Source organism: Amylibacter sp. IMCC11727 (assembly GCF_029854195.1).
GTDB lineage: Bacteria > Pseudomonadota > Alphaproteobacteria > Rhodobacterales > Rhodobacteraceae > Amylibacter.
Genome location: NZ_CP122960.1, coordinates 1601390 through 1658821 on the forward strand (window position 1 = coordinate 1601390; position 57432 = coordinate 1658821).

Sequence of the window (57432 nt, forward strand, 5' to 3'; positions counted from 1 at the left end):
AGCGTTATGGCGAGTTGTTCAGGTGTCGCATCCTTCGCTTCAACAATGGCGTCAAGTCCACCATCGGCATCCGTTACCAACCGTCCGTAACGTCCAGGTTCAGCCGCTTCAAACCCTAGAACAACCACGCTTGATCCGTTTGATCGCGCGTCCAACATGCGGCGCAACGTGTCTTCTTGGATGAACGGCGTGTCTCCATACAGAACCACCACATCCCCATCAAAATCCGTCAGGGCATCGGCAGCTTGTTGCACTGCATGGGCTGTACCCAACTGCTCGCTTTGTGTCACGATCACCGCGTCAGGATCATAGGCTTGCGCCGCAGCGCCAACCGCTTCGCCGCCGTGACCTGTGACCACGACAATGCGTTCAGCCTCGATGGATTGGGCCGACTGCATCGCATGCACCAACAAAGGCGCATGAGCCACGTGATGCAGCACTTTGGGAAGATTAGATTTCATACGGCTGCCTTGACCGGCTGCCAAAATTACCACTGCGACAGGCATTTTGTCCCCTGCGTTATTCTATTTTGGCTCTGATAGCCTGAAAAACACATTACAGAAAGCCCCGCGACCTCAAGAAGTCTTTCATTGCGTTACAGCCTGTGGCAACAGGTTCAAAAAGGGGCAGTATATGAAATCCGTAATTTTTGATCTCGACGGCACTTTGGCCGACACCAGCGCCGACCTTATCGCGGCGGCAAACGCATGTTTTGATGGGATGGGGCAGGGTAAGCCGCTTGACCCCGTGGCAGATGCGTTGACTGCGTTTCACGGTGGCCGCGCGATGCTGCGGTTGGGGTATGAACGGATCCGCACGGATTGGACCGAAGACATGGTGGATGCGCAATACCCTGTTTTGCTGGATTATTACGCGGATCATATCGCGGATCACACCACGCTTTATCCAGGTGTTGTCCCCGCGCTGAAAGAACTGCAGCGGCGTGGGTATCTTCTTGGGATTTGCACCAATAAACCCGAAGGTCTGGCTGAAACGCTCATGGCAGAACTTGGCATTCGCGATATGTTTGGGGCGCTTTTGGGGGCTGATACGTTGCCCGTGCGCAAGCCCAATCCCGAACATTTGTGGGAAACCATCCGCCGCGTTGGGGGCGATTTAAAACGCTCCGCCTTAATCGGGGACACGGACAATGATCGTTCAGCGGCAAGAAACGCAGGCGTTCCGAGCGTTCTTGTATCGTTTGGCCCATCGGGTGAGGCGATCAAGGCACTCAAACCCGAAGCCCTGCTCGATCACTACGATGACCTGCCTGATCTTATGGATCGTTTGATTTCCTGAAACAGCAGGTCCAGCTTTGCTGAAGGTCCTACGGCGGGCTTGAACAGACCGTTCGTTTCCGTCTTCTATCCCTCCAAACGAACTGAAAGATTGCGCCGTGACACAAAATTTCACTGGGAACTTCACTCAACAAGAACCCCTGCCAGAAGAGGCGATTGAAGCCGCCGTTGCGGTGATGCGCCACGGGCGTTTGCACCGCTACAATCTGTCTGATGGCGAAGCAGGAGAAACCGCGCTGTTGGAGCAGGAATTTGCTGCATACACTGGTGCGAAGTATTGTGTTGCTGTCGCTTCGGGCGGCTATGCGCTTGCTGCCGCTTTGCGGGCCGCAGGGGCCAAGGCAGGTGATACGGTTCTGACAAATGCCTTCACGCTGGCCCCCGTTCCGGGCGCAATCGCCAATGCGGGGTGTGAACCCGTGTTTGTTGAGGTGACGGACGCCTTGGTCATGGATTTGAAAGATTTGCAGGTCAAGATCACCAGCAGCGGTGCGAAATTCCTGATGCTTTCCCACATGCGCGGCCATTTGGTGGACATGGATGCGCTGATGCAAATCTGCAATGCAGCAGATGTTAAGGTGATCGAAGACTGCGCCCACACGATGGGGGCGTCTTGGGATGGCGTGCCAAGTGGTCGCCACGGTGTTGCGGGATGTTATTCGACGCAAACCTTTAAGCACCTCAACTCGGGTGAGGGTGGACTGCTCATCACGGATGATGCTGATTTGGCTGCCCGCGCGATTATGTTGTCTGGCTCATATATGCTGTTTGAACGCAACGGGGCAGGGCCAGAAAAAGAGGTGTTCGATCAAATCAAACTCGAAACCCCCAATTGTTCGGGCCGAATGGACAACCTGCGTGCTGCCATTTTGCGCCCTCAGCTGCGCAATTTAGATGCACAATGCCAAGCGTGGAACGACCGTTATAAACGGGTGGAGAACGGATTGCGCAATGCCACGGGCATTCAAGTGATCGAGCGACCCGAGAAAGAACAGTATGTGATGTCGTCTTTCCAATTTCTGTGCCCCGACTTGTCGAATGCGCAGATGATCGACGTGCAGAAACGTACAGCAAACCGTGGCGTGGAATTGAAATGGTTTGGTGCAGACAGCCCTGTTGGTTTCACCTCGCGCCATGACAGTTGGAAATACGTTGCGGCGCAAAACCTGCCTGAAACCGACCGTATTCTTGCGGGCCTATTTGATATGCGTTTGCCCCTGACCTTCACCCTTGAAGACTGCGATCTGCTGGCCACCATTATCCGCGAAGAAGTGGGCGCGGTGTATCAAACAGGCTGACGCTTTAGACTCGACATTGCGGATTCTCAGCGTATTATGTGAACAAGTGTTCAATTAATGCGCAAGGGAGCCCGCCATGTTCACCTCTTCCATGAATTTTGCCTGTGGCGAAGATATCGAAGCCTTGCGTGATATGGTCCATCGCTGGGCGCAGGATCGCGTTGCCCCGATGGCTGCTGAGATCGATTCTTCAAATGAATTCCCCATGGAATTGTGGAAAGAAATGGGCGAATTGGGCCTGCTGGGCGTTACGGTAGACGAAGAATTCGGCGGTGCGAATATGGGGTATTTGGCGCATACCATTGTCGTTGAGGAAATCGCCCGCGCCTCCGCCTCCGTTTCCCTGTCCTACGGGGCTCATTCCAACCTGTGCGTCAACCAAATCGCGTTGAACGGCAATAAAGAGCAGAAAGAGAAATACCTCCCGCGGCTAATCTCGGGCGATCATGTGGGTGCTTTGGCAATGTCCGAAGCAGGCGCTGGGTCGGATGTGGTGTCGATGAAGCTGAAAGCAGAAAAGAAAAACGGCTATTACACGCTCAACGGCACAAAATACTGGATCACCAACGGGCCAGATGCCGACACTCTGGTGGTCTATGCAAAAACGGACCCAGAGGCTGGCCCACGCGGCATGACCGCATTTCTAATCGAAAAAGAAATGACTGGCTTCACCACTTCCGCCCATTTCGACAAACTCGGCATGCGTGGGTCCAACACCGCCGAATTGGTATTTGATAATGTCGAAGTGCCCTTCGAAAACGTCCTTGGAGAAGAAGGCAAAGGCGTTAACGTCCTCATGTCGGGCCTCGATTACGAACGGGTCGTTCTGTCAGGCATCGGCGTTGGCATCATGCACTCCATCCTTGACCACATCATGCCCTATATGGTGGAGCGCAAACAATTCGGCCAAAGCGTTGGCAACTTCCAACTGATGCAGGGCAAAATCGCCGATATCTACACCAACATGAACTCTGCGCGCGCCTATGTTTACGCCGTGGCAAGCGCATGTGATCGGGGCGAAGTTACCCGCCAAGACGCCTCTGCTTGCGTGCTTTATTCATCCGAAAAGGCGATGGAAATGGCGGTTCAAGGCGTTCAGGCCATGGGCGGTGCCGGCTTCTTGAACGATAGCCCGTTGTCACGGATCATGCGCGATGCCAAACTGATGGAAATCGGGGCCGGCACATCGGAAATTCGTCGGATGCTGACAGGCCGCGAACTTATGAAATTACAGGGGGCATAATGCCTATTACACGCACTTTCATCGCTGCCAGCATTGCTGGTTGCACGGCCTTTGCCAGCGCCGCACAGGCCTCAGAAACTGAAACACGCCAGACCCAAACCGTGGCCTGCCTGTCCAAAATGGACAATGGCACCACATGGGAACAGTGCCGCACGATGATGTTCGAGCCCTGCGCGGAACTTGAACTCGGCAGCGCACCGCATTTGGCCTGTCTCAAATCTGAAAAAGCTGACTGGCGCGTGCATCTTGATGCCAACATCACCAAGTTAAACAGCAGCTTGTCCATGGACGGCGCGGCTCAGTTAACCGAGCTTCTGGTGTCTTGGAATGATTATTTGGGCAAGAAATGCAGCGCCGTTGCGGAATCGCGCAAAGGGGCTGGCCAAGAAGCGGCCTATGTGGGCTGCGAGATCAGTGAATACGCAGGGGTTGCTGCAGAGTTTGACACCTGCCTGTCAGGCAAATCCTTGCAACCCTATTGTAAATTTCAGCAATAAATCGGGGCCAGCGTGAAACTTAAATCCACGATCAACCCAGACAGCCCAGAAGCTCAAGAACGCCGATCCGCCCACGCAGCGGCCCTTGCGCCTGTGTCTAAGGCGGCCCGTTTGGCCGCAGAAGGGGGCGGCGAACGGTCCCGCGAACGGCACCTGTCGCGCGGGAAAATGTTGCCGCGCGAACGTGTGGCGAACCTGCTCGATGCGGGCTCTCCGTTTCTGGAAATCGGGGCGACGGCGGCGCATGGTTTATACGACGGCGCGGCCCCATGCGCAGGCGTCATTGCTGGCGTTGGCCGTGTGAACGGCCGCCAAGTCATGGTGGTCTGCAATGATGCCACAGTCAAAGGCGGCACCTATTATCCGCTGACCGTGAAAAAGCACCTTCGCGCGCAAGAGATTGCCGAGGAAAACCACCTGCCATGCGTCTATCTGGTAGATAGCGGCGGTGCGAACCTGCCCAATCAGGATGAGGTTTTCCCCGACCGCGATCACTTTGGTCGCATCTTCTTTAACCAAGCGAATATGAGCGCCAAGGGCATCCCCCAAATCGCTGTAGTGATGGGGTCGTGTACCGCAGGCGGCGCCTACGTGCCTGCCATGTCAGACGTTTCAATCATCGTTAAGGAACAAGGCACCATCTTCCTTGCTGGCCCACCTTTGGTAAAGGCCGCAACAGGCGAAGTGATCAGTGCCGAAGAACTCGGTGGTGGTGATGTGCATACACGCCTGTCAGGTGTGGCGGATTATCTGGCGGATGATGATGCCCACGCCTTGGAACTGGCCCGTACTGCGGTGGCAAACCTTGGGCCGCCAAACCCTGCCGCACTCGCGCTAAAAGACGCGGCTGAACCTGATTTACCTACCGAAGACATCCTTGCTGTTGTCCCTGCCGATCTGAAAACCCCCTATGACATTCGCGAAGTGATCGCCCGCATCGTGGATGGCTCTGAATTTGATGAATTCAAAGCCCGTTTTGGCACAACACTCATCTGCGGATTTGCCCATATCGAAGGCATGCCATGCGGCATCATCGCCAACAACGGCATCCTTTTTTCAGAAAGCGCCCAGAAGGGTGCGCATTTCGTCGAGCTGTGCTCGCAACGTAAAATACCCCTGATTTTTCTGCAGAATATTACGGGCTTTATGGTCGGCCAGAAGGCCGAAGCCGAAGGCATTGCCCGCCATGGTGCGAAACTCGTGACCGCTGTTGCCACAACAGCTGTTCCAAAAATCACAGTTGTGGTTGGGGGCTCTTTCGGGGCTGGCAACTACGGCATGGCAGGGCGGGCCTATTCCCCCCGTTTCATGTGGTCTTGGCCCAATTCGCGCATTTCTGTGATGGGCGGCGAACAGGCCGCGGGCGTGCTTGCGACCGTCACCCGCGACGGCAAAGAGCGGCGCGGAGAAACATGGTCCGCCGAAGAAGAAGCCGCCTTCAAACAGCCAACACTCGACATGTTCGAAGAACAAAGCCACCCGCTCTATGCCTCCGCCCGCCTCTGGGATGACGGCATCATAGACCCGCGCGACACTCGCGCTGTGCTGGCTCTATCGCTCCAAGCCTGTTTGGATAAACCCATTGAGGACACGCAGTTTGGCGTGTTTCGGATGTGATTGTGGCTGGTTTAGGATCGCGAATGAACTCTGCATGGTCTGGATGGACCTTGCCTAAGATGACCAAAGATGCTGAGATTGACATCTATTTGGTCCATGCCAGCGCCGATCCAGAAGACTATTTCTTCTTATTTGACTTCGAAAATTTCGTCGAAAAATCAAAGGGTGGAGCATTCGTTCGCCCAAAATTACGCGTGTATGCAGGGAGATCAGATTTTGGGCGCCTCGTTTTTGCCCGACAATTCCGTCAAGTCTTCGCAACAGAATTTGATTCCATGCGTAGTGCCTTAGCTAACAAAAACAAGAAACAAGGTTGGCTCAGTTGGAGTACGCCTTTCAATCTAGCCACAGATCTCATCAGCGGGTTTGTCGCGAACGTAGTTTTGGCTCTAGCGCTGTCCGTTGGGCGAAAACTACTCGGAGATTTTTCCTTGCCAAAAGTGTTCAAAGGCAAATCTGCTGAATCGAAGCTTCAAAACGAAATTGATGAAACCAAAGATCGCGTTGAAAAAGCACTGATGCACATTGACGTCGTTTTGCATCCTGAATTGCTGAAACACGCAGAGACCTATGGAAGAGTCCCCAGTTTAGAGGGGCTCGACCCAGACGCATGGCCGTTGCCCGCATACGTTAGAACGCATTTGACACAACCCGTAAGTAGCTCTTGGTGGTAGATCATGTTCCATAAAATCCTAATCGCCAATCGTGGGGAAATTGCCTGCCGTGTGATCGACACCTGCCGCCAGATGGGCGTGGCCACGGTGGCTGTGTATTCTGACGCAGATGCCAATGCGCGGCATGTGGCCATGGCGGATGAAGCCGTGCGGCTGGGTCCAGCACCCGTGGCCGAAAGCTACCTCAAGGGCGATGCGATTATTCAGGCGGCCCTAGATACAGGGGCGCAAGCGGTTCATCCGGGCTATGGCTTTCTGTCTGAAAATCCTGAGTTTGCCCAAGCCCTCGCCGATGCGGGTCTTGTTTTTATTGGCCCGAGCGCGGAAGCGATCCGTGCGATGGGTCTGAAAGATGCGGCTAAGGCGTTGATGGAACAAGCGGATGTACCGGTTGTCCCTGGCTACCACGGTGCGGATCAGGGTGATGCACTGTTGGCAGAGGAAGCTGCGAAAATTGGATACCCTGTGCTTATCAAAGCCGTGGCAGGGGGCGGGGGCAAAGGCATGCGTTTGGTCGAAAATGCCAAAGACTTTGCTCAAGAACTCGCCTCGGCCCGATCCGAGGCCGCCACGGCATTTGGCAATTCCGACGTGCTGGTTGAGAAGTTCATCACCAATCCACGCCACATCGAAATTCAGGTGTTTGGGGATACGCACGGCAATGCGGTGCATTTGTTTGAGCGCGATTGCTCCCTGCAACGCCGCCATCAAAAAGTGATCGAAGAAGCGCCCGCGCCCGATATGCCAGAAGAGGTTCGCGCGGCTATGGGCAAGGCGGCTGTTCGCGCGGCCAAGGCCATTGGATACGCGGGGGCTGGCACCATTGAATTTATTGTCGATGGATCTGGCCCGCTGCGCACGGATGGGTTTTGGTTTATGGAAATGAACACCCGTTTGCAGGTGGAACACCCTGTTACGGAAGCGATCACTGGCCAAGACCTTGTAGAATGGCAATTGCGTGTGGCCAATGGCGAGCCGCTGCCAAAAACACAAGATGCGCTGTCCATCAACGGCTGGGCGTTTGAAGCGCGGATTTATGCAGAAGATGCTGCCAAGGGATTTTTACCCTCCATCGGCACGCTCACCCATCTGACCTTCCCGTCATCCGCACGGGCGGACACGGGCGTGCGAACAGGGGATGCGATCACACCTCATTACGATCCTATGATTGCCAAACTGGTGGTTCATGGTCCCACGCGCGAGGTGGCGCTGGGCAAACTGACCACAACGTTGTCCCAGACCGAAGTGGCAGGTTGCACCACAAACATCGGCTTTTTGCGGGCTTTGTCCCAACACGAAGGGTTTGCCAAAGGTGAGGTGGACACTGGCTTGATCGCACGTGACCAAGACGCTCTGGTGGCCGAAATTCCGCCCACGGCTGAAGATTGGGCGCTGGCGGCTATTTTTATGGCGAGATTGGATAAACCTGCTCCGCATCAGGGGTTTTCCCTTTGGACCCCCCTGAAACGCAGCCTCCACATTCAGTGCAAAGACGAAACGCGTGTTGTCACAATAGAAGCCACTGGCACCGGCGGCTTTACGGTAACGGTGGATGACACGACGATTTCGGTTTTCAATGAGGCAACCGTTAAACTGAACGGCCGCAAACCTGCCTGTAATGCGGTGATGCACGGGGGCGGTGTAAGCCTGTTTGGTCCGCGCACCTTGCATTTTAATGCCGTTGATCTGTTGGATCGCGCCGCAAGCGAAGATGGCGGTGCAGGGGGCATTATTGCTCCAATGCCCGGCGCGATTAAAGAAGTAATGGTTGTCGAAGGGCAGGCTGTGGCGCAAGGGGACACATTGTTGATCCTCGAAGCGATGAAGATGGAACACCGCCTTACTGCGCCGTTTGATGGCACGGTTGTCGCACTGAACGCGGTGGCTGGTGGACAGGTGGCAGATGGGACAGTGCTGGCACAAATCGAAAGCGATGCAGAATGAACGCGCGCGCCGAAGTGTTTGAAGTCGGCCCAAGGGACGGGCTGCAAAACGAAAAGGCCATGATCCCAACGGATGCAAAAGTAGAGATGGTGAATCAGCTGTCCGCGTGTGGTTTTCGCCGAATCGAGGTGGCGAGCTTTGTTTCGCCCAAATGGGTGCCGCAAATGGCCGACAGTGCGGATGTTTTGGCGCAGATTGACCGCGTGACAGGCTGTTCCTACGCCGCTCTTACCCCAAACATGCGTGGTTTTGACGGTGCTGTCGCTGCCAAGGCCGATGAAATCGCAATTTTTGCTTCGGCGTCCGAAGGGTTTAGTCAAGCCAACATCAACTGCAGCATAGAAGAGAGCATTCAGCGGTTCGAAGATGTGATCGCCGCAGCGAAACAGGCTGATATTCCTGTGCGCGGCTATATTTCTTGTGTCACGGATTGCCCCTATGATGGACCAACAGCGCCTGCACGTGTGGCCGAAGTGGCGGCAAAGCTGAACGCGCTGGGCTGTTATGAAATCAGCCTTGGGGACACCATTGGGCAAGGGACACCAAAGACCATTTCGGCCATGCTAAATGCTGTTCTATCTGAGGTGCCCGTGCAAAAACTGGCTGGGCATTATCACGATACGGCAAACCTTGCCCTTGATAACATTCGCGCTTCTTTGGATCTTGGGGTGCGGGTGTTTGATGCTTCGGTTGGCGGCCTCGGGGGCTGCCCTTACGCGCCTGGCGCATCTGGCAATGTGGCAAGCGAAGCGGTGGTTGCGTTGCTGCACAATGCAGGGTTTGAAACGGGCGTGGATTTGGCCGCGCTTGAACAAGTCGCGACCTTTGCCAAAACATTACGGAGTTGACGATGTTTGACACAATTACCGTACAAACGGATGAACGCGGCGTGGCCCATCTAACTTTGGCACGGGCAGACAAACACAATGCCATGAATGCGCAAATGATTGGGGAATTGACCCGCGCGGCGAAGATGCTCGGCGAGGATGACGCTGTGCGGGTTGTCGTGCTTGACGCGCTGGGCAAAAGCTTTTGCGCAGGCGGCGATCTTGGCTGGATGAAAGACCAGATGGCTGCGAGCCCAACGGAACGGGCTGCAGGGGCGCGGGAATTGGCGACTATGCTTGGGGCGCTTAACACATTGCCAAAACCGCTGATCGGGCGCGTGCAAGGGCAGGCGTTTGGCGGCGGGATTGGGATGATGTCTGTCTGTGATATCGCGATTGGGGTGAAGGACCTGAAATTTGGCCTCACCGAAACACGTCTTGGCCTGATTCCAGCGACGATTTCCCCATATGTGATCAAACGCATGGGCGAGGCCAAGGCGCGCCGCGTGATGATGTCTGCTCGGATTTTTGACAGTGCAGAAGCAGTTGAATTGGGGCTATTGGCCCGCGCGGTGTCTGCCGATGAACTTGATGAAGCGATTGAGGCAGAGGTGAAGCCCTACCTCAATGTTGCCCCACGCGCAGTGGCGAAAACCAAACGGCTAATTCGCGGGCAGGGGGGGGACATCACGCAGGCCCAGATAGATGCCAGCATCGACGCTTTGGTTGAAGCATGGGAAGACACCGAGGCAAAGGACGGCATCAATGCCTTCTTCGCCAAAGAAAAACCGCCTTGGGTTGGGTGATCAGACCGCGTTAACCGGCGTTGCGCAGCTCGGTCAGATCCCGTTGCCAGCTCAGCGGGATTTCCCTATCAAACATGTCGCGTACAAAGGTGTAGTGGGGCTCCAACCGCGCCACTATATCCGCACGCAGCTTTGGTTGTAGCGGCATTTTGATCGACACATTCCGCTTTTTAGAAAACTCGCCCGCGTGTGGTGCGACACCCAAAAATGCACAAATCTTATCCACTGCTTCCTGCGTGAACAAATGTTCAAAAAACTCGAAATGCAGGTTTTCAGGTGCAAACACGGCCTGCAGGTTTTGAATTGTGTTTACGTAATCCAAACGATCCTGATACACTTGTTTATCAAAAGACGCGTCGATTTTCTGTTCCATCTCCTCCAGCGTTTCCGCCTCTTCGGAAAACCGAATTTGCGACCACAACCGATCCGCTGGGTTGCGCATTAGATAGATGATTTTCACTTCGGGATACTGGGATTTAATCAGCGCCAGTTCATCGCGTGATAATTTGCAATACGCTGGCGAAATTTCCCCAAATGCCGAGTGATCTTCGACCCGATCTTCGAAATAGGCTGTGTATTTTTCAATATCGCCCCGCATGGTCAGGCGGTCTTGCAATGCGGAAATCAGGTTGAATGTGGACAGACTGGTTGATCCATTTGCCCGCAATCGCGCAATGCGTTTTTCAAAGGCGGAATTGGGCCATTTTGCTTTTGATGTGCGGTTGCCCCAGAAATGCATTTCCTTCAGCGCCGACATATAAACATCGGGATGATCCGCCAAATAGCGCGAAAGCCATGTGGTGCCCGATTTTTGCGCCCCGACACCAAGGAACATGGTCTTGCCAGCTAAGGGAGAAGAAGGATCAATCAAGGCACTGTGCTTTGCTCATTTTCGTTGCGCCAAATTAGGCAACTGCGCCCGCTCAAACAAGCGCAATTGTGGATTTTGAAACCAAACACGCCGCCTTGGTACAATAGTTTGTGGTTCTAACGCGTTTTAGGGTCTTGGATTGGTTGACCTTCGCTAAGGGCAGGGATAGTTAAACACTGCCGAAAGCTTCAATTCCGCGAAGGAGTCGCCATTGGAAGACCTGCTCAGAGAATATCTGCCAATCTTGGTGTTTATTGGGATCGCAGTGGCCTTGGGCCTCGTGTTGATCCTTGCGGCGGTAATCGTCGCTGTACGCAACCCTGATGCGGAAAAAACATCTGCTTACGAATGTGGCTTTAACGCCTTTGACGATGCGCGGATGAAATTTGACGTGCGTTTCTACCTCGTCTCGATCCTATTTATCATTTTCGATTTGGAAGTGGCCTTCCTTTTCCCTTGGGCGGCATCGTTCAAGGACGTGGGCGTGCTTGGTTTTTGGTCGATGATGGTGTTCTTGGCCGTTCTCACAATCGGCTTTGCTTATGAGTGGAAAAAAGGAGCGTTGGAATGGGAGTAGTCACTTCACCCAACACCGCAGGTGCGGACCGCGAGGTTGCAACCCGCGCTCTGAATAATGAATTGCAGGACAAGGGCTTTTTGCTCACGTCCACAGAAGACATCATCAACTGGGCCCGTACGGGTTCGCTGCACTGGATGACATTCGGTCTTGCTTGTTGCGCCGTTGAAATGATGCACACGGCGATGCCGCGGTATGATATGGAACGGTTCGGGACAGCGCCACGTGCCTCCCCCCGGCAATCCGATCTGATGATTGTTGCGGGCACATTGACCAACAAAATGGCCCCCGCACTGCGCAAAGTGTATGACCAAATGCCAGAGCCGCGCTACGTGATCTCTATGGGGTCCTGTGCAAACGGTGGCGGCTACTACCACTACAGCTATTCCGTGGTGCGTGGCTGTGATCGCATCGTGCCCGTTGATATCTATGTGCCAGGTTGCCCACCATCCGCCGAGGCGCTGTTGTACGGTATCCTGCAACTGCAACGCAAAATTCGTCGTACTGGTACGATTGTCCGCTAAGACAAAAGGAAGACGCCCACATGTCAGAGGCTCTTACAGAACTGGGAACATCGCTGGCGGCCAACCGCTCTGATGCGGTGATTGCAACCGAAGTGAACCCGATGGGCGAACTGGTTGTGCAGGTGTCCCCATCTGCACTGCCTGATTTCGTTGAATACATCAAAACGGCCCGTGATGCGCGGTTTTCCAGCCTCGTGGATATCACGGCGGTGGATTACCCAAGCCGTGAAAAACGGTTCGAAGTGGTTTACCATTTCCTGTCCATGTACACGAACCAGCGTATTCGCATCAAAGCGTCCATCCACGAAGACGAAGTGATTCCATCCATCACGTCGATTCATCCTTCTGCCGATTGGTTTGAACGCGAAGTGTTTGATATGTACGGTATCATGTTCTCGGGCCACCCAGACCTACGCCGCATCTTGACGGACTATGGCTTCCGTGGATATCCGCTGCGCAAAGACTTCCCGACCACGGGCTACACTCAGTTGCGCTACGACGAAGTTGAAAAGCGCGTTGTGTACGAACCCGTGTCCTTGGTCCAAGAATACCGCCAGTTTGATTTCATGTCCCCATGGGAGGGCGCGGAATACATCCTGCCGGGTGATGAGAAAGAGGAGGCTGCGAAGTAGATGGCTGACGGAACTTTCAATGACGTCCAGACGGGCGAACAGCGTATTCGGAACTTTAACATCAACTTTGGTCCGCAGCACCCTGCAGCCCACGGTGTTTTGCGCCTTGTGCTCGAACTTGACGGTGAAATCGTAGAACGCTGCGACCCGCACATCGGTCTGTTGCACCGTGGCACAGAAAAGCTGATGGAAAGCCGCACCTATCTGCAAAACCTGCCGTACTTTGATCGGCTGGACTATGTGGCCCCCATGAACCAAGAACATGCTTGGTGTTTGGCCATCGAAAAGATGACAGGCACAGAAGTACCGCGCCGTGCGAGCCTGATCCGTGTGCTGTACTCTGAAATTGGCCGCATTCTGAACCACATCTTGAACGTGACCACGCAAGCAATGGACGTTGGCGCGTTGACGCCGCCGCTTTGGGGTTTTGAAGAGCGTGAAAAGCTGATGGTGTTTTACGAGCGTGCCTGTGGAGCGCGTCTGCACGCGGCCTATTTCCGCCCCGGTGGTGTTCATCAAGATTTGCCGCAAGACCTGATCGACGACATTGAACAGTGGGCGAAAGAATTCCCCGCTGTGATGGATGACATCGACGGTTTGCTGACAGAAAACCGCATCTTCAAGCAACGCAACGTAGATATCGCTGTTGTGTCAGAACAAGAAGCGCTCGATTGGGGTTTTTCTGGCGTGATGGTACGTGGCTCTGGCATGGCATGGGACCTGCGCCGTTCGCAGCCTTATGAATGCTATGACGAAATGGACTTCCAAATCCCTGTGGGCACCAACGGCGATTGCTATGATCGCTACCTGTGCCGCATGCAGGAAATGCGCGAAAGTCTGAAGATCATTCATCAGTGTATCGACAAGCTGAACACCGAAGGGCCGGGCGATGTGCTGGCACGGGGCAAAATCACGCCGCCTAAGCGCGGTGAGATGAAAACCTCGATGGAAGCCCTAATCCACCACTTCAAACTCTACACCGAAGGGTTCCACGTTCCCGAAGGCGAAGTTTACGCCTGTGTGGAAGCCCCCAAAGGCGAGTTTGGCGTCTATCTGGTGTCAGATGGATCGAACAAACCCTATAAATCAAAAATCCGCGCCCCGGGGTATTTGCACCTTGCCGCGATGGATCACGTGGCCAAAGGCCACCAACTGGCCGACGTGGCCGCGATTATCGGCACGATGGATGTCGTATTCGGAGAGATTGACCGCTAATGTTACGCCGCCTACATCACGAACAACCTGACAGCTTTGCTTTCACGCCCATGAACCAAAAATGGGCCGAAGGGCAGTTGACGAAATACCCAGAGGGGCGTCAGGCCTCTGCTGTGATCCCACTGCTGTGGCGCGCGCAGGAACAAGAGGGTTGGATTTCCAAACCCGCGCTTGAAACTGTGGCTGACATGCTTGGCATGGCGTATATCCGCGTGCTCGAGGTGGCGACTTTCTACTTTATGTTCCAACTGCAACCCGTTGGTTCTGTTGCGCATATTCAGGTTTGTGGCACAACGTCCTGTATGATCTGTGGTGCAGAAGACCTGATCGGTGTGTGCAAAGACAAGATCGCCAAAAACGCCCACGCCATCTCCGAAGATGGCAAGTTCAGCTGGGAAGAAGTGGAATGTCTGGGTGCCTGCGCCAACGCGCCGATGGTGCAGATCGGCAAAGACTTTTACGAAGATCTGACAGCCGAACGCTTTGCCGAAATCATTGATGAATTTGCCGCTGGCAAGGTTCCAACGCCTGGCCCGCAAAACGGCCGTTTCGCGGCTGAACCGCTTGGTGGTGTGACAACTCTGAAAGAATGGGAAGCTAACCGCAAAGAGTATAACGGGTCCGTGTCTCGTGCCGTTGATATCGGGGACACTGTGAAACGCATTCAAGGGGATGAAGTTCCAATCCTGACACCGTGGGTGACCTCGGGCAAGGCTGCAGCCAAGCCAAAGAAACCCGTTGCCAAGAAAGCGGCCAAAGCACCCGTCGGTGCCGCAGGTAAAAAGGCTTCCGTTGTGGCCGCTGAAAGCAAGGCCAAGCCAAAATCAACGAAAGCTGCTGCAAAGGCTCCTGCAAAAGCAAAGGTGTCCGCACAGGATACTGCCAAAGCTGTCGCTGAAAAGAAGCCACGCACAATGAAAGCCCCGCGCAAAGCAGGAGCCGATGACTTGAAACTGATTTCAGGTGTTGGGCCAAAGCTGGAAGGTGTGCTAAACGATCTGGGCTTTTATCATTTTGATCAAATCGCGAAATGGACCGCTGCCGAAGTGGCATGGGTTGATGAGCGGTTGAAATTCAAAGGGCGCATTGAGCGTGACAATTGGATGGATCAAGCATCGACGCTGGCCGCAGGGGGCGAAACAGCGTTTTCAAAGAAGGCGTCCAAGTAAAAGGGCGGCTCCAACAAGGGGACTAGAAAATGGCGAATGAACAAAACGAGGGATTTTTTTCCTGTAACAACGTGTGCTGGCTGATTGGGCTGGTTGTTGGTGTATTGATTGCATGGGGTTTGATTAGCGCAACAGGAATGGGGACGTTCTGGGCGATTGTTGTTGGCATCCTTGCAATGGTTGGCACCTATTGGTTGTTGTCTGGCCTGTTCTGTTCAGACGCTGAAGCAGGGGCATCTGCTTCGGACGCCGCATCCGGTTCTGGTTCATCCGCTGCATCCAGTGCCGCGACAACCACAACGGCATCCGCCGCGACTTCATCTGCAACAACAGCACCGTCTGGCACCGCTGACGCCGCCGCGGCAACACCTGCTGCCGCTCTAGCGAGCGCTGGCGCTGCCACAGCTGCAGCATCCGCACCCGTTGCAGCCGCGTCGACCCCAGTTGCAGACGCGAAACCTGCAGCGAAAAAGCCAGCGGCCAAGAAAGCACCGGCGAAAAAGACTGCGGCTAAATCCACATCCAGCGCGTCCACATCCGCAGAGGCAAAGCCAGCTGCCAAGAAAACCGCCGCCAAAAAGCCAGCGACGAAATCCGCGGCTGCGACGAAAGCCAAGTCTGCTACGGCCACGAAAGCAAAAGCCACGACTGGCGCCAAAGCAAAGGCCGCACCAGCCACCAAAGCAAAATCTGCGACGGCATCAAAGGCCAAGGCAACAGACGCCAAGGCACCAGCCGCAAAGAAAGCCGCTGCGCCAAAAGCTGCGAAAGCCTCAGCAACTCCAGCCGCCGCCGCAAAATTGCCATCGGGTATGGTTGCTGCAAAAGATGGCAAGCCAGCCCTGTATAAAAAGGCCCCGAAAAACGCTGACGATCTGAAAATGATCAAAGGTGTTGGGCCAGGTTTGGAAAAAACACTCAACGACTTGGGCATTTATACGTTTGCACAAGTGTCCGAGTGGAAAGCAAAAGACATTGCTTGGGTTGATGACAACCTGAAATTCAAGGGTCGCATCAAACGCGACGGTTGGGTCAAGCAGTGTAAAACACTCGCGAAAGGCGGAGCCACAGAGTTCTCTAAGCGGGTAAAAGGTGGCGACGTTTACTAAACGCGCCATATGAAAGGACAAGTGATTGGCCCCGAAACATCCTGATCCCGCCCCAGATCTTGCATCTCGGCAAATACGGATCGCATCCATCGTCATTATCGTGACTATGGTTGTTTGGATGGGGGCCAGTTTCATCGGTGGTCAGATCGGATTGCCAACGCGTTACGCGTTTTTGATTGATCTAGCCGCACTTGCCGCGTTCTTTTGGGCGTTGGTGAATTTGTATCAAGCATGGCGTAAGCGCCAGACAATGAAGGATTGAGCGATGCTCGCTGATCAGGACCGCATTTTTACAAACATCTACGGTATGCACGACCGCACGCTGAAAGGCGCGCAAAAGCGTGGCCATTGGGATGGCACGGCCAAGATCATTAAGAATGGTCGCGATTGGATCATCGACGAGATGAAAAAATCTGGCCTGCGCGGGCGTGGCGGGGCAGGGTTCCCGACAGGTTTGAAATGGTCCTTTATGCCAAAGGAATCTGACGGTCGCCCGTCCTATCTGGTTGTGAATGCGGATGAGTCCGAGCCGGGCACGTGCAAAGACCGCGAAATCATGCGCCATGATCCGCACACGCTGATCGAAGGCTGCTTGATCGCGTCTTTCGCCATGAACGCGAACGCGTGTTACATCTATATTCGCGGGGAGTTCATTCGCGAGCGTGAAGCCCTGCAAGCCGCCATTGACGAGGCTTACGACGCAGGCCTTTTGGGTAAGAATGCTGCAAAATCTGGTTGGGATTTCGATCTCTATCTGGCCCACGGTGCGGGTGCGTATATCTGTGGTGAGGAAACAGCTCTTCTTGAAAGTCTTGAAGGCAAAAAAGGCATGCCACGCATGAAGCCACCGTTCCCAGCGGGTGCGGGTCTGTATGGCTGCCCGACAACTGTGAATAACGTGGAATCCATTGCCGTTGTGCCAACAATTCTGCGCCGTGGCGCGGATTGGTTCACCAGCTTTGGTCGTCCGAACAATGCTGGCACGAAATTGTTCGCCTTTTCTGGCCATGTGAACCACCCCTGTGTGGTGGAAGACGCTATGTCCACTCCATTGCGTGAGTTGATTGATCGTCACTGCGGCGGTGTTCGCGGCGGTTGGGACAACCTGAAAGCGGTTATTCCGGGCGGAGCCTCTGTGCCGCTGCTGCCAAAAGACATGTGTGACGAAGCCATCATGGATTTCGACTGGCTGCGCGAACAACGCTCTGGTCTTGGCACAGCGGCCGTGATCGTGATGGATCAATCCACCGATGTGATCAAAGCGATCTGGCGTTTGTCTGCGTTTTACAAACATGAAAGCTGTGGTCAGTGTACGCCATGTCGCGAAGGCACGGGCTGGATGATGCGTGTGATGGATCGTTTGGTCAAAGGCGAGGCAGAAGTTGAAGAAATCGACATGCTGCTCGACGTGACCAAACAGGTTGAAGGCCACACCATTTGTGCGCTTGGCGATGCAGCCGCTTGGCCGATCCAAGGTTTGATCCGTCACTTCCGCGATGAGATCGAAGACCGCATCAAACACAAACGCACTGGCCGCGTCAGCGCGGTTGCGGCGGAATAATCCAATCCATGACACATGAATTTCAGCTTGCCGAGTTCAATTTCGGCACGCTGAAATACGATTGGGATGATCCGCGTGTGGCGGATTTTCAAAACAACCTTGATTTGGTAAATGGCTTAGCCGCCAAGTCCGATGGTTTTATCTGGCGTATGCTTGATGATGAAATGGAAGCAGCGCAAACCGATGTGCAGGGTGTTTTCGCTAATCCGCGCACCGCATCCACACTGTCGGTTTGGCGCGATGTCGAAAGCTTATCGGCATTTGTTTGGAAAACTATTCACAAACGGTTTTATGATCGCAAAGGCGAATGGTTCGATCCGCAAGGCAACGGAAATTTTGTTATGTGGTGGGTGCCCAAAGGCCATAGACCAAGCATTTCCGAAGCAATGGCACGATTCAAACATTTGGAAACACATGGCGATAGCGATCATGCCTTTGGTTGGGATTACGCCAGAAAAACCTGATATTTCAGGGCTGAAACACGTCGTGAGCCTGCGTGTTATTGCATAACATCGGGCAGGGTCCCATCTTCCAATCAACAACGACCCTAAGGTCAAACTGATACAGGAGATGATCATGCGCCTGCTTATGATCGCAACATTGAGCCTTACTCTTGCCACCGCTGCCATGGCAAAACCGCCGCTTCGTGACGTGCAACATATCAATGATGGGTTGCTTTATGTTGGGCTCGCCGATGAAATTCGCAAAAACTGTTCCAGCATTTCTGGGCGTATTTTTAAGGGCGTTGCCAGACTGCGAGCGATTCATAAATCGGCGGTAGAGATGGGATATACAAAGGCTGAGATTGAAACATTCGTGGACAGTCGTGCAGAAAAGAACCGCCTAAAGGCCCGTGGACGCGCTTATTTGAAGGCAAATGGCGCAAGTTTGTCTAAGCCTGCGACTATGTGTGCATTGGGTCGAAAAGAGATCGCCGCGAACAGCGCAATTGGTACTTTGCTTTACGAAAATTAACCAAGCAAAACACTCAGATAATGCCATTTCTGGTAGGAACTCTCTGATTCCAGGGGCCATACCCTTTGAATTGGAAATTAGTACACTTTTTGCCACCAAAAACGCGTTTCTTTGGTTGAGGCCAGCGCCATCCTACGGTAATTGACCGAGAGGTGGTTTTTGACCGCCAACCATCGAAGACAAGCCCAGAGCGACCTTCGCTCGACTTGGGAGGCGGCATGACCGATTTGCGCAAAATCATCATCGACGATACCGAAGTAGAAGTGGAAGGCGCGATGACGCTGATCCAAGCCTGCGAAGTTGCTGGCGTGGAAATCCCTCGTTTCTGTTATCACGAACGTCTGTCGATTGCGGGCAACTGCCGTATGTGTCTGGTCGAAGTTGTCGGCGGCCCGCCAAAGCCTGCCGCAAGCTGTGCGATGCAGGTGCGTGATTTGCGCCCTGGCCCAGAAGGACAACCACCAGTCGTTAAGACAAAGTCACCCATGGTGAAAAAGGCCCGTGAAGGGGTCATGGAATTTTTGCTGATCAACCATCCGCTCGACTGTCCAATCTGCGATCAGGGCGGTGAGTGCGATTTGCAGGATCAAGCGATGGCCTACGGCGTCGATTTCTCTAGGTTCCGCGAACCAAAGCGGGCGGTTGATGATCTCGACCTTGGTCCGCTGGTTGATACGCAAATGACGCGGTGCATTTCCTGCACGCGGTGTGTGCGGTTTACCTCCGAGGTGGCTGGTATCACGCAGATGGGCCAAACGGGCCGTGGTGAAGATGCGGAAATCACAACCTACCTCAGCCAAACGCTCGATTCCGAGTTGCAGGGCAATATCATTGATTTGTGCCCAGTGGGCGCGCTGACATCCAAGCCTTATGCGTTTACCGCGCGGCCTTGGGAGTTGAAGAAAACAGAAACCATTGACGTTATGGATGCGCTTGGGTCCAACATTCGTGTGGATACAAAAGGCCGCGAAGTGATGCGGATTATGCCGCGCAACCACGATGGCGTGAACGAAGAGTGGCTGTCAGATAAATCCCGTTTTGTTTGGGATGGTCTGCGCCGTCAGCGTTTGGACAAGCCTTACGTTCGAGTGAACGGAAAGTTGTCTCCTGCCACATGGGGCGAAGCCTTTGCGGCAATCAAAACAGCAGTTGAAGGCAAGCAAGTTGCAGGTCTGATCGGTGATCTGGTCAGCACTGAGGCTGTCTTCGCGTTGCAGAATTTGATCGGTTCCTTGGGTGGTCAAGTGGAATGCCGCGTAGATGGTGCGAAGTTGCCCGCGGGCAATCGGTCCGCCTATGTGGGCACAGCAACTATCGAAGACATCGACACCGCGGAAATGATCCAACTCATCGGCACCAATCCACGGGCCGAAGCACCTGTGTTGAACGCCCGTTTGCGCAAAGCTTGGATCAACGGTGCGGATATCGGCCTGGTGGGCGAAGCGGTCGATCTGACCTATGATTATGCGCATATGGGTGCGGACAAATCCGATCTGGATGCGCTGGTTGCCAAAGACTTTGGCGCGGTGAAAGAGAAAAACTCTGTCGTTATTGTTGGGCAGGGCGCGTTGCAAGGTGCGGATGGCGCTGCTGTTTTGGCTGCTGCGATGACACTGGCCGAAAAGACGAACAGCAAATTCATGGTTCTCCACACTGCGGCTGGTCGTGTTGGCGCGATGGATTTGGGCTGTGTGTCTGACGGGGATGCAGATACGCTCGTTACAGGGGCGGATGTTGTGTTCAACCTTGGCTCTGATGAAACGACCATCGCAGATGGCCCGTTTGTAATTTATCAGGGCAGCCACGGGGATCGCGGGGCGCACCGCGCGGATGTGATCCTGCCAGCGGCCGCCTATACCGAAGAATCGGGCATTTTTGTTAACACCGAAGGTCGCCCGCAAATGACGGCACGTGCTGGGTTTGCGCCTGGGGATGCGCGGGAAAACTGGGCTATTCTGCGGGCTTTGTCTGCGGAACTGGGCCAGACGCTGCCGTTTGACAGCCTGTCCGCGCTGCGTGCGGCAATGTTTGCGCAAGTGCCACATCTGGGCGCAATTGATCAGTTGCCAGAAAACGACTGGACGCCGATCAAAGGTAAAGCCTTGAAAAAAGGCGCTCTGACGAACGCAATTTCTGAACATTATCAAACGAACCCGATTGCCCGCGCCAGCCAAGTTATGGCCGAACTGGCAGCAAACGCAGCGAGCCGCAAAGCGGCGAAACTGGCAGCGGAGTAATTTGTGAAGATGGCAACCCTGATAACCACATGCGCGGCACTGGCTGCTTGCACACCGACCAAAGGGCCGGTTGTGGATCAGGGTGCGTTCATGCCTGAATACGGGACCATCACGACCAAATTGCTGGATGGGGATCTCGTCAGTTTCGATGTGGAAATGACGGGTGCTCGCAATGATGATGATGTTTTGGCATTCAACGATTGCGCTGCGGCGCAATATGCGTTGATCCGTGGTGCTGGGTTTGTGCGCCGCGTGCGCAACGACGTAACGCGCAAGCGTGATGTTTGGATGGGAACAGGAATTTATACGCTGTCAGAGGGTCATCCTGGCGGCGTTGTTTCAATTGACGCAGAAGTCACGGCAGCTGAATGCCGTGCCAACAATATTCCGACGGTTTAGAGGCGGCTCATGGACGGATTTTTTGCAACGAACCTTGGCACACTGGTGATTATCATCGCGCAGTGTTTGCTGGTTACCGCGTTTGTCATGGTCAGCTTGCTGTTCCTTGTGTACGGGGATCGTAAAATTTGGGGCGCAGTGCAAATGCGGCGCGGCCCGAACGTGGTTGGCCCATGGGGTCTGCTACAAACAGTGGCCGATGCGGCGAAATACATCTTTAAAGAGGTGCTGATCCCAGCAGGGGCGGATAAAACCGTCTTCTTGATGGCACCCTTGCTGTCGTTCATTCTCGCTCTGATCGCATGGGCGGTTATTCCGTTTTCCGAAGACATGGTTCTGGCGAACCTGAACGTTGCGGTCCTCTACATCTTTGCGATTGGCTCGCTTGAAGTTTACGGCGTGATTATGGGCGGTTGGGCGTCAAACTCCAAATATCCGTTCCTTGGTTCTTTGCGCTCTGCCGCGCAGATGATCTCTTACGAGGTGTCCATCGGCTTTATCATCATCGGTATTATCATTTCCACGGGTTCCCTGAGCCTCGTTGATATCGTAAAAGCGCAAGAGGGCGGTTGGGGCCTGTTCAACTGGTACTGGTTGCCCCATTTCCCAATGGTATTCCTGTTCTTTATCAGTGCGTTGGCTGAAACGAACCGTCCACCGTTTGACCTTCCCGAAGCGGAATCAGAATTGGTTGCGGGCTATCAAGTAGAATATTCATCCACACCGTTCCTGTTGTTCATGGCGGGCGAATACATCGCGATTTGGCTGATGTGCGCACTGACTTCGATCTTCTTCTTTGGCGGTTGGTTGTCCCCAATTCCAGGATTGCCAGACGGCGCATTGTGGCTCGTGTTGAAGATGGCATTCTTCTTCTTCCTCTTCGCCATGGTAAAGGCCATCGTGCCGCGCTACCGCTATGACCAACTGATGCGGATTGGTTGGAAAGTGTTCTTGCCGCTCTCGCTCATCTGGGTGGTTGTGGTGTCCATTCTGGCATTCACAGATGGCGACGAACGGAACCTTGGCGGCCTGTGGGCACGCTGGGAAGTGGAGGCATCAGAATAATGGCTTTTGATTACGCTCGCGCGACGAAATATTTCCTGCTGCAAGATTTCTGGCAGGGTATGAAGCTGGGTCTCAAATACTTTGTGAAGCCCAAGGCCACGCTGAACTACCCACATGAAAAAGGGCCTTTGTCTCCGCGTTTCCGCGGCGAACACGCGCTGCGCCGCTATCCAAACGGCGAAGAACGCTGCATCGCCTGTAAATTGTGCGAAGCGATCTGTCCTGCACAGGCGATCACCATTGATGCGGAGCCGCGTGACGACGGCTCTCGCCGCACCACGCGCTATGACATCGACATGACGAAATGTATCTATTGCGGTTTTTGCCAAGAGGCTTGCCCAGTGGACGCCATCGTCGAAGGACCAAATTTCGAATTCGCCACCGAAACCCGCGAAGAGCTGTTTTATGACAAGGAAAAACTCCTGTCCAACGGCGACCGTTGGGAGGCAGAAATCGCCCGCAACATCGAAATGGACGCACCGTACCGATGAGCGATTTTTCTAAAATGTTCGAAGGCTTCATGAAGCAAGGTCAAGACATGGCCGAGCAGATGGGCAAAGAATTTGCCAAGAACCAAGCGGAGTGGTTGGGCAAAGCCAAAGGCATGATGCCCGAGGGCATGGCTGACATGGCGCAAGGTATGGTTGGCGATGGCATTGACGCAAAAACACGTGCATTGGCCACCGTTGCGGGTCTGACGGCCAAAGGCGCAGAAGACACCGCCGCGATCACAACAGCAATTCATGCGGCCACGGCTGCTGGCGCGTCAAAGCGCGAAGTCACTGAAACTATTCTACAAATGACAGCCATTGGCGCCGTTACGGGTGTTTCAAAGGCAATGATGGCGGCCATGGCTGCCTTCTCCACAGATGGGGGGTCCGTATGACCGTCACAGCAATGGCATTTTACCTTTTCGCAATCACAGGGGTGGGCGCTGGCCTGCTCGTTGTGTTGGCGCGCAATCCAGTCCACTCGGTTTTGTGGCTGATCCTTGCGTTCTTTTCCGCTGCTGGCCTGTTTGTGCTGATGGGTGCAGAGTTCGTCGCCATGCTGCTGGCCATTGTGTACGTGGGCGCGGTTGCGGTGTTGTTCCTGTTCGTTGTGATGATGCTCGATGTGGATTTCGCCGAACTTAAGGGCGGGATGCAGCGCTACATGCCGCTGGGCCTGTTGATTGGGTTGATCCTGTTGATCGAACTGGGCTTGGTTTACGGCCATTGGAATATGTCGGATGCCGCCGCTGGTTTGCGCCAATCCCCAACGCCCCCAATCGAAGAAACACATAACACGCTTGCACTGGGTCAGTTGATCTACACGGATTACATCTACCTGTTCCAAGCTTCTGGCTTGATCCTGTTGGTGGCCATGATCGGCGCAATCGTTCTGACACTGCGTCACCGCGAAGATGTGAAACGCCAAAACGTCATGCAGCAAATGCACCGCGACCCAGCGATTGCGATGGAGCTGAAAGACGTAAAACCAGGGCAGGGGCTTTAATCATGATCACCCTAGAACACTACCTTACTGTCGCAGCGATGCTGTTTGTGATCGGCATTTTCGGCATCTTTTTGAACCGCAAAAACGTGATCGTTATTCTGATGTCGATTGAGCTGATGCTCTTGGCTGTGAATATCAATCTTGTGGCATTCTCTGTGCATCTGGGCGACCTTGTGGGCCAGATTTTCACGTTGTTTGTGCTGACCGTTGCCGCCGCCGAGGCTGCGATTGGTTTGGCAATTCTTGTCTGTTTCTTCCGCAACCGTGGTACAATCGCGGTGGAAGATGTGAATGTGATGAAGGGGTAGATTTTACTCATGGAAACAATTCTCCTCTTTTCCCCACTGGTGGGCGCGCTGATTTGCGGGTTCGGGTGGAAGTTCATCGGCGAAACGGCGGCCACTTATGTGGCAACCGGGTTCCTGATGTTGGCGGCGGCGCTGTCTTGGGTCATTTTCTTTACCTATGACGCGAACAATGGTGTGGATGTGATCCCGCTGTTCCGCTTTATCGAAAGCGGATCACTGTCCACGGATTGGGCCATACGGATTGATCGCCTGACTGCGATTATGTTGATTGTTATCAACACCGTATCCGCTCTCGTCCATATGTACTCACTGGGTTACATGGCCCATGACGATCAGTTCAAAGAAGGCGAAAGCTATCGCCCGCGTTTCTTTGCTTATTTGTCGTTCTTCACATTCGCCATGCTGATGCTGGTGACATCTGACAACCTGTTGCAGATGTTCTTTGGTTGGGAAGGTGTGGGCGTTGCGTCATACCTGCTGATTGGCTTTTACTATCGCAAACCGTCTGCGAACGCAGCGAATATCAAAGCCTTTGTTGTGAACCGCGTGGGGGACTTTGGCTTTGCGCTTGGTATCTTTGGTCTGTTCCTGATGACCGACAGCATCAACTTTAGTGAGGTTCTTGACCCCAAGGCGGCAAAGGATCTGTCAAAAGAGACTTTCCAATTCCTCAGCTGGGAAGTGAATGCGCTTGAAACCATCACGTTCCTGCTGTTCGTCGGCGCGATGGGTAAATCCGCGCAGTTGATGTTGCACACATGGTTGCCAGACGCGATGGAAGGGCCGACACCTGTGTCCGCGCTGATCCACGCCGCGACCATGGTTACGGCTGGTGTGTTCATGGTGTGTCGTCTGTCACCCCTGATGGAATACGCGGTTTGGACGCCAAACTTTATCGTCTTTATCGGTGCCACAACTGCGTTTTTTGCTGCCACTGTTGGCCTCGTTCAAAACGACATCAAACGCGTGATTGCCTATTCTACATGTTCGCAGCTTGGTTATATGTTTGTGGCCGCTGGTGTTGGCGCGTATCCCGTAGCGATGTTCCACTTGCTGACGCACGCGTTCTTTAAGGCGATGTTGTTCCTTGGGGCAGGGTCCGTCATTCATGCCATGCACCATGAACAAGATATGCGTAATTACGGCAATCTGCGTAAGAAAATCCCTTATACCTTTGCGGCCATGATGATCGGTACATTGGCCATCACGGGTGTTGGTATTCCGCTCACTGGCTGGATTGGCTTTGCCGGTTTTGCATCAAAAGACGCCATCATCGAGAGCGCCTTTGCGGGTGGCACTGGTGTCGCAACGTATGCCTTCATCATGTTGGTCATCGCTGCGGTGTTCACCAGCTTTTATTCTTGGCGTCTGATCTTCATGACGTTTTATGGCGAAGAGCGGGGCGATCATCACACCCATGAACACGCCCACGAAAGCCCGATGGTTATGGTTCTTCCACTGGCTGTTTTGGCGGTTGGTGCGATCTTTGCAGGGATGTTCTGGTACGAAGATTTCTTTGGCAAAGTGAAGCACATCGAAGAATGGTTTGGTGCATCCATCTACATGAACCACGACACAAACCACGTGATCCACGATGCGCACTATGTGCCGACTTGGGTCAAGGTAAGCCCGTTTGTGGCCATGCTGATCGGGTTTATCGTGTCTTGGATGTTCTACATCAAAAACACAGCGCTGCCTCAGAAACTGGCCGCACAACAAAGCCACCTGTATCGGTTCTTGCTGAACAAATGGTACTTTGACGAGCTGTATGACACGATCTTTGTACGCCCTGCAAAATGGCTCGGCACATTCTTGTGGAAACGCGGAGATGGGGCTGTCATTGACGGTGCGCTCAATGGGTTGGCCATGACAATCGTGCCTTGGTTCACGCGTCTGGCTGGACGTGCGCAATCTGGCTATCTGTTCCACTATGCTTTCGCGATGTTCGTGGGATTGGCCGCTATTATTACATGGTTCGCAATCGGTGGAGGTTCACACTGATGGATAATCTTCTTTCTGTCGTCACCTTCCTGCCGTTGCTGGGGGCCATCATCCTTGCGGTGTTCCTGCGTGGAACAGATGCGGCTGCGCAAAAGAACGCCAAGTTGGTGGCATTGGTTGTCACAATTGCAACCTTCATCATTTCCATTGCGATCTACACGCAGTTTGATCCCAACAACACGGGCTTTCAGCTGGTTGAAGAATACGAATGGTTCGGCGGCCTAACGTATAAACTGGGCGTTGACGGTATTTCGGTGCTGTTCGTTCTACTGACTACATTCCTGATGCCGATTGTGATTGGCGCCTGCTGGTTGGTGACGGATCGCGTCAAAGAGTACATGATCCTGTTCCTAATCCTTGAAACGTTGATGATCGCAGTGTTCTGTGCGCTTGATCTGATCCTGTTCTATGTGGTGTTCGAGGCAGGTCTGATCCCGATGTTCCTTATTGTGGGCATTTGGGGGGGACAAAACCGCATCTATGCGGCGTTCAAGTTCTTCCTCTACACACTGTTCGGCTCCGTTTTGATGCTGGTTGCGATGCTTGCCATGTGGTGGGATGCAGGTACGACGGATATTCCGACATTGCTGAACCACACCTTCGCATCAGAATCATTCTCAATCGCGGGTGTAACAGTAGTGGGCGGTATGCAAACGCTGCTGTTCCTTGCTTTCTTTGCCAGCTTTGCGGTGAAGATGCCGATGTGGCCTGTTCACACATGGTTGCCAGATGCACACGTGCAGGCCCCGACAGCGGGTTCCGTGGTGCTGGCGGCGATCCTGTTGAAAATGGGCGGCTATGGCTTCTTGCGGTTCAGCTTACCGATGTTCCCGGTGGCCGCCGATGCGCTCGCGACCTTTGTGATGACCTTGTCTGTGATTGCCATTATCTACACCTCCCTTGTGGCGATGATGCAGGAAGACATGAAAAAGCTGATTGCCTATTCATCTGTGGCGCACATGGGTTTTGTAACCATGGGGATTTTCACACTGAACCAACAGGGCCTTGATGGCGCGATTTTCCAAATGATCAGCCACGGCTTTATCTCGGGGGCATTGTTCCTCGGGGTTGGGGTGATCTATGATCGGATGCACACCCGCGATATTGATGCCTATGGCGGCCTTGTGGTGCGTATGCCTGCCTATGCGCTGGTGTTTATGCTGTTCACCATGGCCAATGTTGGTTTGCCTGGCACGTCTGGTTTTGTTGGGGAATTCCTGACACTGACCGCCGCGTTTAAGGCGAACACTTGGATCGCCTTTGGGGCCACAACGGGTGTGATCCTATCTGCGGCTTATGCGCTTTGGCTTTATCGTCGGGTTGTCTTTGGCGACCTGATCAAAGAAAGCCTGAAAGGCATCACCGACATGGATCGCCGCGAACGCCTGATGATGGCGCCGCTGGTGGTGATGACTTTGCTGCTTGGGATTTATCCCGCGTTGGTGCTTGATCTGATCGGCCCATCGGTATCCGCACTCGTCGAACACGTACAATCTGCAACGCCTGAAACTGTGACAGCCGCAGTTTCCAAGGCCAGCCACTAACGGAGCGGGAAGACATGATTTCCAGCGACCTTAATATCGTTCTGCCAGAGGTTATCCTCGCGGTGTTTTCCATGGCGGCCCTAATGTTCGCCGTCTATACCAAAAAAGACGACACAGCGCCTGTGGTCACATGGGCCACGGCAGGGGTGATGATCGCTCTTGGCCTGTGGATCGCGTTTTCACCAATGGAAAACCGCACCGCGTTTAACGGTGCGTTTGTGGATGATGGATTTTCCCGCTTTGCCAAAGTTCTGATGCTTTGGGCCAGCGCGATTATGCTTTTGCTGAGCCAAGATTACCTGCGCCGCAACGACATGTTCAAATTTGAATACCCAATCCTGATCGCGCTGGCGACGATTGGTATGATGATGATGGTATCCGCAGGGGACTTGATGGCGCTTTACATGGGGTTGGAACTGCAATCCCTTTCGCTTTACGTCATTGCGGCCTTCCGCCGTGACAGCCTGAAATCCACCGAAGCGGGCCTGAAGTACTTTGTTCTTGGGGCGCTGTCCTCTGGTATGCTGCTTTATGGTGCGTCCTTTGTGTATGGTTACACAGGAACGACCAACTTTGCGGGCATCGCGTCTACCATCAAATCTGACGGGCTAGAACTCGGCATGATCTTTGGTCTGGTGTTCTTGTGTGTTGGGATGGCGTTCAAAATCTCTGCTGCGCCATTCCACATGTGGACCCCAGATGTATACGAAGGGTCCCCAACACCTGTAACGGCGTTTTTTGCCACTGCGCCAAAGGTTGCGGCAGCTGGCCTGTTCGCCCGCGTGATGTTTGATGCCTTTGGCGGCGCACAAGGGGATTGGACCCAGATCGTGGCTTTCCTGTCGCTGGTGTCCATGTTCTTGGGTGCCGTTGCGGCCATTGGCCAAACCAACATCAAACGTTTGATGGCCTACTCTTCGATTGCCCATATGGGGTTTGCCCTTATGGGTTTGGCCGCTGGTACGGAAGAAGGCGTCAAAGCGCTACTGATCTATATGGCCATCTATGTGGTAATGAATATCGGTACATTTGCGTTCATTCTGAACATGGAAAAAGATGGCCGTGCGGTGACTGACATTCGCAGTCTTGGCATGTACTCTAAGCAGTCTCTTGGCAAAGCGGCGGCGTTGACGGCGTTGTTGTTCTCCCTTGCAGGTATCCCGCCGCTGGTGGGGTTTGTGGGCAAGTTGTTCGTGTTGCAGGCCGCGGTTGAGGCAGGCATGGCATGGCTTGCCATTGCTGGTGTGATCGCCTCTGTGATTGGCGCGTTCTACTACTTGCGTGTGATCTATTACATTTGGTTTGGTGAAGACGCAGAAGGCATCGATGGTCGTATGCCGAGCCTGCACTACGTAACCCTGATGGGATCAGCGGCGTTAATGCTGCTTGGGATCATCAACCTGTTCGGACTTGAAGGATATGCAGCTGCGGCTGCTGCGTCCTTGCTGCAATAATGCAAGATTGGCCCTTGGGCACACAACGGTTCGTCTTTGACACCATCGACAGCACCATGGCCGAGGCCAGACGGCAAGCCCCTGCAATTGCGGGGGCTGCTTGGTTCTTGGCACATGAACAGACCGCAGGAACAGGGCGGCGGGGCAGGGCGTGGGATAGCCAAAAGGGCAACTTTGCGGCCTCTTTGCTGATCCGCCCCAACACGACACCCGATCAACTGGCGCTGCGCAGCTTTGTGGCGGCCCTTGCGCTCTATGATACACTGGTTGCGCTTACAGGACGCGAAGAAGTGTTCACGTTGAAGTGGCCAAACGATGTGCTGCTGCGCGGTGGCAAACTGGCGGGTATCCTGCTGGAAACGCTCAACGATGGGCAGGGGCATCCCGCTCTGATCATTGGGATTGGCGTGAACCTCGCCAACATGCCGTCCCCATCCAAGCTGGAAGAGCGCGCAATCGGCCCGCAATCTTTGGCGCAAAGCCTTGGGGTAAAAGTGTCCCCTGAAACGGTTCTCGATACATTGGCAGTGCGATTTGACCATTGGGAACACCAACTCGCCACCTATGGCTTTGGCCCTATTCGCACCGCGTGGCTGGCCCATGCGGCGAATATCGGCAAAACGATCACTGCGCGGATGGGGGATAGGAGTATCACGGGCACGTTTAAGACTGTGGACGAAACAGGCGCACTTAGACTACAAGCGCCAGATGGTCTGCACGTGATCACCGCTGCAGACATTTCATTCTAAGGGCCGCCGTTTTATGCTTCTTGCCATCGACGTTGGAAATACAAACACCGTTTTTGCCATTTATGATGGGCAATCCTTTTTGGCCGAATGGCGCTGCGCGACTGAACATGCGCGCACTGCAGATCAGTATTATGTGTGGCTGCGCAACTTGATGCAGCTGAATAATATTCCAAGTGAAATCGACCGCGTGGTGATTTCATCTGTTGTACCCCAAGTGGTGTTTAATTTGCGGGTGTTAAGCGACAAATATTTCGATTGCCGTCCTGTTGTGGTGGGCAAACCAGAAACTGAGCTGGGTGTGCCAGTACGTGTTGATGAAGGCACGTTGGTGGGCGCGGATCGGCTGGTAAATACGGTTGGTGCTTATGATCGGTATGGCGGTGATTTGATCGTTGTGGATTTTGGCACGGCCACAACGTTTGATGTGGTCGATCAAGACGGAGCTTATATCGGCGGCGTCATTTCACCCGGGGTGAACTTGTCGATCAAAGCCCTTCACGAGGCCGCTGCCGCACTGCCTCATATTGATGTGTCCATGCCAGATAATGTGATTGGCACCAACACGTTGGTGTGTATGCAGGCAGGGGTATTTTGGGGCTATATCGGCCTGATCGAAGGGGTCTGTAAAAAGATCCGCGAAGAACATCCGCGCCCGATGAAGGTGATCGGGACTGGGGGGCTTGCGGGGCTTTTTGAACGTGGAACAACCCTATTTGACACTATTGATGGCGATCTAACACTGCACGGGCTTGTCCTGATTGCTGAAAAAAACAAAGGCGAATAAATGAGCAATTCCAAACGGTTGATTTTCCTCCCACTGGGTGGCGCGGGCGAAATCGGGATGAACATGTACCTCTATGGGTATGGTGCGCCAGACAAAGAACGGTTCATTTTGGTGGATGTGGGCGTGACGTTTCCATCCATGGACGGAACGCCAGGTGTGGATTTGATCATGCCTGACGCCGCCTTTATCGAAGCGCGCGCGGATCGGCTTGATGGGATATTCATCACCCATGCGCACGAAGATCACATCGGCGCGCTTGGGCATTTGTACAGCCGTCTGGCTGCGCCCATTTTTACGCGCAAATTTACAGGTGCGGTGGCGCGGGCCAAGATGGAAGATCACGGCCAAGACATTGACCGTATCGAAGTTATGGAAGCCTGGCCCGAGCAGGTCACGCTCGGTGATTTTAAAGTCGGCTTTATGCCTGTTTCCCACTCCATTCCCGAAGCATCGGGTTTGGTGATCGACAGCCCCGCAGGACGCGTGGTTCACACGGGCGATTTTAAACTTGATCCTGATCCGATCGTGGGGGAAGCGTATAACCCCGCACTTTACCGTGAAATTGCCAAAGATGGCGTTCAGGCGTTGGTGTGTGACAGCACAAATGTGTTTTCCAAACACGCGGGTAAATCGGAATCTGGTTTGCGTCCGCATATCGCGAACATGATGAAAGACGCCTCGGGCATGGTCGTGGCCACAACTTTTGCATCCAATGTTGCGCGGTTGAAAACGCTGGCACAGGCGGCGGTGGATTCTGGACGATCTGTGGTGGTGCTGGGCCGATCCATGAAAAAGATGCTGGGCTACGCCAATTTTGCAGGCTTGATCGACGATTTTCCCCCTATTGTGGATGTTGAGGACGCTCATGACATTCCGCGTGAAAATCTGATGCTTTTGGTGACTGGCAGCCAAGGCGAACGCCGTGCGGCATCGGCGCAGTTGGCCAATGGCAAGTATCTGGGCATGACCATGCGCGAAGGGGATACCTTTCTGTTTTCCAGCAAAACCATTCCTGGAAACGAAGTGGGTGTTGGTCGTATCATCAATGCCTACAGCGAAATGGGTGTGAATGTGGTGGATGAATCCGCAGGGCATTATCATGTGTCAGGCCACGCCAACCGCCCTGATCTGGAAGAAATCCACGGCATTTTTAAACCGAAAATGCTAATCCCAATGCACGGCGAACACCGCCATTTGCGGGCCCATGCTGATCTTGCAGCAGAACGGAATATTCCTTCTGTCATCGCGTCAAACGGGGCGATTGTGAACCTGTCAGGGGACACGCCTGACATTGAAAGCCACATTGAAACGGGCCGCATTTACCTTGATGGCTCCCGTTTGATTGGGGCCTATGACGGGGTTGTTTTGGAACGGATGCGCATGGCACTGCGTGGGGCTGTTGTTGTTAGTTTGTTGTTTGAAGACAACGCCTTAATCGGTGAAAGCTGGGCCGAAGTGTTGGGCCTGCCTGACACGGGCGCAATGGAACCAGCATTGCAAGAAGCCTTGGAACGCAGCATTGACGAAGAATTGGTCACTGCGAAAAAAGCCACGCTGATGAGCGATGACGAGGTAGAGCGCCTTGTGACGCGCACTGTGTCGCGGGTGTGTAAGGATTTGATCGGCAAAAAGCCGGTTGTCAAAGTTTTGATCAACCGGCTTGTAGATTAACAGCGTAGGCTTAGGTCGCGGACTCGTCAGATGCTGGCGTTTCCGCGTTTTCTTCCAAGTCTGTTTGCGTATTTTGCGCGTCTGCTTCGTCTTTTTTGCGACGTGTGGCGCGTTTGATTTCAAACGAGCGCATCATGAATGCGGGGACGTGATCGCCCATTCCAACCACTTTATTGCGACCGTCTGAACGGTTGGACCCACGTTGATTTCCTTTGTTTGACGGTTCGCGTTTTTCCTGTGGCTCTTTGGCAGGTTGCTCGGCCTTTGGCTCGCGCGGTTTGCGCGGCGTACGTTCGCGCTTTGGCTTGTCTTCTTTGGTGTCGGCCGCGTCTGATGGTCCTGCGGCGGGGCCGTTCGGGGGATCCATGCGGTCGATCTGTTTCTTGACCAATTCTTCGATTTTATCGAGGTGTTTTTGTTCAAACGGCAGCACCAAAGTGATCGCCTTACCATCACGGCCCGCACGACCCGTACGACCAATACGGTGAACGTAGTCTTCGGCGTGGATTGGCACATCAAAGTTGACCACGTGACTGACTGCTGGCACGTCTAATCCACGGGCGGCCACATCGGATGCCACGAGGATTTTCAAATCCCCAGCGCGGAACCCGTCGAGGGTTTTTGTGCGCAAAGCTTGATCCAAGTCTCCATGAATAGCGCCAGCATCAAACCCATGTTTTTTAAGGGATTTCGCGACAATATCGACTTCGGATTTTCGGTTGCAAAAAATGATACCGTTGCTGAGCGTGTCGCCTTCCATCTTCAGGATATCGCGCAGGAGGGCGCGTTTTTCTTTGCCCTCTTTGCTGCGATGCGACGCTTTAAACATGCAGACTTTCTGTGTGATGTTTTCAGATGTTGTGGCCTGTCGCGCCACTTCGACGCGTTCTGGATTTTGCAGAAATTCCTGTGTGATGCGGGTGATTTCTGGGGCCATGGTGGCCGAAAAGAACAGCGTTTGGCGTGTGAATGGCGTGAGTTTGAAGATGCGTTCGATATCGGGGATGAACCCCATGTCGAGCATGCGGTCTGCCTCGTCAACCACCATGATTTGAACGCCTGTCAGCATAAGTTTGCCACGTTCGAAATGGTCGAGCAAACGGCCAGGAGTTGCGATCAAAACGTCAACACCACGGTCGATCAGTTTGTCCTGTTCCTTGAAGCTGACGCCGCCGATCAACAGGGCCATCGTGAGTTTCAAGTGCTTTGCATAAATCTCAAAGTTTTCAGCAACTTGCGCGGCAAGTTCACGGGTTGGGCAAAGCACCAAAGAACGTGGCATGCGGGCGCGGGCGCGACCCTTGGCCAGTTTGGTGATCATTGGCAGTGTAAAGCTGGCAGTTTTGCCAGTGCCTGTTTGTGCGATACCAAGAACATCACGACCGTTCAGGGCGTGCGGGATTGCAGCTGCTTGGATAGGAGTTGGGCTTTCGTACCCAGCTTCGCTAATGGCCTTGAGAACTTTGGCGTCCAAGTCCAGATCAGTAAATTTTGTCATTCGAGCCTGTTTGTTACGGCGTTAAAAGGTGCCGCAAGGTAAAGGCGGCCGGAGCCCCGTATTGGGCTCTTTCATCTGAGCTTTGACATAGCGATTTCTGCTGGGGTGTCAATCAACTGGCCTTAAAAATAAGGCCAATGCGCGGATTTCCTGCGATTGTGTCCAATTTAGAAACAATCTGAGCCGCAGGGCGTCCGCGCAAAGGTTAATAAAACCTAAAGCTGAACATCTCGAGTGGCGTCCAGCGACAATTCGGGGAAATCCCGTTCCACACGGTCGATATCCCATTGTAGCCGCGTCATATAGACGGGGTAGCCATCGTGATCGGCGGCCATGTGGCCTTTGTTGGTGTTAACAAAGGCGTCTACCTTGTCTTTTGGGCCAGACAGCCAGCGCGCGGAGGTGAACTGTGTGGGTTCAAACCGCACGGGGATGCCATATTCTAGTTCAATGCGTGAGGCCAGAACCTCAAACTGCAACGCGCCGACGACGCCGACGATCCAGCCTGCACCGATCATCGGTTTAAACAGTTTTGCGGCCCCTTCTTCGGCAAACTGTGTGAGCGCCTTATCCAGATGCTTGGCTTTCATCGGGTCGGTGGCACGCACGGATTGCAACAATTCAGGCGCAAAAGAGGGGATACCAGCAAAACGTAAAGATTCCCCTTCCGTGAGCGCATCTCCAATCCGCAACTGCCCATGGTTTGGAATGCCGATGATATCGCCCGCCCAAGCTTCCTCAGCCAGTTCCCGATCCGAGGCGAGGAACAGCATTGGGGATGCAATGGCCATCGGTTTTTTGGTGCGCACGTGGGTCAGTTTCATGCCGCGTTTAAAGTGGCCAGAACACAAACGCACGAATGCAATGCGGTCGCGGTGCTTTGGATCCATGTTGGCTTGGACCTTGAAAACAAAGCCAGAAACCTTTTTCTCATCTGGAGAAACTTGGCGATCCCCAGCAGGGCGGACCTGTGGTTTTGGGCCGTAAGTGCCGATGCCGTCCATCAGTTCCTGAACACCAAAAGAGTTGATGGCGGAGCCGAACCAAATGGGGGTCATCGTGCCATCGAGGAAGGCTTGGTGATCCAGTTCAGGCAGCAATTCGCGGGCCATTTCCAGTTCTTCCAAGAACTTTTCCAAAAGGTGTTCTGGAACATGCTGCGCCAGTTTCGGGTCGTCTAGGCCATTGATTTCAATGGATTCGGCAACCACGTTGCGATCCCCGCGATCCATCAGCTCAAGGCGATCATTGAGCATGTCGTAACAGCCCATGAATTCTTTGCCCACGCCAATGGGCCAACTGGCGGGCGTTACGTCAATGGCGAGGTTTTCTTGAATTTCGTCAATGATTTCAAACGTGTCGCGGCTCTCGCGGTCCATTTTGTTACAAAAGGTCAGGATCGGCATGTCGCGCAGGCGGCAGACCTCAAACAGTTTTTGGGTTTGGGATTCAACGCCCTTTGCGCCGTCGATGACCATGATGGCGGCGTCCACAGCGGTGAGGGTGCGATAGGTGTCTTCGGAAAAGTCCGAGTGGCCAGGTGTGTCCACAAGGTTGAACCAGAAGTTTTTGAATTCAAACGACATTGCGGAGGCAGAGACAGAGATGCCGCGGTCTTTTTCCATCTGCATAAAGTCGGAGCGTGTGCGCCGTGCTTCGCCTTTGGCACGCACCTGACCCGCCATTTGAATGGCCCCCCCGTAGAGGAGGAATTTTTCGGTCAGCGTGGTTTTACCCGCGTCTGGGTGAGAGATAATCGCGAAGGTGCGGCGACGGTCAATTTCCGGCGGCAACACGGGTTGATTTGAAACGGTGTCTAACATGTGCGTGCGTATAGTTAAGGTTTGGGGGAAGGGCAAGAAATTGCGAAAAGCAAACCACCCAGAAACAGGGGTCCCGTAGGTATGGGTGCGGTGTTTTTTTCTGCGGTTAACCTTTGTTGCTTAGGGTGTTTGCTTTGAATTAACACTTTGAGGTCATCATGGTTACGAAAGCACAAGAAACCGCGCGGGCTGATTTGGTTGCGGAACTGAAAACGTTGCAGGAAAGTTTTTACGATGACTGGATGACGGGATCCTTACCCGAAATTTGGAATGAGATTCCACAGTTGCATCCGATGCGCCCAAACAAGGTGAAGGTCACTCTGTCGCTGGATGAAGATATGATTAAGTGGTTTCGCAAACTTGGACGTGGATATCAGGCGCGGATCAATTCCATTTTGCGGGTTTATTGGCAGGCTTTGTTGTCAGGGCAGATCAAAGCGCATTGGGACGCAGAGGCGATTGCCCCAAAAGAACACAGCCTGTTGGAACGGCTGTTGAAAGAAAAGATTAAAGAGGTGCGTGCGAGGAAGATTAAAGGGGTTTCTGAGGCGGATTTGAACGCCATGGAACAAGAGTTGACCGAGAGTTTGCGCATGGTGCGCGCGGTCCATGGCGGTGCCAAAGGGTAAGCGTTAAATCACGCCGCGCTCTTTCAGATTTTTCTTGCGGCTGCGTGAAACTGGAACGTTAAATCCATCGGCCATGACCAAAACGGTTTTTTGGTTTTCTGTTTTGACTTTGGCGATTTCGTCGAAGCGAACCCAATGGGAGCGATGGACCTGCGCACCGTGTTCAGTGTCGAGCATGTTGACCGCATCAGAAAAGCGCATGTGCAACAGATGCATGCCTGTTTCTGTATGGGCCTCGATATAGTGGTCCGACATTGCGAGGCGGATGAGACGTTTGCCCGCGTTGGGCCCAAGGTTTGCCATGAAGGGGCAATCTTCGGCAGACTTCTTAGAATGAGAGCTGGTGGTTGGGCTGGCCGATTGAATCGGTTCTGACGGAACGGTTTGTGTTTGGTCGTCTTTTATGGGGTTCTTTGTGAGGTGTTCTTTTATTTTGGATTCAACAAGAACGCTCGTGCTCCACATGATGACATAGATGATGGCGCTGATGGAAACGATGATTGTGAAGATGACCAGCGGGTGGGGCAGTTCGCTTTGTGGAAACAGGCCTGTAATGGTGAACCAAACGATCAGGAAATAGGTTGGTGCGAAGATGGCGGCACCAACCGAGCTTTGATACCAGAAAGGTTTTTCTTCGAACCAGACCTGCGCCAAAACGCCAAAGAAGATGGATGAGATGCTGGAAGAGAAAACGATCCAACCCCAAAATGCGAGGCGGAAGCCGATGGCATAAGCGTCGTAGGTGTTGAATGGACCGATGGAGGCGACGATGATGGAACCGAAGGTACAGACAATCAAATTGATTGGATGCAAGATGCGCGCTTTGTAAGCGGTCCAAAACTTTGGCCAGAACGAGAGTTCTGAAGATGTGGGTTCTTGGGTCATCGCGGCGTCGGTCAGTAATTGAGAAAAATACACAAAAGTTACTGGGTGGCCGTAGTGGCAGAAAAATCCTGTTTGGTAAATAGAGCGTGTGGCGCTTTTTGGAAAATAACCTAAGGTTTTTATCAACTCCACCAAGGGTAGTTGGTGTTGTTTTTTTGTCAAAAAGCGACATGCAGTTCACGAAACTGGCCATACCATTCACGAAAACCGCGTTGTTTTGAAACGGATTTGATTTCAGACAAGGGTACCTTCTATGGCGACGTAGTAGGGGGGGCGCTGGCCCGTAGTATGTGAGTTGCGTAATTGGTAAAATCGGCCGGCGCCTCTGTCGCTTCGCTTTCGGGCTTTGGACATTGTTTTTCGTTTTTGGTGGGTGTCGACGGGTCGACACAAAAATGCACCCTACGTTGGGTGCATTCTGTTGTGTGGTCTTTGGACGCGCGTGTGTGACGCGTGATTATTCGAAAGGTTCGAGCACCCGGTGTCCTGGTGACACCTCGCGGTAGCGCGAAGGCCCTGGGTTATACGTGATCGGGTGGATCGGGCTGGGGATCGGTTTGAAGTTCAGCTCTTTGTCGATCTGTTTGTTGCGCGGATCAGGGCGAGGCACGGCAGAGAGCAGCGTGCGCGTGTATTCGTGTTGTGGGTTTTCAAAGATCGCCGCCCGTGGGCCAATTTCAACGATCCGACCGAGGTACATGACCGCCACTTGGTGGGAGACCCGTTCAACCACGGCCATGTCATGCGAGATGAACAGATAGCTGAGTTCAAGTTCGGATTGCAGTTCCATCATAAGGTTCAGCACTTGCGCTTGAACGGACACGTCTAGCGCCGAAACGGCCTCGTCTGCGACGATGAGTTTAGGGTTGAGGGCAAGGGCACGTGCGATGGCCACGCGCTGTCGCTGACCCCCCGAAAATTCGTGTGGATAGCGATCAAGGAAGGTGTCGGGCAGGCCGCAGCGGCGGAACAGTTCTTTGGCGCGGTCGCGCATTTCAGAGCCTTTGCCAATGCCGTAATTGATCATGGGTTCGATCACTTGATCCACTACCTTGCGGGTTGGATTGAGCGAGGCAAACGGGTCTTGGAAGATCATCTGCATGTTGCGGCGGGCTTCGTGCAGGTCTTTTTTCGACATGCCAAGGACATCGACGCCGTTAATGATGACTTGACCAGAGTTTGGTTCTTCGAGGCGCAAAACGGAGCGGCCCGCGGATGATTTGCCGCAGCCTGACTCCCCCACAAGCGAGAGGGTTTCCCCGCGTTTGATCGAAAAGGAAACGTCTTCGACGGCGTGTACATTGGCCACGGTGCGCCGCATCATGCCGCCTTTGACGGGGTAGCGGGTGATGAGGTTTTTCACCTCGAGCAGGGTTTCAATGCCAGGTACAATCGGTTGCGGATTGCTGGTGGCTTCTTCGCCCATGATGGCCATGGGTTCGGGGTACTCTTTGCCAGTCATTTCACCGAGTTTGGGCACAGCGGCCAAAAGGGCGCGCGTGTAATCCTGTTTCGGGTTTTCAAAGATTTCGGTGACTGGGCCTTCTTCGACGAGGTTGCCACGGTACATCACAACCACGCGATCTGCCATTTGTGCCACGACCGCCATGTCGTGGGTGATGAACATTACGGCGGTGCCTGTTTCTTTTTTCAGGCGGTTAATCAGCGAGAGGATTTCGGCCTGAATGGTCACATCAAGGGCGGTTGTGGGTTCATCGGCGATCAACAGGCGCGGTTCGCAAGCCAAGGCCATGGCGATCATCACGCGCTGGCGCATCCCGCCAGAAAGTTCGTGGGGGTATTGCGTCAGGCGGCGTTCAGGTTCTGGGATGCGCACGCGGCGCAACAGTTCAAGCGCGCGGTCTTCGGCGTCTTGTTTGTTGAGGTTTTTGTGAACGCGCAACCCTTCGGTCAATTGACGGCCCACGGTGAACACGGGGTTGAGAGAGGTCATCGGTTCCTGAAAGATCATACCGATTTGGTTGCCGCGGATGGTGCGCATGAGGCTGTCTTCGGCCTCGGCCAGATTTTGGACGTTGCCGTCTGAGTCTGCGAAATTCAACTCGCCCGAGGCGATTTTACCGCCGCCAAATTCCACCAGACGCATGAGGGAAAGCGAGGACACCGATTTCCCTGAACCAGATTCGCCCACCACACAAACGGTTTCGCCTGCGTTGATATGGAAAGAAACGTCTTCGACGCCCACGACAACACCTGCATTTGTTTGAAATTCAACGCGCAGGTTTTCGAACGAGACGAGTGGCTGGCCATCAGGCATAGGTGGTCCCCCCTTGGGATTTGTTTTGCCAAGGAGTTTGGGCAGCTAGGGCGGGGGAGTCAAATGATTTAGAAGCTTTGCCCCCGTCAATTCCTGAGGGAATTCATGATTATTTTGAGGGGATTATGATGCGTTTGCGAATTCCTTAACAAAACCTAAACCATGACGCGTCATATAAGACGCGTCTAACAGCACGCGTCTTAGACAACGCGTCTGGGTTAACTGTTGGTTTATCAGTGGCTTTGCCTGTGTTTTGCAACGTGTTCGAAGACGGAATGCAGGGCAGGTTGGCGCCTTAAAACGCGAGTGCGAGGGTTTTGCCACGGGCCTGTGCGGCGCGGAATTGTTTAGCAACTGCACGCACTGCTTGTTTGCGCTGCGGATGGAGCGGATGGCGGCGAAAGCGGCTGTTGCTTGAGGGCAGGCGGTCCAGCAAGTTGATTGCTTTGTCAGGCGTGTAGCCCGCTTGCATCATCAGGATTGTGCCTGCTTTGTCTGCCTCCAGTTCGAATTTACGCGAAAACGAAATCAGCGCGTTTTCTGCGGCTGTGACGGCCGCTTTTTGAACATCGCCGCCTGCTTTTTTTGCGGCTTTGGCGCTTTGGATGGCGCTGCGCAAGATTTCCCGTTGGCCCCGTTCAATGTGATTGCCGATCTGGTGGGCCATTTCGTGCCCCAAAACCATGGCCATTTCGTTGTCATCGCGCAGAAATTGCAACATGGCGGAGTTGAATACAATGATTGGGCGGCCCGCAGCGGAGCGGGTGAATTTGGCGTCCGGCGGGGTGCCCGGTTCATTGCGCACAATTAGGCGAAACCTGCATTTGGCCGTGGCGTTGGATTTGAATTCAGCGCGGCAGGCCTGACGGGCCACAGGCAAGAGGCGTTTGCTGACCCGATCAAAAGAGGCTTTGCCATCTTTGGATGAACGGGACAGTTGCACGGATGGCGTGGTTTTTGCGTCGGTCGAGGACGGGCGCTTTTCTTCCACAGGGGTGGTGTTTTCGGTACAGGCGGCCAGAAAAATCAGGACAGCAGGCAAAACGAGAGAGCGAAGGATCATCTGGGGCGTGTTCTTTGAAAGCGATACTGGAGCATTGCCCCAGACTTAGTGTGTTCCTAGGGTGTTGGAAACAGCGGATGAGGAGATTCGAGAATGGATTTAGGAATTAAAGGCAAAACGGCGATTGTTTGCGCAGGGTCCAAGGGTTTGGGCTTTGGCTGTGCCGACGCCTTGGCGCAGGCGGGCGTGAATTTGGTGATCAACGCGCGATCCGAGGGACCGTTGAACGATGCGGCGGATCAGTTGCGTGCCCATGGTGTTGATGTCACCGCTGTGGCGGCGGACATTACGACAGAGGCGGGGCAAAAGGCGGTTTTGGAGGCTGCTGGCCGCGTTGATATTTTGGTGAATAACGCTGGTGGGCCGCCCCCTGGCATGTGGTCTGACTGGGATCGGGAGGATTTCATCAAGGCGCTGGATGCCAATATGTTAACGCCCATTGCCATGATGAAAGCCTGTTTGCCCGCCATGATGGATCAGGGATGGGGGCGCGTGGTCAACATCACCTCGCAATCTGTGAAATCGCCGATTCCTGTGTTGGGGCTTTCGAATTCGGCCCGTGCTGGTTTGACAGGCTATGTGGCGGGGACCGCGCGGCAGGTTGCGCCAAGTGGGGTGACGATCAACAACCTACAACCCGGTATTCACGCCACAGATCGGGCGGTGTCGCTCGACACGGGGGTGGCCGAACAGCAAGGGATTTCTATGGATGAAGCCAAAGCGGCGCGGTGTGAAACCATCCCAGCGCGGCGCTATGGAACGGCGGCGGAATTCGGGGCCACGTGTGCGTTCCTGTGTTCGCAACACGCCGGGTTTATTGTGGGGCAGAATATCCTGCTCGACGGTGGGGCGGTAAATTCCACGATGTAAGCTGACACGGTTTGTCAGTGGCGCGTTATAGGGTCCGACTGCGTGTGAGGCGCGGTCGGATTTTGAGTATTTGGAGACCAAAGAATGGCAGAAGAACGGTATAGCCTGAAGGATGCTTTGTTTAACGCAGAGAAGGTTGCGTATTTGGGGCAGCAGTTCGGGGCGGCGGATGCGCGGTTTGATGCGGCTGGATTTGAGCGCGATGTGATGGCCGAGATGCTGCCTCTGGAATTGAAGGCGCGGATGGATTTGATTGCGCGGGTGTTGGCGCAGTATTTGCCTGATGATTTTCATGCGGCGGCGGATGTGATTGAGGCGGCTTTGCCAGAGCCGCTCGATCCCACAAAAACGGATGATGATTTTGGGGATTTCATTTTCGGCCCGCTTGGGACCTTTGTGCAAAATCAGGGGATCGCGCATTTCACGCGGTCGATGGCCCTGTTGAAAGAGATCACCAAGCGGTTTTCGATGGAATATGCCATTCGACCGTTTTTGAATGCCTATCCCGATCAGACCCGAGCGGAGTTGGCGGAGTGGGCGTTTGACGAGAATTACCATGTGCGTCGTTTGGTGAGTGAAGGCACACGGCCAAAATTGCCTTGGGGCATGAAGATTGGGTTGGATGTGCGCGATGCGATCCCGTTTCTGGACACACTGCACAGTGATAAAACGCGCTATGTGACGCGGTCCGTGGCGAACCATTTAAACGATATTGCCAAGACGGATCCTGCGCTGGTGATTGAAACTTTGCGGCGCTGGCGTGTTCAGGGGGAGCAGGGGGCCAAGGAGCTCGACTGGATCACGCGTCATGCGTTGCGCACGTTGATCAAGCAGGGGCATCCTGACGCGATGGAATTGCTGGGGTATGGGCCTGATCCTGCGATTGAGGTTGGTGCGGTCGTGTTGGGCGCGAAACATGTGGCCATTGGCGATGTGTTGGCCTTTGACGTAGAGATCGTGGCGCGGGATGCGGCAAAGCTGCTGGTGGATTACGCGGTGGAGTTTGTAAAAGCGGACGGATCGCGCAAGCCCAAGGTGTTTAAGCTGAAACAGGTGGCGCTAAAGGCAGGGGAGCGGGTGGTTTTGAAAAAGCGACATCGGTTCAAAGGGGATGCCACGACCTTTCGATTGTATCCCGGGACCACACGGATTGTTTTGCAGATCAATGGCGTGGCGCGGAGCGAAGCCACGTTCGACCTGATAGAATAGGTCGCGGAAAGATGCTTGCCGCGTGGCGGTTGCGCTGATATCTGAGCGAAAGCGTAAGGAATAACAGCGGAGCGCCCCTTGGCCGCCCAGGACACCCCTCGATTGGAATTGCAGAGCATTTCGCACCGGTTTGGTGGCGAAACTGCCGTTAATGGCGTGTCGTTGCAATTGCGCGCAGGGGAGGTGATTTGCCTGCTTGGACCGTCTGGTTGCGGGAAATCCACCACGCTGCGTATTGCAGCAGGGGTGGAACAGCAGGATGCGGGCGCGGTTTTGGTGGATGGGCAATTGGTGTCGGATGGCACGCATCATATGCCCCCCGAAGTGCGGTCCATCGGATTGATGTTTCAAGATTTCGCACTGTTTCCGCATTTGGATGTGGCGCAAAATATTGGCTTTGGGCTGAGCGGATCAAAACAGGATCGTGCGGCGCGGGTGCGCGAAATGTTAGAGCGTGTGGACCTGCAAGGATATGATCGCAAATATCCCCATGAATTGTCTGGCGGTGAGCAACAGCGTGTGGCACTGGCCCGTGCAGTTGCGCCGCGTCCGCGTGTGTTGTTGATGGATGAGCCGTTTTCGGGGCTGGATGATCGGCTGCGCGATGAGGTGCGGGATCGCACGTTAGAATTGTTGAAAGATGAGGGCACGGCGGTGTTGCTGGTGACCCATGAACCGCAAGAAGCCATGCGCATGGCCGATCAAATCGCATTGATGCGGGACGGGCGGATCGTGCAGCAAGGCGCGCCATATAACATATTCAATGCCCCTGTAGACCGCGAGGCGGCAGCGTTCTTTTCTGACATTAATATCGTGTCAGGGGTTGTGAAAAACGCGCTGACGGAAACCCCATTTGGGCAATTTCTGGTGCCAGGGGCCGTGGATGGGACCGAGGTTGAGATCATTATCCGCCCCCAGCATTTGCGGTTGGATTTTGATCGCAAAGGGCGCGGGCCGAATCCAACGGTGCAAGAGGGCACACCTGCAAAAGGCAAGGTGACACGGGCGCGGTATTTGGGCAGCCATTCGCTGGTGGAATTTGAAATGGATTATGATGGATCACGGCTGCATGTGACTGTACCTGGTGTATTCTTGCCAGAGTTGGGCCGTGTTTTATGGCTGTCCATGCGACGGGATCGGTGTTTCGTTTTCCCTAAGACGTAAAAATTGTGAAATTCCAGTGAGTAAAGTGTAAAAAATTGAACGGCGTTCAATTTTATTTTCAAACAGTGCCTCGCATCACACTTTTGGACGGATCGTTGATCTAGGGTCGGCTTACGATTGATTTTGGAGATTGTAATGTCAGATCATTTTAGCAGTGTGCGCGACCTTATGAGCATCTTTGATTTATCCCTGATTTGTAACGGGATTGGTGTGCTGGGTTTCATCGTTTATTTGGCGTCTTATACTTTGGTAACGTTTCAGCGGATCGACAGCAGGGGCATGTTGTTTTTCACGCTGAACACAACGGCGGCGACGTTTGTATTGATCAGCCTGACACAGAACTTCAATTTGGCTTCGGCGTTGATCCAAGTTGTTTGGATCGGGCTTGGGGTTATTGCAATCGTGACACGTTTGTCGCGGCCCGCTGCGGCAAGCTGAGACCTGCGCCCAGACCTTGCATTTTCGGGGTCTGGGGCAGGACAATCCCCCAAATGGCGCGATCTGTTGGAAAAATTCTCCCATTTTCACGCGATTGCGACCGTTTGGGGTTTGAACCTCTGGGAAAAATCCATAAGTGTATGCGGTGATAGTTATAGCGCGTGATGTTCACGCCACGTTGGGAGACACCTTATGACACTTACACCGATGTTTATTCAAAATATTGGCCTGCCTGGCATCTTGTTGATTGCTGTGGTTGTGCTGGTTCTGTTCGGTCGTGGTAAAATCTCATCTTTGATGGGCGAAGTGGGCAAAGGCATCACATCGTTCAAAAAGGGGGTGAATGAAGGCAAAGAAGAGCTGGAAGCCGCGGCGATGGAAGACGCCAAAGACGTGACACCTGAAAAAGACAAATCATAATCGATTTTTCTGGATCGCGGGTCTAAGCGGAGCGCATTCATGTTTAATATCGGCATGCCTGAAATGGCGGTGATCGGCGTTGTGGCGTTGATTGTTGTTGGGCCAAAGGATTTGCCACAAATGTTCCGCAAGGTGGGACAGTTTGTGGGCAAGGCCCGTGGTATGGCACGTGATTTCCAACGTGCGATGGAACAGGCCGCAGATGACAGTGGCGTTGGTGATGTGGCGGCAGATGTGAAACGGGCCGCGTCGATGAAAAATCTGGGTCTGGATGACATCAAGACCACGATGAATGATTACAAGTCCAGCTTTGAGCCCAAAAAGGTTGATGCGGCGCGCGAACACGCCGCCCGTGTTGCCGCCGCAAAAGAAGCGAATGAAGCAGCAGGGCAGTGGCCCCCTGAAGGTGTTGACGTTGTCGAAAACTCGGAAGTTGTAGACGAAACGCCAAAGCCAGCGGCCAAGAAAGCGGCAGCGAAAAAGCCAGCGACGAAAAAGACGGCTGCGAAGAAACCTGCGGCGAAGAAAACGGCTGCCAAGAAACCTGCAGCGAAGAAAACGGCGGCAGCGAAAAAGCCAGCTGCGAAAAAGCCAGCGGCCAAGACGAGTAAAACATGAGCAACGTTGATGAAGTTGAAAACAGCGCCGCGCCCCTGATCGAACATCTGGCGGAGCTGCGCACGCGGCTGTTGTACTGTGTGTATGCGCTGTTGGCGGCTGTTTTGATTGTGTTCTTTTTTGCCGATCCGCTGCTTGATTTCCTTGTGCGGCCCTTGGCCAAGATTTTGGTGGAATATGGACAGGATGCGACCCTGATCTTTACCGCGCCGCAGGAAAAATTCTTTGCGTTTTTCCGCATTTCCTTCATCGGCGGGTTTATGTTGGCCTTTCCTGTGATTGCGTTTCAGCTGTGGCGGTTTGTGGCCCCCGGACTTTATAAAAATGAGCAAGGTGCGTTTCTGCCCTTTATTATTGCGTCGCCTTTGCTGTTTCTGCTGGGCGCGAGTTTCGCCCATTACGTGGTAACGCCGCTGGCCATGCGGTTCTTTGTAGGATTTGCGGATATTATACCGTTGGTGTCGGAATTTGTGGCAGGGGGGGACGATGATGTTTTGCCCACTGACCCAAGCGAAGTGAAAACGGTTATTCTGCCGTCGATCAAGGAAAGCCTTGATTTAACGCTGAAATTTATCTTTGCCTTTGGCATTTGTTTCCAGTTGCCTGTGCTGTTGACCCTGATGGGGATGGCAGGTTTGGTGAGTTCCGAAGGGCTGCGCAATACGCGGAAATATGCGGTTGTGGGCATTTTGGTTTTGGCCGCAGTGGTGACGCCCCCTGATGTGATTACACAGGTGATTTTGTTCAGTGTGGTTTACATGCTGTATGAAATTTCCATCTGGTTGGTGATCATGGTGGAGCGCAAACAAGAGGCCAAATTGCGTGCCGAAGGGTATTATGACGATGAAGATGCGTCTGAGACCACAGGCAAGCACCCAGAGGAATTGTGATGTTTGAGGATGCGCTGACGCGCATTGCAGAGGCGCTGGAACGGATTTCGCCAGCACCTTTGGCTGCCCCTGATTTTGGCGCAGCGGATGCCTTTGTGTGGCATGTGTCCCCTGATCGGTTGGAACCTGTGGCCCATGTGAACCGTGTGGATATTGGTTTGCTGGTTGGGATTGATCGGTCGCGCGATACTTTGATGGACAATACGTTGATGTTTGCGCGGGGCTTGCCTGCGAATAACGTTTTGTTGTGGGGTGCGCGGGGCATGGGGAAATCATCGCTGGTGAAGGCGGCCCATGCAGAGGCAAATGCGCAAGTGGGCGGTTTGAAGCTGGTAGAAGTGCAGCGCGAAGATTTGCCGAGCATTGGGCGGTTGTTGAACGTGTTGCGCAGCGCGCACGATCAGCGGTTTTTGCTGTTTTGCGATGATCTTTCGTTTGGCCATGATGATGCCCATTACAAATCGTTAAAGGCGGTTTTAGATGGGGGGATCGAAGGGCGGCCTGCAAATGTGGTGTTTTATGCCACGTCAAACCGCCGCCATTTGATGCCGCGTGATATGATTGAAAATGAACGCTCCACTGCGATTAACCCTGCTGAGGCGGTTGAAGAGAAGGTTTCGCTGTCTGATCGGTTTGGTCTGTGGCTCGGCTTTCATCCGTGTAATCAGGATGATTATCTGGCGATGATCCGTGGGTATTGTGATGCCCATGGGGTTGAGATTTCGGATGATGATCTGCGGGCCGAAGCCATTGAGTGGCAGGCCACGCGGGGGAACCGTTCTGGGCGTGTGGCTTGGCAATACTTTACCGACTTGGCCGCGCGTCGTGGGATTGTGGTTTCCAGTTAGGTTTTCGGCTCGTTTTGCTGCGCAAAGCCGACCGTTTGGCAATACTTCACTGATCTTGCTGCGCGTCGTAGGATTGTGGTTTCCGCTTAAGGGGCGCTGCCCCTTGGACCCCGGGATATTTTTGCTCAAAAGAAGCGGCTTTGTTTAAAGCGCGATGATGATGAGGTAGGCGGCGTAGGCGGAATAGCTGGCGACGAGCAGAGGGCCTTTGAAGCGGCGCGGGCCCGGGCGGGTCATGCATAAAAGCAAAATCAGCGTCATGGCGATGAGGATCGCGATGTCGACCCAGAGGTAGCCGCGGTAGGTAAAGCTGCTGATCACGCCTGAAAGCCCGAGGATGCCAAGGATGTTAAAGATTTGGCTGCCTGCAATGTTGCCAAGGATCAGGTTCGGGCGTTTGATCCGCGCGGCGGCGATGCAAGAGGAGACCTCTGGCAAGGAGCCACCTGCGGCGATGACGGTGGCGCCGATCACGGCTTCGGGGATGCCAATGAATTGCGATAGGTTTACGGCGTATTCCACGGCGAGGTCAGAAAAGAACGCCATGGCCGCAGCACCGCCGACGACCAATAGGATGGCAAGGGCGAGCGGCGTGTTCACATCGAAATCTTCGTCATCTTCCCCATCAGAGGTGGTGAGCGTGCGATACATAAAATAGGCAAAAGCGGCGAGCAGGCCCCACGCAAAGGGAGCGGATACAGAAGCGAGCGACAGGTTCGTGGTGACAAATGTGTTGATCAGCAATGCAATCGCACCAAACAGGCCCAGTATCACGGTTTTGGTGTATTCAGGACGCGCCTTTTCAAAGCGCATCAACATGCCAGCGATGCCAATGCCAAGACCCACATTCACAATATTGGAGCCGATGATGTTGGAAATAACGATATCGCCTGCTTCGCCCAGAACAGCCGAGACGTTGATGGCCACTTCGGGGGCTGATGTGCCAACGGCCACAATAACAGAGCCGACGATGAATTCAGGAACGGACAGGCGGTGAGCAATGGCCACGGCCCCTTTGACGAAAAAGCCAGCGGACACAACAACGATGCCAAGGCAAATGGGGAGCGCAATGGCGAGAAAGAGTATTGAGTCGCTCACGTAAATGTCCCTTTTCAACTGTCCCCAAGGCGGAGGTAGTCTGCCCATCCCTTTGGTGCAAGGGGTGGGTATTGGTTTTTGGGACTATCCGTGAAAATTGGTCAAAATTTGATCAAGTCTAGCGGTCTTTGAGTTTGGGGTTGAGTGCGTCGTTCAGCCCGTCGCCCACCAAAGAAATGCACAGCACGGTAATGAAGATCGCCACACCTGGGATGGTGACGGTGTAGCCTGCATCTAGGATGTATTGGCGGTTGGAGCCGATGATTTGACCCCATGACACGACGTTTGGATCCGTGAGGCCGAGGAAAGAGAGGCCTGCTTCGAACAGGATGGCGCTGCCGACCATAAGAGCGGATTGCACGATGATCGGGGGCAGGGCGTTGGGCAGGATCACGGAGAACATGATTTTCAATGGTCGTGTGCCAGACGCGCGGGAGGCCATGACGAATTCCAACTCGCGGATGCGCAGGAATTCGGATCGGGTGATACGGGCCACGGCTGTCCATGAGACAACGCCGATGGCAACGGTAATCATGGGCAAAGATGCGCCAAAGAGGGCCACAATGACCATGGAAAACAAGAGGGTTGGCAACACTTGGAAGAATTCGGTGATGCGCATGAGAACTTCTTCCACCCAGCCGCGATAAAAGCCTGCGAGAGCGCCAACGGACACGCCGATGACGACGGACATAAAGGCGGCGGAGACACCGATGATGATGGAGACGCGTGCGCCGTTGATGATGCCCGCCATAAGATCGCGGCCAAGGTAGTCTGTGCCAAGCAGATAGCCGTCTACCCCTGGGGGAGAGAAGGGCGCCCAGACCATTTCAAACGGGTCGATGCCGTAGAGGGTTGGGCCAAAGATGGCACCAAAGACGATCAGGCTGAGGACAACCAACCCTCCAAGAGCAGCGTAGTTTCGGCGGAAACGACCCCATGCTTCGCCCCATGGGGATTGAGATTTGGTGGTGGTGTTGACGGAAAGATCGCTCATCCTTTGCCTCCGATCCGTGGGTCCACGAGTTTTTGTGCAAGGTCCGTGAGAAGATTGCCAATGATGACCACAAGGGCAGAGAAGAACAGGATGCCGAGGATCGTTGGCGTGTCGCGGGCCAGAATGGATGTAAAGGCAAGTGTACCAAGGCCCGGCCAAGAGAAGACGGCTTCGACCAGAACAGCGCCAGAGATCACGGCAGAGAATTGCAGACCTGCGAGTGTAATAACAGGGGAGAGCGCGTTTTTAAGAGCATGTTGGTAGACGACAGTGCCGTGCGGCATGCCTTTGGCATAGGCGGTGCGCACGTAATCGGTGCGCAGTTGTTCAAGCATGGTGGCGCGGGTGAGGCGCGAATAGAGCGCAAGGAACACAGAGGCGAGGGTAATCATAGGCAGGATGAGGTGAACAAGCACGTCCCATGATTTGACCCAGAAGCCGCCTTCGATTGTCACATCGCGCATACCTGCAACGGGGAACCATTGGAATTGCAGTGAAAAGCCGATGAGCAGCAGGATGCCTGTCCAGAACACAGGGGCGGAGTAGCCAAAGAGCGCGATGAAGGTCACAAAGTGGCTGGTGAGACCGTTTGGTTTTTGCGCTGAGATGACGCCAAGTAGAACGCCAATTAGAAGCGCGAGGATTTGGGCGGAGAACACCAGAAGGAGTGTTGCGGGGATGCGTTGCAAAATGAGTTCGGTGACGGGTTCACGGTAATAAAATGAGTAGCCGAGGTTCCCTTGGAGCACGTTGCCGATATAGCGGCCAAGCTGCACGAGGAAGGGTTGATCAAGGCCATATTCGGCGCGGATTGCGGCGAGCACTTCGGCGTCAGCTCCGCCGTTGGCTTGCGCGATTGTGTCGGCCACATCGCCGGGCGCTAGGTGCATCATAGAAAAGTTGAGCACCAAGACGGCAAGCAACAGGATGATGGCATAGGCCACGCGGACGATGAGGGTTTGTAAGAAATTCACGGGGAGGCAGCCCTTGTGTATTTAATGCACGTGTTGGCAATTGCGCGGCGAGAGGTCCCGCCGCGCAAAGATATTTATTTCAAGTAGGTCATGTCGATTGGCGTGGATGTACCCCAGATGCCGATCGGTGGATTGCCCACTTTTTCTGTATTGTAAACAGTGTGATACGGCAGTGTGTTCGTATGGTACACTGGCAGTTCATCCGCGATGATCGCTTGGAATTCTGCATAGAGTTCTTTGCGTTTTGCATCATCGGTTTCAACCGCAGCCATGGCCATCAGTTCGTCCACGCGGGCGTTGGAATAGCCCTGAGTGTTGGACCAAACGCCCTTTTGGATGTTGGATGAATCGTATGTGCGGTGAACGCCGATCACTGGATCGCCCCAGTTGAATACGGTGTCCCAAGACATATCAAAGTCGCCTGTGCCCATCTTTTTCGCCCATGTTGGGAAGTCAGCGGAGGAGACCACTTCGACGTCGATGTTGACCTTTTTTAGGGCCGCTTTGACGTATTCGACTTGTGGTTTCACACCTGGCCAACCGAAATCAATGGTCAGAGACATGCGAGAGCCGTCTTTGACTGGATAGCCTGCTTCATCAAGCAATGCTGCGGATTTTTCCAGATCGAGGTCATAGCCATCTTGCGCCGCATAGAACGGGCTGTCTGGGTGGATACCTGTTGTGGAATCTGCGGCGGTGCCTTGCATCAGTGCTTTGTGGATGAAGTTTTTGTCCACTGCATAGGCAATCGCTTTGCGCACACGCACGTCGGCCAACGGGCCTTTGGTTGTGTTCATGGCCAGCCAATCAAGCGGACCAATCGCGCCGTAGCCGTCTGGTGTCACTGTCAAGCTGTCCACACCTTTGAGGCGGTTGATAATGCGGGGCAGGGATTCGAACGCGCCCATGTGCAATTCGCCGTTTTCATAGGCAATGGCGCGGGCTGCTGGATCGGTGATGATCCGCATAACGATTTTATCAAGGTATGGGCGGCCGTCGATGAAGAAGTCATCAAAGCGTTCTAGAATGACGTGTTCGCCGTTCTTGAATTCCACCAGTTTGAACGGGCCAGAGCCGACAACGTTTTCGTTGTTGCGCGGGTGAGCTTTGACGTCTGTGATTTCACCGTCGCCGTAGATGTGTTTTGGGATGATGGACATCAACTGGCCAGACATCGCCAGCATCAATGCTGGGTGTGGTTTGGACAGTTTCAGAACAGCGGTGTGTGCGTCTGGTGTTTCCACAGATTCCACAGGAGCGAACATGGATTTGAACGGGTGGTTCGCTTTGATCACCTCAACCGAAAACGCCACGTCTTCGGATGTGAGCGGTGTGCCATCGTGGAATTTTGCATTTTTCACGAGGTTCAACGTGACGGTCAGGCCGTCTTCGGATGTTTCCCATGTTTCCGCCAGATAGGGCTGTGGTTCCCAGTTTTCGTCGTAGCGCAGCGGGGAGGCGAACAGCTGTGCGCCTGGAAAGCCCGTCACGATGCCAGATTGCACGGCAGAGTTCAGATTGCGCACGTTGGAGCCGAGCACGGTGACAAGTGTGCCGCCTTTTTTAGGTTCGTCGGCATGTGCCGCTGTTGCGACCATGGATGCGAGCGCGGTAGCTGTCATCAGGCCTTTGAAAATGTGTCTCATGAGACAAGTCCTTCTGTTGGTTAACGTGTTTATTGTTTTTATGGTTCGAGCCTACGCTGAGTATTTCCGCAACGACAAGGAAAATTTCTTATGAGTCACAATTTTTTACGCAGGGGAAAGAAAGCAATTGAGGTGCTGATGGAATGCGGCTTAGAGTTTCGTTAACTTGTGAAGAAGGATGCCTGCCATGACTGCGACCACCATATATTCCGCCAAAAAGATCATCACAATGAACCCAAGTCGCCCAGAGGCGAGCCATGTTGCGGTGCGCGATGGCCGTATTTTGGCGGTTGGGGATTTGGCAGAATTGGAAACTTGGGGGGATTACATGCTTGATGAGCGGTTCGCTGATAAAGTGTTGATGCCCGGTTTTGTAGAGGGACATGCGCACACAATGGAAGGCACGTTGTGGCGCTATGTGTATTGCGGTTTCTTTGATCGGATGGACCCCGATGGCAAATCTTGGGATGGATTGAAATCCATTGAGGCGGTGTTGGATCGCCTGAAAGAGGCGGAAGCCAAGATGGATGACCCTGATGCGCCTTTGTCTGGCTGGTCGCTTGATCCGATTTACCTGGATAACAAACGGGTGACGCGGCAAGATTTGGACAGTGTGTCATCCACGCGGCCTATTGGGGTATTGCACGCATCAGGGCATATTTTGAACGTGAACTCCAAGGCGCTAGAGCTGGCGGGGCTGTTGAAAACGGGGATCAATCATCCCGGAATGCCGCTGGGGGCAGATGGCATTCCCACAGGGGAGTTGTATGGCCCTGATACGATGACACCCGTTGGGGAGCATGTGGGTTTCAATCGGTCGCTGACGGACAGTGACGAGCAAGGGTTGCGCGATTTTGGCAAGTTGTGTGTGCGTACGGGTGTGACCACGATCACGGATTTGGCGGCCCGATTGGAAGATGACAGTGTGGAGGCCATGCTGCGTGTGACAGGCGAGCCGCAATACCCTGCGCGGGTTGTTCCGTTGAAGTTTTTCATGGGGGCCACGGCGCAAGAAACGGTGGATCGGGTGTTGGCGTTAAAGGAAAAGGCGACGGATATGTGTCGTCTTGGGCGCATCAAGGCCGTGGCGGATGGATCGATTCAAGGGTTTTCGGCGCGGATGCGTTGGCCTGGGTATCACAACGGTGCGCCAAACGGGCTGTGGTATACCGCGCCTGAGCAATTGGCAGAATTGTACCGTGCCGCGTTGAAGGCAGATGTGCAGGTGCATACGCACACGAACGGGGATGAAGCCACAGAGATGGTTCTGGAAACGTTGGAGCCAGCGTTGCGTGAGGTGCCCCATCCCGATCACCGCTTTACCTTGCAGCACTGTCAGTTGGCGGACGCAGCGCAGTTTCGCAAGATGAAGGCGCTGAATATGTGTGTGAACCTGTTTGCCAATCACCACTTTTACTGGGGAGATGAACATTACCGTTTGACCGTGGGACCAGAACGGGCGCTGCGCATGAACGCCTGTCGCACGGCGCTTGATACAGGGGTTCCCATAGCGATTCATTCGGATGCGCCTGTGACACCGCTCGGGCCATTGTTTACGGCATGGGCCGCGGTGAACCGCATTACGGCATCTGGGCGCACGCAAGGAGAGCATGAAAAGATTGCAATAGATGAGGCGCTTTGGGCGATTACGCTAGGGGCGGCCTATACGTTGCATATGGATGATGAAGTGGGGTCCATTGAAAGCGGCAAGAAGGCGGATTTTGCGGTGCTTGAGTCCGATCCACGAGAGGCATCGGGGGATGCGTTGAAGGAGATTTCTGTCTGGGGGACGGTCCAAGGGGGGCGTGTGTTCGCGGCGGCCGATCTGTGATTCCTGTAACGGTTATTGGCGGCTACCTTGGCGCGGGTAAAACAACGCTGGTGAACCATTTGTTGCGCAATGCAAATGGGGTTCGCCTCGCCGTACTGGTGAATGAATTTGGCGAGCTGGCCATTGATGAAGATCTGATCGAAGCGCAAGACGATGATGTGATTTCCATTGCGGGGGGCTGTGTGTGTTGTTCCTTTGGCAGTGATCTGACTGCGGCGTTGGCAGATATGGCGGCGATGGAGCCAAAACCCGATCATGTGTTGATTGAAAGCAGTGGTGTGGCGATCCCGTCGTCCATCGTGAACTCGCTGGTGTTTCTGCCTGCGTTTCGATCCGATGGGATTGTGATATTGGCGGATGCGGAAACGGTGCAGAAATCGGCACGGGACAAGTATATGGGGGATACGGTGACGCGTCAGATTTCAGATGCGGATATTATCCTGCTCAACAAAGTGGATCTCGTTTCTAAAGCCGCTCTGGATGCCACGCGGATGTGGTTGCAGGTGCAAAACCGTGATGTGCGGATTGTGGAAAGTACGCAGAGTGTTGTGCCCCCTGAAACTGTGCTCGACAGCTTTATCGGGCGCGCGCGGTCTGGTGGGGAACATTTCGAAGCGGCGCATTTGGATATGCTGACCTTGATGCCACAAAGGGCAGTTGATGCCGATGCGTTGGCGGCGGCCTTGGCGGATGAAGGCGCTGGGCTGGTGCGGGCCAAAGGGTTTGTGACGCGCAGTGACGGGCGTAAGGCGCTGATCCAAGTGGTGGGGAGGCGGTTTGAGGTGAGCGATGCGAGCGCGGAGAAGGCGGACGGTGTTGTTTGCCTAGGCTTTAAGGATGTAATGTCACGCGATGTGTTGGAGGCGCTGGTCATTGATGTTTGAAACAATTCTCAGCACGGTTCGGCTGACAAGTCTTTTGGTGTGTCTGCTATTATCGGGGAAGAATGCAATTGCTCAGTCAGGCGGTGAAACAAACAATCAGGACATAATTAATTTTTTTGAACAGCAATGTCTTGATCCATTGCAAGACTATGTTGGGTCGAATGTAGAAGACCTGTATCGTTTTACCCAAGAGGAAACTGACCAGCTGACACAAAGTCTGAATATTCAGGGCAAGGAATGGAAGGTTTGGTCGCCCAAAGGCGGGTCACATGTTTTGATCCTGAAAGATGCGAACACGCCGCTTCCTTGCACAGTGGCAAATTTCAAAGTCGAAGCGGAGGATATGCGAGTTGTCTGGGAGACGCTTGCATCTGCACAAGGATTTCGCAGTGAAAGTGGCACCAACTGGCCAGTCGCAAAATCCGAAGAAAAAGTGATCCGCCTTTCTTGGGATGGACTGAAGCATGTCATAGGGTCAGATTTTTTGCTGGTGTCGGCGAGATTCCTCGGTCCGAGAGATGAAGCGATAGTTGTTCTGACTGGGATGCGTCTTGAGAAATCAAACTTTACGTGCGCGTTTTTCCCTGAAAACTGCTGAAATTAGATTAAGCCTTTACTAGAACCAGATCAAAATCGACGCGGACGTCATCTTGATCAACCGAGCCAGACAGGGCGCAACCGTCGGGTAAGCTGTTGGCGGGCATGTCTTTGGTCACGTTTCGCATGGGCGGCTCCTTTGTCCTGTGTGGGATGGTGGTGTGCAATGTCCTGCGCGGCATAGACCATTTCGCGGACCGTGACGCGCAGTCGTTTGGGCAAAGCATTGGCAAAGTGGGGTAGGCGATTGTAGGCTGATAACAGGCCAAGGGAGACAGTCAATGGACCATTTTGACGTGCTGATAATCGGGGCTGGGATTTCTGGCATTGATGCGGCGCATCATTTGAATACGTTGCGCCCCAATGACAGCTATGCCCTGATCGAGAGCAAATCCGCCATTGGGGGGACTTGGCGCACGCACACCTATCCTGGAATTCGATCAGACAGTGATTTGTTTACGTTTGGTTTTGCGTGGAAGCCGTGGATGGGCGTGCCTGTGGCCACCGCACCAGAGATTTTGAAGTATCTGGAAGAGGCTGTCGATGAAATCGGCATCCGCGACAAGATACGGTTTAACACAAAGGTCATCAGCGCGGATTGGGACAGTGCGGCGCAGCACTGGCGGGTTGAGGTTGAGGACGACAGTGGAGCCCACACGCTGACGGCAGGGTTTTTGTGGACCTGTTCGGGATATTACGATCACGCCAAAGGCTATATGCCGCGCTGGGCGGGGATGGAAGATTTTGCGGGGGAGTTGGTGCATCCGCAAACGTGGCCAGATGGGTTAGACACCGAGGGCAAACGGGTTGTTTTAATCGGTTCGGGGGCCACGGCGGCGACGATTTTACCCGCGCTGGCGGGGAAGGCGGCATCTTTGACCATGTTGCAACGGTCGCCGACCTATTACATGGCGCGCCCTCAGGTGGATGAGTTTACCAAAACGCTGAGCGCGCTGGGCCTGCCAGATGAGTGGTATCACGAGATTATGCGGCGGCGGTTCCTGTATGAAAGCGAGGATTTCGTGCGGCGCACGCGGGTGGAGCCAGAGGTGGTGAAAGAAGAAATGATCGGGGTGGCGCGGGACCATTTGGGGCCTGACTATGATGTAGAGACCCATTTCACACCGCGATATATGCCATGGAAACAACGGGTTGCCCGCATTCCTGATGGGGATTTGTTTGCCGCCATTCGACAGGGACAGGTGGAGGTGGTGACCGACGAGATTGAGCGGTTCACGGCCAATGGTTTGGTGTTGAAATCGGGCCAGGTGTTGGAGGCGGATATTGTGATTTCGGCCACGGGATTGAACCTGAAAATGTTTGGCGATGTGGTTTTGAAAGTAGACGGGCAGGGGGTTGATCCCGCGCAGACGTTCACCCATCGGGGCATCATGTTTTCAGGGCTGCCGAATTTGGCCAATGTGTTTGGATATTTTCGCACGGCGTGGACCATGCGTGTGGGGTTGGTTTCGGAATATGTGTGTCGCATGCTCGATCATTTGGAGACGGAAGGATATGCGTCTGTCACGCCAAAACTGCGCGATGAAGATGCGGATATGGCCGTGCGTCCATGGATTGATCCAGAGGATTTCAATGCGGGTTATGTAATGCGCAGTTTGGATATGATGCCACGCCAAGGAGACAAACAGCCGTGGGTGATGACACAGGATTTTTACAAAGATCGGGTGGATTTGCCTGCTGCAGATTTCGATGATGGGACGCTGGAGTTTGCGGGCAGGGGGTGAAATCCGAAGCTTTTAACGTATCCGTGGGTGATGTCGGCGGCGGACCATTGTGTAAACGAACCTTTAACGCCGACACGTCCAAATAGACGTGTCGGCGTTTAGGATTTGTTAAGAAAGATTTTTGTGAGAAAGGCTTTGATCGTTATAAGTTTGCGCGGTCCGCGACGCATAGGTGTATCGCAAACCGCTGTTGATTAGGACGCGCGTGCTTCGGTTTTGCCCATAACATTTGCGATGGTTTGGCCGATGACGGCCGGGTTTTCTGCCACAGTCACCCCCACAGCGGAAAGGATTTCCACCTTTTCCGAGGCGCTTTCGCCAAAGGCAGAGATGATCGCGCCTGCGTGGCCCATGGTGCGGCCCTTGGGTGCGGTGAGGCCCGCAACATAGGCGACAACAGGTTTGGTGACATGATCGCGGATGTAGGCGGCGGCTTCTGCTTCTTGGGGGCCGCCGATTTCACCAATCAGGCAGATCACATCGG

The 57432-nt window shown here is 53.9% G+C and carries 57 protein-coding genes (2 of these 57 only partly in view); 45 read left to right on the forward strand and 12 right to left on the reverse strand.

What is annotated here, in order from left to right:
- Positions 1 to 506: the 5' end (the start) of a bifunctional UDP-N-acetylglucosamine diphosphorylase/glucosamine-1-phosphate N-acetyltransferase GlmU gene (gene glmU, locus QBD29_RS08115; protein ID WP_280100797.1), read on the reverse strand. It extends 853 nt beyond the left edge of the window; the window shows 506 of its 1359 coding nt (coding positions 1-506); its start codon is at positions 504 to 506; its stop codon lies off the left edge, out of view.
- 127 nt (positions 507 to 633) lie between these two features.
- Between glmU and QBD29_RS08120 the strand changes: the two genes are divergently transcribed.
- The 9 genes from QBD29_RS08120 (at position 634) to QBD29_RS08160 (ending at position 10204) form a co-directional block, all read left to right on the forward strand.
- A complete protein-coding gene (locus QBD29_RS08120; RefSeq protein ID WP_280100798.1) occupies positions 634 to 1299 on the forward strand; it encodes an HAD-IA family hydrolase in 666 nt (221 codons plus the stop codon).
- 97 nt (positions 1300 to 1396) lie between these two features.
- The gene (locus tag QBD29_RS08125) at positions 1397 to 2596 is read left to right on the forward strand and encodes an aminotransferase class I/II-fold pyridoxal phosphate-dependent enzyme (RefSeq protein ID WP_280100799.1); all 1200 of its coding nucleotides are present in this window, start codon (positions 1397 to 1399) and stop codon (positions 2594 to 2596) included.
- A gap of 76 nt (positions 2597 to 2672) precedes the next feature.
- The gene (locus QBD29_RS08130; RefSeq protein WP_280100800.1) at positions 2673 to 3839 is read left to right on the forward strand and encodes an isovaleryl-CoA dehydrogenase; all 1167 of its coding nucleotides are present in this window, start codon (positions 2673 to 2675) and stop codon (positions 3837 to 3839) included.
- Positions 3839 to 4336 carry a hypothetical protein gene (locus QBD29_RS08135; RefSeq protein ID WP_280100801.1) on the forward strand — a complete coding sequence of 166 codons (498 nt, stop codon included), beginning with the start codon at positions 3839 to 3841 and terminating at the stop codon, positions 4334 to 4336. Before QBD29_RS08130 ends, QBD29_RS08135 begins: the two co-directional genes overlap by 1 nt.
- Before the next feature lie 12 nt (positions 4337 to 4348).
- Positions 4349 to 5953 carry a carboxyl transferase domain-containing protein gene (locus QBD29_RS08140; RefSeq protein WP_280100802.1) on the forward strand — a complete coding sequence of 535 codons (1605 nt, stop codon included), beginning with the start codon at positions 4349 to 4351 and terminating at the stop codon, positions 5951 to 5953.
- A gap of 59 nt (positions 5954 to 6012) precedes the next feature.
- Positions 6013 to 6627, forward strand: a complete 615-nt coding sequence (locus QBD29_RS08145; protein WP_280100803.1) for a hypothetical protein — start codon at positions 6013 to 6015, stop codon at positions 6625 to 6627.
- 3 nt (positions 6628 to 6630) lie between these two features.
- Positions 6631 to 8571 carry an acetyl/propionyl/methylcrotonyl-CoA carboxylase subunit alpha gene (locus tag QBD29_RS08150; RefSeq protein WP_280100804.1) on the forward strand — a complete coding sequence of 647 codons (1941 nt, stop codon included), beginning with the start codon at positions 6631 to 6633 and terminating at the stop codon, positions 8569 to 8571.
- Positions 8568 to 9419 (forward strand): hydroxymethylglutaryl-CoA lyase, encoded by an 852-nt coding sequence (locus tag QBD29_RS08155; RefSeq protein WP_280100805.1) that lies wholly within the window; start codon positions 8568 to 8570, stop codon positions 9417 to 9419. Before QBD29_RS08150 ends, QBD29_RS08155 begins: the two co-directional genes overlap by 4 nt.
- Positions 9420 to 9421: 2 nt before the next feature.
- Positions 9422 to 10204, forward strand: a complete 783-nt coding sequence (locus tag QBD29_RS08160; protein ID WP_280100806.1) for a crotonase/enoyl-CoA hydratase family protein — start codon at positions 9422 to 9424, stop codon at positions 10202 to 10204.
- A 10-nt stretch (positions 10205 to 10214) separates the two neighbouring features.
- On the opposite strand, the gene QBD29_RS08165 is transcribed toward QBD29_RS08160, so the two are convergent.
- Positions 10215 to 11075, reverse strand: a complete 861-nt coding sequence (locus QBD29_RS08165) for a sulfotransferase (RefSeq protein WP_280100807.1) — start codon at positions 11073 to 11075, stop codon at positions 10215 to 10217.
- A gap of 211 nt (positions 11076 to 11286) precedes the next feature.
- On the opposite strand from QBD29_RS08165, the gene QBD29_RS08170 reads away from it, so the two are divergent.
- The 23 genes from QBD29_RS08170 (at position 11287) to QBD29_RS08280 (ending at position 32546) form a co-directional block, all read left to right on the forward strand.
- The gene (locus tag QBD29_RS08170) at positions 11287 to 11652 is read left to right on the forward strand and encodes an NADH-quinone oxidoreductase subunit A (protein WP_280100808.1); all 366 of its coding nucleotides are present in this window, start codon (positions 11287 to 11289) and stop codon (positions 11650 to 11652) included.
- Positions 11643 to 12176, forward strand: a complete 534-nt coding sequence (locus QBD29_RS08175) for an NADH-quinone oxidoreductase subunit B family protein (RefSeq protein ID WP_280100809.1) — start codon at positions 11643 to 11645, stop codon at positions 12174 to 12176. Before QBD29_RS08170 ends, QBD29_RS08175 begins: the two co-directional genes overlap by 10 nt.
- A gap of 20 nt (positions 12177 to 12196) precedes the next feature.
- Positions 12197 to 12808, forward strand: coding sequence for an NADH-quinone oxidoreductase subunit C (locus tag QBD29_RS08180; protein WP_280100810.1), 612 nt, complete (start codon positions 12197 to 12199; stop codon positions 12806 to 12808).
- Positions 12809 to 14023: an NADH-quinone oxidoreductase subunit D gene (locus QBD29_RS08185; protein ID WP_280100811.1), complete on the forward strand. Its 1215-nt coding sequence runs from the start codon at positions 12809 to 12811 to the stop codon at positions 14021 to 14023.
- The gene (locus QBD29_RS08190) at positions 14023 to 15192 is read left to right on the forward strand and encodes an NADH-quinone oxidoreductase subunit E (RefSeq protein ID WP_280100812.1); all 1170 of its coding nucleotides are present in this window, start codon (positions 14023 to 14025) and stop codon (positions 15190 to 15192) included. Before QBD29_RS08185 ends, QBD29_RS08190 begins: the two co-directional genes overlap by 1 nt.
- A 29-nt stretch (positions 15193 to 15221) precedes the next feature.
- Complete coding sequence (locus QBD29_RS08195) at positions 15222 to 16301, forward strand: hypothetical protein (RefSeq protein ID WP_280100813.1); 1080 nt, start codon at positions 15222 to 15224, stop codon at positions 16299 to 16301.
- 25 nt (positions 16302 to 16326) lie between these two features.
- A complete protein-coding gene (locus QBD29_RS08200) occupies positions 16327 to 16563 on the forward strand; it encodes a DUF5337 domain-containing protein (RefSeq protein WP_280100814.1) in 237 nt (78 codons plus the stop codon).
- A gap of 3 nt (positions 16564 to 16566) precedes the next feature.
- Complete coding sequence (gene nuoF, locus QBD29_RS08205) at positions 16567 to 17862, forward strand: NADH-quinone oxidoreductase subunit NuoF (protein WP_280100815.1); 1296 nt, start codon at positions 16567 to 16569, stop codon at positions 17860 to 17862.
- Between the two features lie 8 nt (positions 17863 to 17870).
- The gene (locus QBD29_RS08210; RefSeq protein WP_280100816.1) at positions 17871 to 18326 is read left to right on the forward strand and encodes a DUF3291 domain-containing protein; all 456 of its coding nucleotides are present in this window, start codon (positions 17871 to 17873) and stop codon (positions 18324 to 18326) included.
- A gap of 112 nt (positions 18327 to 18438) precedes the next feature.
- Positions 18439 to 18837, forward strand: coding sequence for a DUF5333 domain-containing protein (locus tag QBD29_RS08215; RefSeq protein ID WP_280100817.1), 399 nt, complete (start codon positions 18439 to 18441; stop codon positions 18835 to 18837).
- A 218-nt stretch (positions 18838 to 19055) separates the two neighbouring features.
- Positions 19056 to 21074: an NADH-quinone oxidoreductase subunit NuoG gene (gene nuoG / locus QBD29_RS08220; protein WP_280100818.1), complete on the forward strand. Its 2019-nt coding sequence runs from the start codon at positions 19056 to 19058 to the stop codon at positions 21072 to 21074.
- 9 nt (positions 21075 to 21083) lie between these two features.
- Positions 21084 to 21473, forward strand: coding sequence for a hypothetical protein (locus tag QBD29_RS08225; protein ID WP_280100819.1), 390 nt, complete (start codon positions 21084 to 21086; stop codon positions 21471 to 21473).
- A 9-nt stretch (positions 21474 to 21482) separates the two neighbouring features.
- Positions 21483 to 22538 (forward strand): NADH-quinone oxidoreductase subunit NuoH, encoded by a 1056-nt coding sequence (gene nuoH, locus QBD29_RS08230; RefSeq protein ID WP_280100820.1) that lies wholly within the window; start codon positions 21483 to 21485, stop codon positions 22536 to 22538.
- Complete coding sequence (gene nuoI / locus QBD29_RS08235; protein ID WP_280100940.1) at positions 22535 to 23029, forward strand: NADH-quinone oxidoreductase subunit NuoI; 495 nt, start codon at positions 22535 to 22537, stop codon at positions 23027 to 23029. Before nuoH ends, nuoI begins: the two co-directional genes overlap by 4 nt.
- Positions 23026 to 23424, forward strand: a complete 399-nt coding sequence (locus QBD29_RS08240; protein ID WP_280100821.1) for a carboxymuconolactone decarboxylase family protein — start codon at positions 23026 to 23028, stop codon at positions 23422 to 23424. The genes nuoI and QBD29_RS08240 overlap by 4 nt, the downstream gene beginning before the upstream one ends.
- On the forward strand, positions 23421 to 24035 hold the full coding sequence (locus QBD29_RS08245) for an NADH-quinone oxidoreductase subunit J (protein WP_280100822.1): 615 nt from the start codon (positions 23421 to 23423) through the stop codon (positions 24033 to 24035). Before QBD29_RS08240 ends, QBD29_RS08245 begins: the two co-directional genes overlap by 4 nt.
- Before the next feature lie 2 nt (positions 24036 to 24037).
- A complete protein-coding gene (gene nuoK, locus QBD29_RS08250) occupies positions 24038 to 24343 on the forward strand; it encodes an NADH-quinone oxidoreductase subunit NuoK (RefSeq protein WP_280100823.1) in 306 nt (101 codons plus the stop codon).
- A gap of 9 nt (positions 24344 to 24352) precedes the next feature.
- Positions 24353 to 26344 (forward strand): NADH-quinone oxidoreductase subunit L, encoded by a 1992-nt coding sequence (gene nuoL, locus QBD29_RS08255; RefSeq protein WP_280100824.1) that lies wholly within the window; start codon positions 24353 to 24355, stop codon positions 26342 to 26344.
- Positions 26344 to 27888 (forward strand): NADH-quinone oxidoreductase subunit M, encoded by a 1545-nt coding sequence (locus QBD29_RS08260; RefSeq protein WP_280100825.1) that lies wholly within the window; start codon positions 26344 to 26346, stop codon positions 27886 to 27888. Before nuoL ends, QBD29_RS08260 begins: the two co-directional genes overlap by 1 nt.
- Positions 27889 to 27902: 14 nt before the next feature.
- Positions 27903 to 29342, forward strand: a complete 1440-nt coding sequence (gene nuoN, locus QBD29_RS08265; protein WP_280100826.1) for an NADH-quinone oxidoreductase subunit NuoN — start codon at positions 27903 to 27905, stop codon at positions 29340 to 29342.
- Complete coding sequence (locus QBD29_RS08270; RefSeq protein WP_280100827.1) at positions 29342 to 30091, forward strand: biotin--[acetyl-CoA-carboxylase] ligase; 750 nt, start codon at positions 29342 to 29344, stop codon at positions 30089 to 30091. Before nuoN ends, QBD29_RS08270 begins: the two co-directional genes overlap by 1 nt.
- A gap of 13 nt (positions 30092 to 30104) precedes the next feature.
- The gene (locus tag QBD29_RS08275) at positions 30105 to 30875 is read left to right on the forward strand and encodes a type III pantothenate kinase (RefSeq protein WP_280100828.1); all 771 of its coding nucleotides are present in this window, start codon (positions 30105 to 30107) and stop codon (positions 30873 to 30875) included.
- Positions 30876 to 32546, forward strand: coding sequence for a ribonuclease J (locus QBD29_RS08280; RefSeq protein ID WP_280100829.1), 1671 nt, complete (start codon positions 30876 to 30878; stop codon positions 32544 to 32546).
- A 10-nt stretch (positions 32547 to 32556) separates the two neighbouring features.
- Here the strand turns inward: QBD29_RS08280 and QBD29_RS08285 are convergent, their stop codons facing one another.
- Complete coding sequence (locus tag QBD29_RS08285; RefSeq protein WP_280100830.1) at positions 32557 to 34044, reverse strand: DEAD/DEAH box helicase; 1488 nt, start codon at positions 34042 to 34044, stop codon at positions 32557 to 32559.
- 215 nt (positions 34045 to 34259) lie between these two features.
- Complete coding sequence (locus tag QBD29_RS08290; RefSeq protein ID WP_280100831.1) at positions 34260 to 35867, reverse strand: peptide chain release factor 3; 1608 nt, start codon at positions 35865 to 35867, stop codon at positions 34260 to 34262.
- Positions 35868 to 36025: 158 nt separating this feature from the next.
- Here QBD29_RS08290 and QBD29_RS08295 point away from each other — a divergent pair, with 158 nt between their 5' ends.
- The gene (locus QBD29_RS08295; RefSeq protein ID WP_280100832.1) at positions 36026 to 36496 is read left to right on the forward strand and encodes a BrnA antitoxin family protein; all 471 of its coding nucleotides are present in this window, start codon (positions 36026 to 36028) and stop codon (positions 36494 to 36496) included.
- 3 nt (positions 36497 to 36499) lie between these two features.
- Here QBD29_RS08295 and QBD29_RS08300 read toward each other — a convergent pair whose 3' ends face one another.
- From QBD29_RS08300 to QBD29_RS08310, 3 genes are all read right to left on the reverse strand, one after another.
- On the reverse strand, positions 36500 to 37381 hold the full coding sequence (locus QBD29_RS08300) for a LytTR family DNA-binding domain-containing protein (protein WP_280100833.1): 882 nt from the start codon (positions 37379 to 37381) through the stop codon (positions 36500 to 36502).
- Positions 37382 to 37838: 457 nt separating this feature from the next.
- A complete protein-coding gene (locus QBD29_RS08305; protein ID WP_280100834.1) occupies positions 37839 to 39659 on the reverse strand; it encodes an ABC transporter ATP-binding protein in 1821 nt (606 codons plus the stop codon).
- 295 nt (positions 39660 to 39954) lie between these two features.
- A complete protein-coding gene (locus QBD29_RS08310) occupies positions 39955 to 40722 on the reverse strand; it encodes a M48 family metallopeptidase (RefSeq protein WP_280100835.1) in 768 nt (255 codons plus the stop codon).
- Between the two features lie 93 nt (positions 40723 to 40815).
- Here QBD29_RS08310 and QBD29_RS08315 point away from each other — a divergent pair, with 93 nt between their 5' ends.
- The 8 genes from QBD29_RS08315 (at position 40816) to QBD29_RS08350 (ending at position 47179) form a co-directional block, all read left to right on the forward strand.
- Positions 40816 to 41592, forward strand: coding sequence for an SDR family oxidoreductase (locus tag QBD29_RS08315; RefSeq protein ID WP_280100836.1), 777 nt, complete (start codon positions 40816 to 40818; stop codon positions 41590 to 41592).
- Between the two features lie 84 nt (positions 41593 to 41676).
- A complete protein-coding gene (locus QBD29_RS08320) occupies positions 41677 to 42801 on the forward strand; it encodes a DNA alkylation repair protein (protein WP_280100837.1) in 1125 nt (374 codons plus the stop codon).
- A 78-nt stretch (positions 42802 to 42879) separates the two neighbouring features.
- Positions 42880 to 43965, forward strand: a complete 1086-nt coding sequence (locus tag QBD29_RS08325) for an ABC transporter ATP-binding protein (protein WP_280100838.1) — start codon at positions 42880 to 42882, stop codon at positions 43963 to 43965.
- Positions 43966 to 44100: 135 nt separating this feature from the next.
- Positions 44101 to 44403, forward strand: coding sequence for a hypothetical protein (locus QBD29_RS08330; protein WP_280100839.1), 303 nt, complete (start codon positions 44101 to 44103; stop codon positions 44401 to 44403).
- A gap of 192 nt (positions 44404 to 44595) precedes the next feature.
- Positions 44596 to 44823, forward strand: a complete 228-nt coding sequence (locus QBD29_RS08335; RefSeq protein WP_280100840.1) for a twin-arginine translocase TatA/TatE family subunit — start codon at positions 44596 to 44598, stop codon at positions 44821 to 44823.
- Between the two features lie 39 nt (positions 44824 to 44862).
- Entirely contained in the window at positions 44863 to 45441 is a 579-nt protein-coding gene (gene tatB / locus QBD29_RS08340; RefSeq protein WP_280100841.1) for a Sec-independent protein translocase protein TatB, read from the forward strand.
- On the forward strand, positions 45438 to 46331 hold the full coding sequence (gene tatC / locus QBD29_RS08345) for a twin-arginine translocase subunit TatC (RefSeq protein WP_280100842.1): 894 nt from the start codon (positions 45438 to 45440) through the stop codon (positions 46329 to 46331). Before tatB ends, tatC begins: the two co-directional genes overlap by 4 nt.
- Positions 46331 to 47179: an ATP-binding protein gene (locus QBD29_RS08350; RefSeq protein ID WP_280100843.1), complete on the forward strand. Its 849-nt coding sequence runs from the start codon at positions 46331 to 46333 to the stop codon at positions 47177 to 47179. Before tatC ends, QBD29_RS08350 begins: the two co-directional genes overlap by 1 nt.
- Positions 47180 to 47323: 144 nt before the next feature.
- Here the strand turns inward: QBD29_RS08350 and QBD29_RS08355 are convergent, their stop codons facing one another.
- The 4 genes from QBD29_RS08355 to QBD29_RS08370 form a co-directional block, all read right to left on the reverse strand.
- Positions 47324 to 48277 carry a sodium:calcium antiporter gene (locus QBD29_RS08355; protein WP_280100844.1) on the reverse strand — a complete coding sequence of 318 codons (954 nt, stop codon included), beginning with the start codon at positions 48275 to 48277 and terminating at the stop codon, positions 47324 to 47326.
- Positions 48278 to 48395: 118 nt separating this feature from the next.
- The gene (locus QBD29_RS08360) at positions 48396 to 49271 is read right to left on the reverse strand and encodes an ABC transporter permease (protein ID WP_280100845.1); all 876 of its coding nucleotides are present in this window, start codon (positions 49269 to 49271) and stop codon (positions 48396 to 48398) included.
- Positions 49268 to 50245 carry an ABC transporter permease gene (locus QBD29_RS08365; protein ID WP_280100846.1) on the reverse strand — a complete coding sequence of 326 codons (978 nt, stop codon included), beginning with the start codon at positions 50243 to 50245 and terminating at the stop codon, positions 49268 to 49270. The genes QBD29_RS08360 and QBD29_RS08365 overlap by 4 nt, the downstream gene beginning before the upstream one ends.
- Positions 50246 to 50319: 74 nt before the next feature.
- Positions 50320 to 51891: an ABC transporter substrate-binding protein gene (locus QBD29_RS08370; protein WP_280100847.1), complete on the reverse strand. Its 1572-nt coding sequence runs from the start codon at positions 51889 to 51891 to the stop codon at positions 50320 to 50322.
- A 187-nt stretch (positions 51892 to 52078) separates the two neighbouring features.
- On the opposite strand from QBD29_RS08370, the gene QBD29_RS08375 reads away from it, so the two are divergent.
- The 4 genes from QBD29_RS08375 (at position 52079) to QBD29_RS08390 (ending at position 56948) form a co-directional block, all read left to right on the forward strand.
- Positions 52079 to 53722, forward strand: coding sequence for an amidohydrolase (locus QBD29_RS08375; RefSeq protein ID WP_280100848.1), 1644 nt, complete (start codon positions 52079 to 52081; stop codon positions 53720 to 53722).
- Complete coding sequence (locus QBD29_RS08380) at positions 53719 to 54606, forward strand: CobW family GTP-binding protein (RefSeq protein WP_280100849.1); 888 nt, start codon at positions 53719 to 53721, stop codon at positions 54604 to 54606. Before QBD29_RS08375 ends, QBD29_RS08380 begins: the two co-directional genes overlap by 4 nt.
- Positions 54596 to 55204, forward strand: coding sequence for a hypothetical protein (locus QBD29_RS08385; protein ID WP_280100850.1), 609 nt, complete (start codon positions 54596 to 54598; stop codon positions 55202 to 55204). The genes QBD29_RS08380 and QBD29_RS08385 overlap by 11 nt, the downstream gene beginning before the upstream one ends.
- Before the next feature lie 280 nt (positions 55205 to 55484).
- Positions 55485 to 56948 carry an NAD(P)/FAD-dependent oxidoreductase gene (locus tag QBD29_RS08390; protein ID WP_280100851.1) on the forward strand — a complete coding sequence of 488 codons (1464 nt, stop codon included), beginning with the start codon at positions 55485 to 55487 and terminating at the stop codon, positions 56946 to 56948.
- A 194-nt stretch (positions 56949 to 57142) separates the two neighbouring features.
- Here QBD29_RS08390 and sucD read toward each other — a convergent pair whose 3' ends face one another.
- Positions 57143 to 57432, reverse strand: partial view of a succinate--CoA ligase subunit alpha gene (gene sucD, locus QBD29_RS08395; RefSeq protein WP_280100852.1) — the final stretch only. Its footprint extends 613 nt past the window's final position; only the last 290 of its 903 coding nucleotides appear in the window; the start codon falls outside the window, past its right edge; it ends in the stop codon at positions 57143 to 57145.

What these genes read in the sequence shown, in the direction of transcription:
- QBD29_RS08315 (WP_280100836.1), top strand. Translation starts at nt 40,816, where the DNA reads ATGGATTTAGGAATTAAAGGCAAAACGGCGATTGTTTGCGCAGGGTCC.
- QBD29_RS08335 (WP_280100840.1), top strand. Translation starts at nt 44,596, where the DNA reads ATGACACTTACACCGATGTTTATTCAAAATATTGGCCTGCCTGGCATC.
- nuoF (WP_280100815.1), top strand. Translation starts at nt 16,567, where the DNA reads ATGCTCGCTGATCAGGACCGCATTTTTACAAACATCTACGGTATGCAC.
- QBD29_RS08290 (WP_280100831.1), bottom strand. Translation starts at nt 35,867, where the DNA reads ATGTTAGACACCGTTTCAAATCAACCCGTGTTGCCGCCGGAAATTGAC.
- QBD29_RS08270 (WP_280100827.1), top strand. Translation starts at nt 29,342, where the DNA reads ATGCAAGATTGGCCCTTGGGCACACAACGGTTCGTCTTTGACACCATC.
- QBD29_RS08145 (WP_280100803.1), top strand. Translation starts at nt 6,013, where the DNA reads ATGACCAAAGATGCTGAGATTGACATCTATTTGGTCCATGCCAGCGCC.
- QBD29_RS08160 (WP_280100806.1), top strand. Translation starts at nt 9,422, where the DNA reads ATGTTTGACACAATTACCGTACAAACGGATGAACGCGGCGTGGCCCAT.
- QBD29_RS08215 (WP_280100817.1), top strand. Translation starts at nt 18,439, where the DNA reads ATGCGCCTGCTTATGATCGCAACATTGAGCCTTACTCTTGCCACCGCT.
- QBD29_RS08320 (WP_280100837.1), top strand. Translation starts at nt 41,677, where the DNA reads ATGGCAGAAGAACGGTATAGCCTGAAGGATGCTTTGTTTAACGCAGAG.
- nuoH (WP_280100820.1), top strand. Translation starts at nt 21,483, where the DNA reads ATGGACGGATTTTTTGCAACGAACCTTGGCACACTGGTGATTATCATC.
- QBD29_RS08275 (WP_280100828.1), top strand. Translation starts at nt 30,105, where the DNA reads ATGCTTCTTGCCATCGACGTTGGAAATACAAACACCGTTTTTGCCATT.
- QBD29_RS08350 (WP_280100843.1), top strand. Translation starts at nt 46,331, where the DNA reads ATGTTTGAGGATGCGCTGACGCGCATTGCAGAGGCGCTGGAACGGATT.
- QBD29_RS08150 (WP_280100804.1), top strand. Translation starts at nt 6,631, where the DNA reads ATGTTCCATAAAATCCTAATCGCCAATCGTGGGGAAATTGCCTGCCGT.
- QBD29_RS08330 (WP_280100839.1), top strand. Translation starts at nt 44,101, where the DNA reads ATGTCAGATCATTTTAGCAGTGTGCGCGACCTTATGAGCATCTTTGAT.
- QBD29_RS08285 (WP_280100830.1), bottom strand. Translation starts at nt 34,044, where the DNA reads ATGACAAAATTTACTGATCTGGACTTGGACGCCAAAGTTCTCAAGGCC.
- QBD29_RS08175 (WP_280100809.1), top strand. Translation starts at nt 11,643, where the DNA reads ATGGGAGTAGTCACTTCACCCAACACCGCAGGTGCGGACCGCGAGGTT.
- QBD29_RS08185 (WP_280100811.1), top strand. Translation starts at nt 12,809, where the DNA reads ATGGCTGACGGAACTTTCAATGACGTCCAGACGGGCGAACAGCGTATT.
- QBD29_RS08120 (WP_280100798.1), top strand. Translation starts at nt 634, where the DNA reads ATGAAATCCGTAATTTTTGATCTCGACGGCACTTTGGCCGACACCAGC.
- QBD29_RS08390 (WP_280100851.1), top strand. Translation starts at nt 55,485, where the DNA reads ATGGACCATTTTGACGTGCTGATAATCGGGGCTGGGATTTCTGGCATT.
- QBD29_RS08360 (WP_280100845.1), bottom strand. Translation starts at nt 49,271, where the DNA reads ATGAGCGATCTTTCCGTCAACACCACCACCAAATCTCAATCCCCATGG.
- QBD29_RS08130 (WP_280100800.1), top strand. Translation starts at nt 2,673, where the DNA reads ATGTTCACCTCTTCCATGAATTTTGCCTGTGGCGAAGATATCGAAGCC.
- QBD29_RS08180 (WP_280100810.1), top strand. Translation starts at nt 12,197, where the DNA reads ATGTCAGAGGCTCTTACAGAACTGGGAACATCGCTGGCGGCCAACCGC.
- QBD29_RS08305 (WP_280100834.1), bottom strand. Translation starts at nt 39,659, where the DNA reads ATGCCTGATGGCCAGCCACTCGTCTCGTTCGAAAACCTGCGCGTTGAA.
- QBD29_RS08375 (WP_280100848.1), top strand. Translation starts at nt 52,079, where the DNA reads ATGACTGCGACCACCATATATTCCGCCAAAAAGATCATCACAATGAAC.
- QBD29_RS08240 (WP_280100821.1), top strand. Translation starts at nt 23,026, where the DNA reads ATGAGCGATTTTTCTAAAATGTTCGAAGGCTTCATGAAGCAAGGTCAA.
- QBD29_RS08310 (WP_280100835.1), bottom strand. Translation starts at nt 40,722, where the DNA reads ATGATCCTTCGCTCTCTCGTTTTGCCTGCTGTCCTGATTTTTCTGGCC.
- tatC (WP_280100842.1), top strand. Translation starts at nt 45,438, where the DNA reads ATGAGCAACGTTGATGAAGTTGAAAACAGCGCCGCGCCCCTGATCGAA.
- QBD29_RS08300 (WP_280100833.1), bottom strand. Translation starts at nt 37,381, where the DNA reads ATGACCCAAGAACCCACATCTTCAGAACTCTCGTTCTGGCCAAAGTTT.
- nuoN (WP_280100826.1), top strand. Translation starts at nt 27,903, where the DNA reads ATGATTTCCAGCGACCTTAATATCGTTCTGCCAGAGGTTATCCTCGCG.
- nuoK (WP_280100823.1), top strand. Translation starts at nt 24,038, where the DNA reads ATGATCACCCTAGAACACTACCTTACTGTCGCAGCGATGCTGTTTGTG.
- QBD29_RS08260 (WP_280100825.1), top strand. Translation starts at nt 26,344, where the DNA reads ATGGATAATCTTCTTTCTGTCGTCACCTTCCTGCCGTTGCTGGGGGCC.
- QBD29_RS08370 (WP_280100847.1), bottom strand. Translation starts at nt 51,891, where the DNA reads ATGAGACACATTTTCAAAGGCCTGATGACAGCTACCGCGCTCGCATCC.
- QBD29_RS08195 (WP_280100813.1), top strand. Translation starts at nt 15,222, where the DNA reads ATGGCGAATGAACAAAACGAGGGATTTTTTTCCTGTAACAACGTGTGC.
- QBD29_RS08295 (WP_280100832.1), top strand. Translation starts at nt 36,026, where the DNA reads ATGGTTACGAAAGCACAAGAAACCGCGCGGGCTGATTTGGTTGCGGAA.
- QBD29_RS08245 (WP_280100822.1), top strand. Translation starts at nt 23,421, where the DNA reads ATGACCGTCACAGCAATGGCATTTTACCTTTTCGCAATCACAGGGGTG.
- QBD29_RS08210 (WP_280100816.1), top strand. Translation starts at nt 17,871, where the DNA reads ATGACACATGAATTTCAGCTTGCCGAGTTCAATTTCGGCACGCTGAAA.
- QBD29_RS08280 (WP_280100829.1), top strand. Translation starts at nt 30,876, where the DNA reads ATGAGCAATTCCAAACGGTTGATTTTCCTCCCACTGGGTGGCGCGGGC.
- QBD29_RS08225 (WP_280100819.1), top strand. Translation starts at nt 21,084, where the DNA reads ATGGCAACCCTGATAACCACATGCGCGGCACTGGCTGCTTGCACACCG.
- QBD29_RS08155 (WP_280100805.1), top strand. Translation starts at nt 8,568, where the DNA reads ATGAACGCGCGCGCCGAAGTGTTTGAAGTCGGCCCAAGGGACGGGCTG.
- QBD29_RS08135 (WP_280100801.1), top strand. Translation starts at nt 3,839, where the DNA reads ATGCCTATTACACGCACTTTCATCGCTGCCAGCATTGCTGGTTGCACG.
- nuoL (WP_280100824.1), top strand. Translation starts at nt 24,353, where the DNA reads ATGGAAACAATTCTCCTCTTTTCCCCACTGGTGGGCGCGCTGATTTGC.
- tatB (WP_280100841.1), top strand. Translation starts at nt 44,863, where the DNA reads ATGTTTAATATCGGCATGCCTGAAATGGCGGTGATCGGCGTTGTGGCG.
- nuoG (WP_280100818.1), top strand. Translation starts at nt 19,056, where the DNA reads ATGACCGATTTGCGCAAAATCATCATCGACGATACCGAAGTAGAAGTG.
- QBD29_RS08190 (WP_280100812.1), top strand. Translation starts at nt 14,023, where the DNA reads ATGTTACGCCGCCTACATCACGAACAACCTGACAGCTTTGCTTTCACG.